59 protein-coding genes (2 of these 59 cut by a window edge) are annotated in these 55,596 nt (G+C 63.8%); 29 read left to right on the top strand and 30 right to left on the bottom strand.

Translation table 11 applies throughout. The features are described 5' to 3' along the window. A protein-coding gene (locus tag BM118_RS00590; protein WP_092180820.1) for a multicopper oxidase domain-containing protein crosses the window boundary here: on the top strand, positions 1–639 show its final stretch. It extends 678 nt beyond the left edge of the window; the window shows 639 of its 1,317 coding nt (coding positions 679–1,317); its start codon lies off the left edge, out of view; the stop codon is at positions 637–639. A gap of 1 nt (position 640) precedes the next feature. On the opposite strand, the gene BM118_RS00585 is transcribed toward BM118_RS00590, so the two are convergent. Both BM118_RS00585 and BM118_RS00580 read right to left on the bottom strand, forming a co-directional pair. Then, on the bottom strand, positions 641–1,078 hold the full coding sequence (locus BM118_RS00585; protein ID WP_092180817.1) for a GNAT family N-acetyltransferase: 438 nt from the start codon (positions 1,076–1,078) through the stop codon (positions 641–643). Then, the gene (locus tag BM118_RS00580) at positions 1,078–2,577 is read right to left on the bottom strand and encodes an NAD(P)H-hydrate dehydratase (protein ID WP_177233905.1); all 1,500 of its coding nucleotides are present in this window, start codon (positions 2,575–2,577) and stop codon (positions 1,078–1,080) included. Before BM118_RS00580 ends, BM118_RS00585 begins: the two co-directional genes overlap by 1 nt. 379 nt (positions 2,578–2,956) lie before the next feature. Here BM118_RS00580 and BM118_RS00575 point away from each other — a divergent pair, with 379 nt between their 5' ends. After that, a complete protein-coding gene (locus BM118_RS00575; protein WP_007603495.1) occupies positions 2,957–3,295 on the top strand; it encodes a P-II family nitrogen regulator in 339 nt (112 codons plus the stop codon). 153 nt (positions 3,296–3,448) lie between these two features. Then, entirely contained in the window at positions 3,449–4,858 is a 1,410-nt protein-coding gene (glnA, locus tag BM118_RS00570) for a type I glutamate--ammonia ligase (RefSeq protein WP_011087712.1), read from the top strand. A 78-nt stretch (positions 4,859–4,936) separates the two neighbouring features. Here the strand turns inward: glnA and BM118_RS00565 are convergent, their stop codons facing one another. From BM118_RS00565 to BM118_RS00550, 4 genes are all read right to left on the bottom strand, one after another. Further along, positions 4,937–5,698, bottom strand: coding sequence for a slipin family protein (locus BM118_RS00565; protein WP_092184152.1), 762 nt, complete (start codon positions 5,696–5,698; stop codon positions 4,937–4,939). After that, positions 5,695–7,071, bottom strand: a complete 1,377-nt coding sequence (locus tag BM118_RS00560; protein ID WP_092184154.1) for an NfeD family protein — start codon at positions 7,069–7,071, stop codon at positions 5,695–5,697. The genes BM118_RS00565 and BM118_RS00560 overlap by 4 nt, the downstream gene beginning before the upstream one ends. Positions 7,072–7,339: 268 nt before the next feature. Beyond that, on the bottom strand, positions 7,340–8,479 hold the full coding sequence (locus BM118_RS00555) for an asparaginase (RefSeq protein ID WP_092180814.1): 1,140 nt from the start codon (positions 8,477–8,479) through the stop codon (positions 7,340–7,342). A 154-nt stretch (positions 8,480–8,633) separates the two neighbouring features. Then, complete coding sequence (locus tag BM118_RS00550) at positions 8,634–8,897, bottom strand: tautomerase family protein (RefSeq protein WP_092184150.1); 264 nt, start codon at positions 8,895–8,897, stop codon at positions 8,634–8,636. A 149-nt stretch (positions 8,898–9,046) separates the two neighbouring features. Between BM118_RS00550 and BM118_RS00545 the strand changes: the two genes are divergently transcribed. The 3 genes from BM118_RS00545 to BM118_RS41045 all read left to right on the top strand — a co-directional run bounded on the left by BM118_RS00545 (position 9,047) and on the right by BM118_RS41045 (position 11,554). Next, a complete protein-coding gene (locus BM118_RS00545) occupies positions 9,047–10,024 on the top strand; it encodes a GlxA family transcriptional regulator (RefSeq protein ID WP_092180811.1) in 978 nt (325 codons plus the stop codon). A gap of 314 nt (positions 10,025–10,338) precedes the next feature. After that, entirely contained in the window at positions 10,339–10,896 is a 558-nt protein-coding gene (locus BM118_RS00540; protein WP_092180807.1) for a cytochrome b, read from the top strand. 247 nt (positions 10,897–11,143) lie between these two features. Then, positions 11,144–11,554 carry an EF-hand domain-containing protein gene (locus tag BM118_RS41045; RefSeq protein ID WP_177233904.1) on the top strand — a complete coding sequence of 137 codons (411 nt, stop codon included), beginning with the start codon at positions 11,144–11,146 and terminating at the stop codon, positions 11,552–11,554. A 98-nt stretch (positions 11,555–11,652) separates the two neighbouring features. Here the strand turns inward: BM118_RS41045 and BM118_RS00525 are convergent, their stop codons facing one another. After that, on the bottom strand, positions 11,653–12,426 hold the full coding sequence (locus BM118_RS00525; RefSeq protein ID WP_092180799.1) for a gamma-glutamyl-gamma-aminobutyrate hydrolase family protein: 774 nt from the start codon (positions 12,424–12,426) through the stop codon (positions 11,653–11,655). A 257-nt stretch (positions 12,427–12,683) separates the two neighbouring features. Here BM118_RS00525 and BM118_RS00520 point away from each other — a divergent pair, with 257 nt between their 5' ends. Continuing rightward, positions 12,684–13,817 carry an AI-2E family transporter gene (locus tag BM118_RS00520; RefSeq protein ID WP_177233903.1) on the top strand — a complete coding sequence of 378 codons (1,134 nt, stop codon included), beginning with the start codon at positions 12,684–12,686 and terminating at the stop codon, positions 13,815–13,817. 66 nt (positions 13,818–13,883) lie between these two features. Here the strand turns inward: BM118_RS00520 and BM118_RS00515 are convergent, their stop codons facing one another. The 6 genes from BM118_RS00515 to BM118_RS00490 all read right to left on the bottom strand — a co-directional run bounded on the left by BM118_RS00515 (position 13,884) and on the right by BM118_RS00490 (position 17,559). Continuing rightward, positions 13,884–14,180, bottom strand: coding sequence for an antibiotic biosynthesis monooxygenase family protein (locus tag BM118_RS00515; RefSeq protein WP_092180793.1), 297 nt, complete (start codon positions 14,178–14,180; stop codon positions 13,884–13,886). 102 nt (positions 14,181–14,282) lie between these two features. Next, complete coding sequence (locus BM118_RS00510) at positions 14,283–14,519, bottom strand: hypothetical protein (protein WP_092180790.1); 237 nt, start codon at positions 14,517–14,519, stop codon at positions 14,283–14,285. Between the two features lie 56 nt (positions 14,520–14,575). Then, positions 14,576–15,796 carry a GGDEF domain-containing protein gene (locus BM118_RS00505; protein WP_177233902.1) on the bottom strand — a complete coding sequence of 407 codons (1,221 nt, stop codon included), beginning with the start codon at positions 15,794–15,796 and terminating at the stop codon, positions 14,576–14,578. Positions 15,797–16,026: 230 nt separating this feature from the next. Next, complete coding sequence (gene rpsI / locus BM118_RS00500) at positions 16,027–16,506, bottom strand: 30S ribosomal protein S9 (RefSeq protein WP_011087725.1); 480 nt, start codon at positions 16,504–16,506, stop codon at positions 16,027–16,029. A gap of 1 nt (position 16,507) precedes the next feature. Further along, positions 16,508–16,972 carry a 50S ribosomal protein L13 gene (gene rplM / locus BM118_RS00495; protein ID WP_015685724.1) on the bottom strand — a complete coding sequence of 155 codons (465 nt, stop codon included), beginning with the start codon at positions 16,970–16,972 and terminating at the stop codon, positions 16,508–16,510. Positions 16,973–17,130: 158 nt separating this feature from the next. Next, a complete protein-coding gene (locus tag BM118_RS00490) occupies positions 17,131–17,559 on the bottom strand; it encodes a PaaI family thioesterase (protein ID WP_027547377.1) in 429 nt (142 codons plus the stop codon). An 86-nt stretch (positions 17,560–17,645) separates the two neighbouring features. On the opposite strand from BM118_RS00490, the gene BM118_RS00485 reads away from it, so the two are divergent. From BM118_RS00485 to BM118_RS00470, 4 genes are all read left to right on the top strand, one after another. Then, positions 17,646–18,470, top strand: a complete 825-nt coding sequence (locus tag BM118_RS00485) for an enoyl-CoA hydratase (protein ID WP_177233901.1) — start codon at positions 17,646–17,648, stop codon at positions 18,468–18,470. 105 nt (positions 18,471–18,575) lie between these two features. Next, complete coding sequence (locus BM118_RS00480; protein WP_028171674.1) at positions 18,576–19,160, top strand: CoA-binding protein; 585 nt, start codon at positions 18,576–18,578, stop codon at positions 19,158–19,160. 138 nt (positions 19,161–19,298) lie between these two features. Beyond that, a complete protein-coding gene (locus BM118_RS00475; RefSeq protein ID WP_092180781.1) occupies positions 19,299–20,579 on the top strand; it encodes an O-acetylhomoserine aminocarboxypropyltransferase in 1,281 nt (426 codons plus the stop codon). Positions 20,580–20,756: 177 nt separating this feature from the next. Continuing rightward, positions 20,757–21,101, top strand: a complete 345-nt coding sequence (locus tag BM118_RS00470; protein ID WP_092180778.1) for a hypothetical protein — start codon at positions 20,757–20,759, stop codon at positions 21,099–21,101. 19 nt (positions 21,102–21,120) lie between these two features. Here BM118_RS00470 and BM118_RS00465 read toward each other — a convergent pair whose 3' ends face one another. After that, complete coding sequence (locus tag BM118_RS00465) at positions 21,121–22,203, bottom strand: COX15/CtaA family protein (RefSeq protein WP_092180775.1); 1,083 nt, start codon at positions 22,201–22,203, stop codon at positions 21,121–21,123. A 109-nt stretch (positions 22,204–22,312) separates the two neighbouring features. Here BM118_RS00465 and BM118_RS00460 point away from each other — a divergent pair, with 109 nt between their 5' ends. After that, positions 22,313–22,531 carry a DUF2842 domain-containing protein gene (locus BM118_RS00460; protein ID WP_092180772.1) on the top strand — a complete coding sequence of 73 codons (219 nt, stop codon included), beginning with the start codon at positions 22,313–22,315 and terminating at the stop codon, positions 22,529–22,531. A gap of 5 nt (positions 22,532–22,536) precedes the next feature. Here the strand turns inward: BM118_RS00460 and BM118_RS00455 are convergent, their stop codons facing one another. Then, on the bottom strand, positions 22,537–23,577 hold the full coding sequence (locus tag BM118_RS00455) for a polysaccharide deacetylase family protein (RefSeq protein ID WP_092180769.1): 1,041 nt from the start codon (positions 23,575–23,577) through the stop codon (positions 22,537–22,539). 131 nt (positions 23,578–23,708) lie between these two features. Between BM118_RS00455 and BM118_RS00450 the strand changes: the two genes are divergently transcribed. Then, entirely contained in the window at positions 23,709–24,890 is a 1,182-nt protein-coding gene (locus BM118_RS00450; RefSeq protein ID WP_092180766.1) for a GNAT family N-acetyltransferase, read from the top strand. Between the two features lie 180 nt (positions 24,891–25,070). Here the strand turns inward: BM118_RS00450 and BM118_RS00445 are convergent, their stop codons facing one another. Next, entirely contained in the window at positions 25,071–27,344 is a 2,274-nt protein-coding gene (locus BM118_RS00445; RefSeq protein ID WP_092180763.1) for a GumC family protein, read from the bottom strand. Positions 27,345–27,544: 200 nt separating this feature from the next. On the opposite strand from BM118_RS00445, the gene BM118_RS00440 reads away from it, so the two are divergent. The 3 genes from BM118_RS00440 to BM118_RS00430 all read left to right on the top strand — a co-directional run bounded on the left by BM118_RS00440 (position 27,545) and on the right by BM118_RS00430 (position 31,780). Continuing rightward, positions 27,545–28,678 (top strand): glycosyltransferase family 4 protein, encoded by a 1,134-nt coding sequence (locus tag BM118_RS00440; protein ID WP_092184148.1) that lies wholly within the window; start codon positions 27,545–27,547, stop codon positions 28,676–28,678. Between the two features lie 115 nt (positions 28,679–28,793). After that, positions 28,794–30,344 (top strand): undecaprenyl-phosphate glucose phosphotransferase, encoded by a 1,551-nt coding sequence (locus BM118_RS00435; RefSeq protein WP_177233900.1) that lies wholly within the window; start codon positions 28,794–28,796, stop codon positions 30,342–30,344. Positions 30,345–30,523: 179 nt separating this feature from the next. Continuing rightward, positions 30,524–31,780, top strand: a complete 1,257-nt coding sequence (locus BM118_RS00430; protein WP_177233899.1) for an O-antigen ligase family protein — start codon at positions 30,524–30,526, stop codon at positions 31,778–31,780. Here the strand turns inward: BM118_RS00430 and BM118_RS00425 are convergent. Beyond that, a complete protein-coding gene (locus BM118_RS00425; protein WP_167771056.1) occupies positions 31,749–32,225 on the bottom strand; it encodes a MarR family transcriptional regulator in 477 nt (158 codons plus the stop codon). The genes BM118_RS00430 and BM118_RS00425 overlap by 32 nt on opposite strands. A 147-nt stretch (positions 32,226–32,372) precedes the next feature. On the opposite strand from BM118_RS00425, the gene BM118_RS00420 reads away from it, so the two are divergent. Then, the gene (locus tag BM118_RS00420; protein ID WP_092180751.1) at positions 32,373–33,569 is read left to right on the top strand and encodes an FAD-dependent monooxygenase; all 1,197 of its coding nucleotides are present in this window, start codon (positions 32,373–32,375) and stop codon (positions 33,567–33,569) included. Positions 33,570–33,772: 203 nt separating this feature from the next. Here the strand turns inward: BM118_RS00420 and BM118_RS00415 are convergent, their stop codons facing one another. Genes BM118_RS00415 through BM118_RS00405 form a run of 3 tightly spaced genes read right to left on the bottom strand, consistent with a single transcriptional unit; the run spans position 33,773 to position 36,571 of the window. Then, positions 33,773–34,951, bottom strand: coding sequence for a saccharopine dehydrogenase family protein (locus BM118_RS00415; protein ID WP_092180748.1), 1,179 nt, complete (start codon positions 34,949–34,951; stop codon positions 33,773–33,775). 9 nt (positions 34,952–34,960) lie between these two features. Continuing rightward, complete coding sequence (locus tag BM118_RS00410) at positions 34,961–35,743, bottom strand: DUF169 domain-containing protein (RefSeq protein WP_092180745.1); 783 nt, start codon at positions 35,741–35,743, stop codon at positions 34,961–34,963. Positions 35,744–35,803: 60 nt separating this feature from the next. Continuing rightward, positions 35,804–36,571 (bottom strand): YdcF family protein, encoded by a 768-nt coding sequence (locus tag BM118_RS00405; RefSeq protein ID WP_092180742.1) that lies wholly within the window; start codon positions 36,569–36,571, stop codon positions 35,804–35,806. 168 nt (positions 36,572–36,739) lie between these two features. On the opposite strand from BM118_RS00405, the gene BM118_RS00400 reads away from it, so the two are divergent. From BM118_RS00400 to BM118_RS00390, 3 genes are all read left to right on the top strand, one after another. Further along, positions 36,740–37,681, top strand: coding sequence for an acetamidase/formamidase family protein (locus BM118_RS00400; RefSeq protein WP_092180738.1), 942 nt, complete (start codon positions 36,740–36,742; stop codon positions 37,679–37,681). 201 nt (positions 37,682–37,882) lie between these two features. After that, positions 37,883–38,080, top strand: a complete 198-nt coding sequence (locus BM118_RS00395) for a hypothetical protein (RefSeq protein ID WP_007603456.1) — start codon at positions 37,883–37,885, stop codon at positions 38,078–38,080. A 73-nt stretch (positions 38,081–38,153) separates the two neighbouring features. Beyond that, positions 38,154–38,645: a GcrA family cell cycle regulator gene (locus BM118_RS00390; protein WP_177233898.1), complete on the top strand. Its 492-nt coding sequence runs from the start codon at positions 38,154–38,156 to the stop codon at positions 38,643–38,645. A gap of 311 nt (positions 38,646–38,956) precedes the next feature. Here the strand turns inward: BM118_RS00390 and BM118_RS00385 are convergent, their stop codons facing one another. After that, positions 38,957–40,435 carry a porin gene (locus BM118_RS00385; RefSeq protein WP_092180731.1) on the bottom strand — a complete coding sequence of 493 codons (1,479 nt, stop codon included), beginning with the start codon at positions 40,433–40,435 and terminating at the stop codon, positions 38,957–38,959. Between the two features lie 412 nt (positions 40,436–40,847). Here BM118_RS00385 and BM118_RS00380 point away from each other — a divergent pair, with 412 nt between their 5' ends. Continuing rightward, a complete protein-coding gene (locus BM118_RS00380; protein ID WP_177233897.1) occupies positions 40,848–41,354 on the top strand; it encodes a MarR family winged helix-turn-helix transcriptional regulator in 507 nt (168 codons plus the stop codon). Positions 41,355–41,369: 15 nt separating this feature from the next. On the opposite strand, the gene BM118_RS00375 is transcribed toward BM118_RS00380, so the two are convergent. The 3 genes from BM118_RS00375 to BM118_RS00365 form a co-directional block, all read right to left on the bottom strand. Continuing rightward, the gene (locus BM118_RS00375; protein ID WP_092180725.1) at positions 41,370–42,485 is read right to left on the bottom strand and encodes an alpha/beta hydrolase family protein; all 1,116 of its coding nucleotides are present in this window, start codon (positions 42,483–42,485) and stop codon (positions 41,370–41,372) included. 274 nt (positions 42,486–42,759) lie between these two features. Next, positions 42,760–43,731 carry an SDR family NAD(P)-dependent oxidoreductase gene (locus tag BM118_RS00370; RefSeq protein WP_092180722.1) on the bottom strand — a complete coding sequence of 324 codons (972 nt, stop codon included), beginning with the start codon at positions 43,729–43,731 and terminating at the stop codon, positions 42,760–42,762. A gap of 261 nt (positions 43,732–43,992) precedes the next feature. Continuing rightward, a complete protein-coding gene (locus tag BM118_RS00365) occupies positions 43,993–44,901 on the bottom strand; it encodes a dihydrodipicolinate synthase family protein (protein ID WP_092180719.1) in 909 nt (302 codons plus the stop codon). Positions 44,902–45,228: 327 nt separating this feature from the next. Between BM118_RS00365 and BM118_RS00360 the strand changes: the two genes are divergently transcribed. Further along, positions 45,229–45,468 carry a hypothetical protein gene (locus tag BM118_RS00360; protein ID WP_027547402.1) on the top strand — a complete coding sequence of 80 codons (240 nt, stop codon included), beginning with the start codon at positions 45,229–45,231 and terminating at the stop codon, positions 45,466–45,468. A gap of 131 nt (positions 45,469–45,599) precedes the next feature. Here the strand turns inward: BM118_RS00360 and BM118_RS00355 are convergent, their stop codons facing one another. Beyond that, a complete protein-coding gene (locus BM118_RS00355; RefSeq protein ID WP_143099394.1) occupies positions 45,600–46,574 on the bottom strand; it encodes an alpha/beta fold hydrolase in 975 nt (324 codons plus the stop codon). A gap of 121 nt (positions 46,575–46,695) precedes the next feature. Between BM118_RS00355 and BM118_RS00350 the strand changes: the two genes are divergently transcribed. After that, entirely contained in the window at positions 46,696–47,319 is a 624-nt protein-coding gene (locus BM118_RS00350) for a TetR/AcrR family transcriptional regulator (protein ID WP_177233896.1), read from the top strand. Positions 47,320–47,439: 120 nt separating this feature from the next. Here BM118_RS00350 and BM118_RS00345 read toward each other — a convergent pair whose 3' ends face one another. The 3 genes from BM118_RS00345 to BM118_RS00335 form a co-directional block, all read right to left on the bottom strand. Continuing rightward, positions 47,440–48,333, bottom strand: a complete 894-nt coding sequence (locus BM118_RS00345) for an RES family NAD+ phosphorylase (RefSeq protein WP_244550026.1) — start codon at positions 48,331–48,333, stop codon at positions 47,440–47,442. Between the two features lie 125 nt (positions 48,334–48,458). Next, entirely contained in the window at positions 48,459–49,403 is a 945-nt protein-coding gene (locus BM118_RS00340) for a sce7725 family protein (protein ID WP_244550025.1), read from the bottom strand. Then, entirely contained in the window at positions 49,404–50,222 is an 819-nt protein-coding gene (locus BM118_RS00335) for a sce7726 family protein (RefSeq protein ID WP_143099450.1), read from the bottom strand. It lies immediately after the preceding gene. A gap of 930 nt (positions 50,223–51,152) precedes the next feature. Between BM118_RS00335 and BM118_RS00330 the strand changes: the two genes are divergently transcribed. From BM118_RS00330 to BM118_RS00320, 3 genes are all read left to right on the top strand, one after another. Continuing rightward, positions 51,153–52,448 carry a tyrosine-type recombinase/integrase gene (locus tag BM118_RS00330; RefSeq protein ID WP_244550024.1) on the top strand — a complete coding sequence of 432 codons (1,296 nt, stop codon included), beginning with the start codon at positions 51,153–51,155 and terminating at the stop codon, positions 52,446–52,448. A gap of 2 nt (positions 52,449–52,450) precedes the next feature. Next, positions 52,451–53,302 carry a hypothetical protein gene (locus tag BM118_RS00325; protein ID WP_092180707.1) on the top strand — a complete coding sequence of 284 codons (852 nt, stop codon included), beginning with the start codon at positions 52,451–52,453 and terminating at the stop codon, positions 53,300–53,302. Positions 53,303–53,389: 87 nt separating this feature from the next. Continuing rightward, complete coding sequence (locus tag BM118_RS00320) at positions 53,390–53,692, top strand: helix-turn-helix transcriptional regulator (protein ID WP_092180704.1); 303 nt, start codon at positions 53,390–53,392, stop codon at positions 53,690–53,692. Here the strand turns inward: BM118_RS00320 and BM118_RS41040 are convergent. Then, positions 53,670–54,206 carry a hypothetical protein gene (locus BM118_RS41040; RefSeq protein ID WP_177233886.1) on the bottom strand — a complete coding sequence of 179 codons (537 nt, stop codon included), beginning with the start codon at positions 54,204–54,206 and terminating at the stop codon, positions 53,670–53,672. The two genes, BM118_RS00320 and BM118_RS41040, sit on opposite strands and share 23 nt — an antisense overlap. Here BM118_RS41040 and BM118_RS42720 point away from each other — a divergent pair. The 3 genes from BM118_RS42720 to BM118_RS00305 are packed head-to-tail and all read left to right on the top strand — an operon-like array spanning position 54,094 to position 55,435. Continuing rightward, complete coding sequence (locus tag BM118_RS42720; protein ID WP_441299742.1) at positions 54,094–54,339, top strand: DUF6074 family protein; 246 nt, start codon at positions 54,094–54,096, stop codon at positions 54,337–54,339. The two genes, BM118_RS41040 and BM118_RS42720, sit on opposite strands and share 113 nt — an antisense overlap. Then, a complete protein-coding gene (locus BM118_RS42715; protein ID WP_441299741.1) occupies positions 54,270–54,683 on the top strand; it encodes a DUF6074 family protein in 414 nt (137 codons plus the stop codon). Before BM118_RS42720 ends, BM118_RS42715 begins: the two co-directional genes overlap by 70 nt. Beyond that, the gene (locus tag BM118_RS00305) at positions 54,680–55,435 is read left to right on the top strand and encodes a hypothetical protein (RefSeq protein WP_143099392.1); all 756 of its coding nucleotides are present in this window, start codon (positions 54,680–54,682) and stop codon (positions 55,433–55,435) included. The genes BM118_RS42715 and BM118_RS00305 overlap by 4 nt, the downstream gene beginning before the upstream one ends. A gap of 119 nt (positions 55,436–55,554) precedes the next feature. Here the strand turns inward: BM118_RS00305 and BM118_RS00300 are convergent, their stop codons facing one another. Further along, positions 55,555–55,596, bottom strand: the end of a protein-coding gene (locus BM118_RS00300) for a hypothetical protein (RefSeq protein ID WP_143099391.1). 387 nt of this gene lie beyond the right edge of the window; 42 of the gene's 429 nt are visible here — the last part of the coding sequence; the start codon falls outside the window, past its right edge — the gene reads right to left on this strand; its stop codon occupies positions 55,555–55,557.

Below are 55,596 nucleotides of genomic sequence, written 5' to 3'. Positions count from 1 at the left end.
CTGGCGATCAAATTGGAAAATCACGACGTCCGTGTGATGGCCTTGGACGGACAGCCGGCCGAGCCGTTCCCGGCGCGCAACGGCGCCCTGGTGCTGGCCCCCGGCGCGCGCGCCGACGCCTTTGTGGACGCAGCCACATTGGCCCCCTTTCTGCTGCATGACGGCAAGGAGGCCCGCCCGATCGGAAACCTCACGATCTCCGGCACGATGGAGCGGCGCGCGCCGCTGTTGCCGCCACAACCGCTCCCTGCGAATGCCCTGCCCGACCAGCTCGACCTCAGGGGCGCCCTGCGGTTCGATGTCGCGCTCGGCGCGCCCGACACCGGCTGGGCGCGGCCTGCGAATTTCTCCACCTCCTCGGCGCCGGCCTTCCGCGCCAGGAGCGGCCGCACCGTCGTGCTGACCCTCAAGAACCCCGCCCCCATCACGACCGTCTTCCACCTGCACGGCCACCCCTTCCGCCTGCTCGACAAGCTCGACGACGGCTGGAAGCCCTACTGGCTCGACACGCTCGCGATCGAGCCCGGCCAGACCCAGCGCATCGCGTTCGCCGCGACCTCGCCCGGACGATGGCTGATCGAATCCGTCGTGACCGACTGGGCCGCGCCGCGGCTGGTGCGCTGGTACGCGGTGGAGTGAGCTAAGCGCGCGTCCAGACGTAGCGGGCGTCCGGCTCCTTCTCCTCGTTCCGCGCCCCGTCCGTCTGCTCGACCAACGCGAATCCACGGGCCTCGTAGAAGCGTCGCGCGCGTTCGTTGCGCTGGAAGGTCCAGAGCTCCAGCCGTTCGCAGGCCCGCTTGGCGACATCGAGGAGCTCGGTGCCGACACCGCGGCCCTGGGCAGCGGGAAGGACATAGAGCTGCTCGACCCAGCCATCGCGGAAGGCAATGAGCCCGCTTAGTGCATCCTGGTCGAAGCGGCCCCACACGCGGCACGCTTTCAAAACATGCTCGCGATAGAACCAGCGATCCATGTCCGGCGTGTGCAGCCCGACGAGCTGCGGCATTGCCCGGTCAAACGCGATCCGATGGACCTGCGCGGCCGCGCCCATATCGGTGAGCGCGAGCTGCCTCAGCACTAGTACTCGATCCCCAACGCATTATAGATCCGCCGGTGCACGGCCGGCAGCGTCTCGGTCAGGTCCTCCGCGATCAGCCCCGGCCCCGCCTCGCTTGCCGCCTCGCCATGCATCCACACGCCGATGCTGGCGGCTTCGAAGGCCGGCACGCCCTGCGCCAAAAGCCCTGCGATGATGCCGGAGAGCACGTCGCCGGCACCGGCCGTGGCCAGCCAGGGCGGCGCGTTGGCGGCGATGGTGGCGCGGCCGTCGGGCGCGGCGATGGTGGTATCAGGCCCCTTCAGCAGCACCACGGCGCCGGAACGCTCGGCGGCGGCGCGGACGCGCTCGAGCTTGGAGCGGCCGGGATGCTTGTTGCTGAGATCGGAGAACAGGCGCGGAAACTCGCCCTCGTGCGGCGTCAGCACCACCGCACTGTCCTGCGAGGACTTGATCGATTCGAACAGGCGCTCGGGATTCGCGGCAAAGCTCGTCAGCGCATCCGCGTCCAGCACCAGGTGCCGTTGCGCGGTAAGCGCCGTGTGGACGAAATCGCAGGTGCGGTCGCCGACGCCCGCGCCGGGGCCAATGATGCAGGTGTTGTAGCGCTTGTCGCCGAGCAGCTCGCCAAACTCGATCGCGGTGTCGACGGGACGAACCATCACCGCGGTCAGCACGGCCGCATTGATCGCGAGCGCATCGCGCGGGCTCGCCAGCGTCACCAACCCGGCACCGGCCCGCAACGCGCCGCGCGCGGCGAGCCGCGCCGCGCCGGTCGCGGCTGCGTCGCCCGAGACCGCCAGCACGTGCCCTCGCGCATATTTGTGGCCGTCGATCCGCGGCACCGGAAAGGCCGCGCCCCAGAAATCCGGATCGTTCTCGAAGGTCTGCGGCCTGATCTCGTCCAGCACCTGTGCATCGATACCGATGTCGGCAACGCGGACGCGGCCGCAATGCATCCGCCCCGGCAGCAGCAGGTGCGCCGGCTTCTTGCGGAAGAAGGTGACGGTCTCGGTGGCGTTGACCGCAGCGCCCAGCACGGCGGCGCTGGTGCCGTTGATGCCGCTCGGCAGATCGACCGCAAGCACCAAGGCGCCGTTGGCGTTGATCGCCTCGATCATCGCGCGCGCCTCGCCGTCGACGGAGCGGCTGAGGCCCGCGCCGAACAGCGCATCGATGATCAACGCAGGCTTTCCGATCGCCTGCGGATTGAACGGGAGCACCGGGTGTTTCCAGCCGCGCGCGGCGGAGGCCGCGTCGCCCTGGAGCTGGTCGCGCTCGCACATCAGGATCACCGAGACCTCGCGGCCCTGGGCGGCGAGCTCGGCGGCCGCGACAAAACCGTCGCCGCCATTGTTGCCGGGGCCGGCCACGATCAGGATCGGCCCCTCCTCCACCAGCGCATTGGCGGCCTCGGCGACCGCCTGGCCCGCGCTCAGCATCAGCTTGAAGCCGGGCGTGCCGGCCGCGATCGAAAGCTGGTCGGCGCGCTGCATTTCGGCGTTGGTCAGAACTTCCATGCCACTTCCCTGTACAAACGCCTCTTCAACAGGCATCTTCCATGCCGATCCGACCGGCGGAACACCGATCTGCATATATATTGAACCGTTTGCCTATTTCGTAGTCTTCGGTATTTTGGGCCGGTCGGCTCCACCTATCAGAGATGCTCGTTAAAAGGCTGATAACGCTCCAATAATCAGGGCATTTGCAACTTGGCATAGACCCTGCTTTCGAGGAAGCCGCTTCGGTTCGTCGTGCTCACTGACGTCTATCAGGGTGTGACCGGCCGTTGGTGCCGGACTGGTCAGGGGTCCCGGCATAGCGAAGACAAGATCGTGCGTGAGAAAAGCGCATCCTGACGAAGACGTTGCTATTTGATCGAATGCCGGGAGGCGCGCAGTGAAGAAAATCGAAGCCATCATCAAGCCGTTCAAGCTCGACGAGGTGAAGGAAGCGCTTCAGGAAGTCGGCCTTCAGGGCATCACCGTCACCGAAGCCAAGGGCTTTGGCCGGCAGAAGGGGCACGCCGAACTCTACCGCGGCGCAGAATACATCGTCGACTTCCTGCCGAAGGTGAAGATCGAGATCGTGATCGGCGACGATCTGGTCGAGCGTGCCATCGACGCGATCCGCCGCGCTGCGCAGACCGGTCGCATCGGTGACGGCAAGATTTTCGTCTCCAACATCGAAGAGGCGATCCGCATCCGAACCGGCGAATCCGGGCTGGACGCTATCTGAGCCGGGTGCTATCCCGCATTTTGCGACACTCTGACAAGAAATAAGGCTGCTTCGGCGGCCTGAATTCGTTTGTGCGGTCGCGCGCGAACTCGCCAAAAGCGAGAATAATCCTGCTCATCTGGAAACCGACCCGCAGAGCCAAAAGGGGTATGCATGAAGACCGCCAAAGACGTCCTGAAATCGATCAAGGACAACGACGTCAAGTACGTCGACCTGCGCTTCACCGATCCGCGCGGCAAGTGGCAGCATGTGACGTTCGACGTCAGCATGATCGATGAAGACATATTTGCCGAAGGGACGATGTTCGACGGCTCCTCGATCGCCGGCTGGAAGGCGATCAACGAGTCCGACATGTGCCTGATGCCCGATCCGGTGACCGCGACGATCGATCCGTTCTTCGCCGAGACCACCATGGTCATCACCTGCGACGTGCTCGAGCCGACCACCGGCGAGCCCTACAACCGCGACCCCCGCGGCATCGCCAAGAAGGCGGAAGCCATGGTGAAGTCGATGGGCGTGGGCGACACCGTCTTCGTCGGCCCCGAAGCCGAGTTCTTCGTGTTCGACGACGTGCGCTTCTCCTCCAGCCCCTACAACACAGGCTTCCGCCTCGACTCCTCGGAGCTGCCGACCAACACCGACACGGAATATGAGGGCGGCAATCTCGGCCACCGCGTCCGCACCAAGGGCGGCTACTTCCCCGTGCCGCCGCAGGACTCTGTACAGGACATGCGCTCGGAAATGCTCGGCGCCATGGCCAAGATGGGCGTCAAGGTCGAGAAGCATCACCACGAGGTCGCCTCCGCCCAGCACGAGCTCGGCATGAAGTTCGACACGCTGACGCTGATGGCCGACCATCTGCAGATCTACAAGTACTGCATCCACCAGGTCGCGCACATCTACGGCAAGACCGCCACCTTCATGCCGAAGCCGGTCTATGGCGACAACGGCTCGGGCATGCACGTGCACCAGTCGATCTGGAAGGACGGCAAGCCGGTGTTCGCCGGTAACAAGTACGCCGACCTGTCGGAGACCTGCCTCCACTATATCGGCGGCATCATCAAGCATGCCAAGGCGATCAACGCCTTCACCAACCCGTCGACCAACTCCTACAAGCGTCTGGTCCCGGGCTATGAGGCTCCCGTGCTGCTCGCCTATTCCGCGCGCAACCGTTCGGCCTCCTGCCGCATCCCCTACACCGCTTCGCCGAAGGCCAAGCGCGTCGAGGTGCGCTTCCCCGATCCGCTCGCCAATCCCTATCTCGGCTTCGCCGCGATGCTGATGGCCGGCCTCGACGGCATCAAGAACAAGATCGATCCGGGTCCGGCGATGGACAAGGACCTCTACGATTTGCCGAAGGAAGAGCTGAAGCAGATCCCGACGGTGTGCGGCAGCTTGCGCGAGGCGCTGGAAAACCTCGACAAGGACCGCGCCTTCCTGAAGGCCGGCGGCGTGTTCGACGACGACTTCATCGACAGCTACATCGAGCTGAAGATGACCGAAGTCGAGCGCTTCGAAATGACCCCGCACCCGGTCGAGTTCGATATGTACTATTCGGGCTGATCGGCCCGACTGTATGCGACAAGCAAAAGGCGCTCCGCGAGGGGCGCCTTTTCGTTTTGAGAGCGTGAGACCTTCCGGCTACGGATTCTCACGCCGCGGCATCAAATGATCGAGCAGGCCGGTTGGCAGCGGAAACACGACGGTCGACGACCGCTCGCCCGCGATGTCGTGCAGAGCCGCGAAGTAACGTAGCTGCATTGCCTGCGGCTCCTGCGCGAGAATCCGGCCGGCCTCGACGAGCTTTTCGGCGGCCTGCTGTTCGCCCATCGCGTTGATCACCTTCGCGCGCCGCAGCCGTTCCGCCTCGGCCTGCTTGGCGATCGCGCGCACCATGGTTTCGTTGATATCGACGTCCTTGATCTCGATTCCGGTGACCTTGATGCCCCAGACATCGGTCTGCTTGTCGAGAATCTCCTGGATGTCGGCGTTCAACCGGTCGCGTTCGGCGAGCATCTCGTCGAGTTCGTGCTTGCCAAGCACCGAGCGCAGCGTGGTCTGGGCGAGCTGACTGGTCGCGACCATGTAGTCGCCGACCTTGATGATGGCGCGCTCGGGATCGACGATGCGGAAGTAGAGAACGGCATTGACCTTGACCGAGACGTTGTCGCGCGAAATCACGTCCTGGGGCGGCACGACCTGCACCATCACCCTGAGATCGAGCTTGACGAGCTGCTGCACAACCGGAATGAGGATAACGAGGCCCGGCCCCTTCACCCCGGTGAAGCGGCCGAGCGTGAAGATAACGCCGCGCTCGTATTCCCTGAGGACGCGAACGGCCTGGGTGAGAAACAGGATGACGATCAGCGCAAGCACTGCGTAAATCGAATATTCAAGCATCAGAGTTGACCTCCCTCGCCGCTCGCGGAGCCCGGACGCCGAACCACCAGCGTCAAGTCGACGATATTGGCGACCTCGACCCTCTCGCCGGGCGTGAAGGCGTCGGCGCCGCGCGCTTGCCAGCGTTCGCCATGCGTAAAGACGTGCCCCTCGTTCTCGTTCCAGTCGAGGACCTCGGCGGTCAGGCCGCGCATCGCTGCCGCGCCGACCCGCGCCGGATCGTGGCGGGCGCGCCGAAGCGCGCCGAGCACGACCAGAACGAAACCTGTGAACATCGCCGCGACGATGGCGATGACCGACCACGACAACCGGTAGCCCGGCGCTTCGACCCTGACCAGCATGAGGGCGCCCAGCACAAAGGCGACGACGCCTCCAAGGCCGATCACGACGGTCGGATTGAACGCCTCGACGGCGAGGAGCGCGATCCCGACCAGCATCAAGCCGAGGCCGGCATAATTGATCGGCAGCAGGTTGAGGGCGTAGAGGCCGAGCAGCAGGCAGATCGTCCCGACCACTCCCGGAGCGACCGCACCGGGGGACATGAACTCGAAGATCAGGCCGTAGATGCCGACCATCAGGAGAATGAACGCGACGTTGGGATCGGTGATGACCGCCAGAAATCGGGAGATCCACCCGGGATCGACGACTTCGATAACGGCGTCCTGCGTTGCCAGGCGTTGCGTCTTGCCGCCCGCGACCTCGACCACGCGACCATCGATTTGCCTGAGCAAGTCGGCCGGATCGCGCGCGACAAGGTCGATGGCGTGCGCCTGCAACGCGCCGTTGGCGGACAGGGTGGCGGCTTCGCGGACCGCCTTCTCAGCCCATTCGGCATTGCGGCCGCGCAGTTCGGCGAGGCTACGGATAAAGGCGACGGCATCGTTCGTCACCTTCGCCGTCATCGCGTCCTTCGGTTCATCCTTCTTGCTGTCTTTGTCGGGTGTGCCGCTCGGCAGGCCCGGAAGCGGTCCGCCAATCTGCACCGGCGTCGCGGCACCAATATTGGTGCCTGGCGCCATCGCCGCGATGTGGGTCGCGTAGAGGATATACGTCCCGGCGCTCGCCGCATGGGCGCCTGCCGGTGCGACGTAGCCGACGACGGGAACGGACGAGCCGAGCACATCCGCGATGATCTCGCGCATGCTGGAGTTGAGACCACCGGGCGTATTCATTCTCAGAATCACGATCTCGGCGTGTCGTTCGCCTGCCTCGACCAAGGCCTCCTTCACGTAACTCGCCGACGCCGGGCCAGCGGCTCCAGCGATCGTGACAGTGAGTGCAAGACGGCGATTCTCCTCCGCTGAGCCGGGAAGGAGACAAGACGAAAAAGCGACGATGCCGATCGCCGCAACGAGGGCCGCCTTTATGGTCTGCACGGCAAGGGCTCCCTTGCCGAAGATATGGTGTTCGTCTCCCAAACCTCAATGCGGTGGCTTGTCGTCCGCAGTTGCGATTGTGCGATGCAGTGGACGGGGGCGGCCCGTGGCGGGACGATGAGTGCGGGTCTTGACTGTACTGTTCGGGCTGACCGGATCCGCGCCATCTAGGCCAGACAAGCAAAAGGCGCCCTCGCGGGCGCCTTTTCATCTGTGATCGACCGCTACCGGAATCAGCAAGTCCGCAGGATGGCGGCGGACCGCCCGATTACCAGGTTGCTGTGAAGGCCCGCTGGAGCTCGGCCGGAGCCGTCACGCCGCTCGCGATCAGCAATTGGGCGAGAACGCGTGCCTTCTGGGGATTGAGATCCTCGGAGACGACGAAACCATTCTTGTCATCGTCGACCTCGACGTTCCGCGTGACGAAGCCCGACCGAACCCGTGTGGAACGGATGACGAGGATGCCCTTCTTCGCGGCCGCTTCGAGCGCATCGAGGGCCGGCTTCGACGTATTCCCGTCACCGACACCGGCCAGCACGATGCCTTTGGCGCCGTGGGAAATGGCGTCCTCGATCGGAACGGCGTCCATGTTGGCGTGCGAGTAGACGATCTCGACGCGGGGCAATTGCTCGCCGGCCGGAAGCTGATAGGTCGCGCGCTTGAGACCGGCAGCCTGGGCCATGAAACGAATGCCGCCCGCGGTGTCGACATAGCCGACCGGCCCGCCGTTGGGAGAATTGAACGTCTCGATGCTCGTGGTGTTGGTCTTGGTGACCGCGCGCGCCCCCTCGATCTTGTCGTTCAGCACGGCCATGACGCCGCGCCCGCGGGAGCGGGGATCGGCGGCCACCTGCACCGCCTCGTACAGATTGCCGGGGCCATCCGCGCTGACGGCTGAAGCCGGACGCATCGAGCCGACGATGACCACCGGCTTGTCGCCGCGTACCACATTGTCGAGAAAGTATGCCGTCTCCTCCAGCGTATCCGTGCCGTGGGTGATGATGACGCCGTCGGCCTCGTTCTTGTCGAAGACCTCCTGGATGCGGCGGGCCAGCGCAAACCAGACCTTGTCGTTCATGTCCTGGGATCCGATCGACGAAATCTGTTCGGCGTTCAGCTTTGCGAGCTTGTCCAGGCCCGGCACCGACTGCATCAATTGTTCGCCCGTGATCTGGCCCGATTTGTAGGCTCCGGTCGCACGCGCGTCGGCCTGGCCTGCGATCGTGCCTCCCGTCGCAAGCACGAGAATGCGCGGCAGGCTGGCAGCCGAAGCGTCCTTGCCCGGCTCTGCGGCGTGCGCCGCCACGCCGATGCTACCCGACCAGAGCGCGAAGGAAACCAATGGGATGGCAAGCGCCGATATCCGGCGATGCTGGCGGCGTGCTGTTGCGACGGAATCCTTAGTCATCGAATTCTCCTCCTGCTTCCCGGGCTCGACATTCGATACCGCGCAATGGGGCCGAAGATGGGCGGCCACACGCCGGACGGGTAGAGCTTTTGCAGAACATCATCCCGCCCGCCGCACGAGCGATCGACCGCGCTTCGCTCTACCCGACTTGCCGTTACGGCTTCGGCCTCGCGATCCGCACCCCGTCCGCCCCGATCGCGCCGAACGTGCCGGCGATGATCTCGCGCGTCGGCTGCATGCCGCCGAGCGACCAGTGCGAGGGCTCCTGCTCCTCGATCCTGACCCAGACGTTGCGGCGGAAATCCGGGTTGCCCTGCCCTTCGACCTCGACCAGGAGGTCGGTGACCCGCTCGAGCAGCGTCTTCTTCTGCGCGGCATCCAGGATGCCACGGACGGTGGAAATGGTGACGTAAGGCATGTCTTTCTCCATGTGGTGTGACGACGGAGCGAATTTGGACCTGACGCCCGCGACAAGGCAGTGGCAGATAAGCCAGAGATCGGGCAATTTCCGCCACGCATCGCCCGCGCCGATCGGATAGGATCGGCCGGCCACTGCCAGGAGATCCCATGAAGCTCGCAGTTCTCGCGCTGGAAGGTTGCATGCATTCGGCGATCTCAGGCGTCGCCGACGTCCTGTCGCTCGCCAATCATGTGATGCAGCAGAGCGGCGCAAAATCCCGCTTCACCTGGCAGACGCTGTCGCTCGACGGCAAGGCCGTGCGTGCCGGCGGCGGCCAGACGGTCGCGGTCGACGGCGCGATCGGCAAGCGCGCCGGCTTCGACGCGATCCTCGTCCCCGGCAGCCTCGTCGATCACGTCACGGCCGATCGCCTGCAACCGCAATATGCCCGTGCCGGTGCCTGGCTGCGGCAACAGCACGCGAACGGCCGGCTGATCGGTGCCTTTTGCAGCGGCGTGTTCCTGCTCGCCGGAGCTGGCCTGCTCGACAACCGCCGCGCCACCATCACCTGGTGGCTGCAAAGCGAGCTTCGGCAGCGCCATCCCGCGATCGACCTCGCCCCGGACGCCGTCATCACCAGCGCGGACCGCATCGTCTGCGCCGCCGGCCCGATGTCGTGGGTCGACCTCCTGCTCAGGCTGATCGAGATGGTCGAAGGCAAGGAGATCGCGAAACTATGCGCGGACTACGTCGTCATCGACACCGCGCAGCGCACCCAATCGATCTTCATGCCCGTGGGCTACCTGCTCTCGCAGGACCCGCTGCTGACCAGGGCCGACCTGCTGGTTCGTCGCACCGGCAGGAGCCCGATGACGGTCAAGCGCCTTGCCGGCGCGCTCGGCCTCAGCGAGCGCACGCTGAACCGGAAATTTCAGGAGCTCACGCACGAGCCGCCACAAGCCTTCATCATGCGCCGCCGCGTCGAGCACGCGCGCACGCTGCTGGAGACGACGACGCAGCCGATCAAGACCATCGCGCGCACGACAGGGTATGAAGACGAGAGCAGCTTTCGCAAGGCGTTCCGCAAGCTGACGTTGATGTCGCCGCAGGCGTATCGCGCGCGGCGGATGGAGCGGGCGGCGTAACCGCTGACCAAGGGCGTTCGACCCGGCTTGGCGCCTTACTCGTCCTGAAAATCCACAACTGCGGTGACAGTGCACTTAACTCTGCTCCGGCCCGACGCCGCGAACAGATCGAGCTGAGCAATACCGCAATACGTAATAATCGAACTCGTCTCAGGTGCCGAAAATGCAACCCTCGGCGGATTATTAAGGTGCCGCCTCGCGCGAGAAACAGGTCGCGCCATGAGGAGGATCAACGAGTCGGCGCGACTTTTCTGATGCAATGATCTTTGAAGGGGCGGCCCGCGCCACCGGATCGAAGATGAAGGGAGGCGAAATTGACGAGTTCCCCCGACCGATACGGTACTGTTCCCCAGTTCCTCCACTGGGCGACGGTAGTTCTGGTGATCGTTGCGTGGACGCTCGGCATATTTGGCGATGACTTGCCCAAGGGTGGCGCTCGCGAGACAGGCCTGCTTGTTCATGTTTCCGCCGGCCTGTTGATCCTGGCCGCGCTGATCATGCGGCTGGCATGGAGGGCAGCCGTTCCGCCGCCGCCTCCCGAGCCAAACGAATTCCGCAGATGGCTTGGCGCCTTCGCCGACCCATCCGCCCGTCTTTTTCATTATACGCTCTACGCCTTGCTCGTTGTCGTTCCGGTCACCGGGATCGTTACGCAGTTTGCGCGTGGCGAGGCGTTGCCGCTGCTCGGCATCTACGAAATATCGTCGCCATGGATACGGGATAGAGCCTTCGCGCATTCGGCCAAGGAGATCCACGAGATTGCGGCCCACGCGCTCGTATTCGTCGCGTTCTTTCATGCGGGCGCAGCTCTGATCCATCATATCGTTTTTCGCGACAATACGCTGAACCGCATGCTACCTCGCGGCAAATGATAGCCTACCACGGGATCGCAACCATCCTCGGCGAGTGATGCAACGATCGAGGCGGTCCGCTGTGGCGGCGAACCAACGTGCTATTTCGGGACCTTTGTGGCGCGGCATGAACCGTGGGTGCCGGTTCGCGACCGGCTCACCCAGGAAGTCGAGCGGCGCTCCCTACTCACCATATTGATTTGCCTCAAGCCGAACCCGGACTGGATCGGCATCGTTGTGATTTCGGATCAACGTCGGAGGAACAGCCATGCGACGTCCAACCATTGCTGCAGCGCTGTTGTTTGCTGCCCTGAACCATCCCGCGTTCGCTCAGACGGCATCTGATCACGAGGCCCATCATCCGGGATCGGACCAAGCAGCGGCACCCGCGCAAACGACGCCCCCCGCAAGCCCGTCCGGAGAGCGACAACGCATGATGGGTGGTGGAGACATGATGGGTCCCGCGATGAAAGGGCGCAGCACGATGGGCGTGGACGCGATGGGGCCTCCCATAATGTTCCGCATGATGTTTGCGCTCATGGACTCCGACGGCGACGGAGCCATCTCGTCGGCAGAGTTTCAGGCAGCCCACGAGCGAATTTTCAAGGCAATGGACAGCAATAAGGATGGCAAACTCACGCCAGAAGAGATGCAAGCGTTCATACAAACCAGAAAATAGGTCTGACGGTTCGCCAAACGAGCTATCCCCCCATGAGGACCTCCGAGCGGCGTGGGCCCCGGATCTGCGCTTCGCTTGTCCGGGGACACGAACGAGATTTACGCCGTCGCGCGCTGCCGCTCCACCAGCGCTTCGCCAAACGCCTCGAACAGCTTCCGGTTGATGGGATTGCGCTGGGGATCGTATTCGGCGTGCCATTGCACGCCGAGCGCAAAGGTCGGGGCTTCCGCAATGCGGATGGCCTCGATGGTGCCGTCCTCGGCAACGCCTTCGACCAACACGCGCTTGCCGGGTTCGAGAATGCCCTGGCCGTGCAGGGAATTGACCCGGATCCTCTCGCAGCCGAGCAGCCGTGCGAACGCCCCGCCCGGCGTCAGCTCGACGTCATGACGGTCGGCGAACACCACGGTCGGATCGGGGTGGATCTCGCCGTTCTCGAGTCTGGGCATGCGGTGGTTCATGCGGCCCGGGATTTCGCGGATCTCGGGATGCAGCGAGCCGCCGAAGGCGACGTTCATCTCCTGGAGGCCGCGGCAGATTCCGAACAGCGGAATACCGCGGGAGACGCAGGCGACGGAGAGTGCCAGCGCCACCTCGTCGCGGTGGATGTCGTAGGGCTCGTGCTTCTCGCAAGGGTCGACGTTGAAGCGGGTCGGATGGACGTTGGCGCGGGCACCCGTGAGGACGATGCCGTCGACGGTATCGAGCAGCGCACCGATGTCGGTGATGTCGGGCGAGCCCGCAAACATCACCGGCAAGCCGCCGGAGACCTCGGCCACGGCCCGCAAGTTACGCTCGCCGACCATCTGGACCTGAAATCGATTTTCGACGCGATGGGCATTCCCGATGACGCCGACGACCGGCTTTCTCATCTTCCGTTCCGACCTCCCCCGTAAGAAGATTCTCTAAACATGCCCTTGGGGTAGAACAAATTCAACAGAAGGGATCGCGGGACGGCAATGCTATTTTCGCGGAAATGCCCGCCTTGGGGCCGCCGTGGCCCCCTTTTGCGCCCCGGCGTTGGCCAAAGCAGGCCGCCGACGCGTCAAACCGGTGCATGGCTGCGGCTTGATCCCAGGTGAGATTTGGCCAAAGAGTGCCCCTTTCGGCCTTCCGAAAAGGAGACGACGTGACAATCTCCCGAGATGAACGACCCCGGACCCGCTCCGATCAGGCTTGGGCCATCTCGGTCGGCGGCATCGCCGTCGTGCTGTTCACGGCGCTGCTCGCCTTCACCTGGTATTTTGCCGCCACCCTGCTCCTGATCTTCGCCGGCATGCTGCTCGGCGTCGGCCTCAACGCGCTGACCAACGCGCTCGGCCGCCGCATGCACCTGCCCCACACCCTGCGGCTTGGGATCGTCTGCGTCGCGCTGGCCCTGATGCTCGCGGGCGTCGCCTATCTCGGCGGTGCCACCATCGCCGAACAGGCCTCGCTGCTCAGCAAGACCATCAGGTCGCAGATCACCAACGTGAAGTCCTTTCTCGATAACCACGGCATCGACACCAGCTTCTTCGATTTCGGCAGTGCGGCAACCGCCGCCTCCACCGATGCGGGGTCGACGCCCACCCCAAACGCGGCCTCGCGCGGCAGTTTGCCGGGCGCAGGCGCCCTCGCTTCCAGCGGCGGGGCGATCGTGAGCCAGACCTTCAAGCTGCTGTTCGGGGCCATCAGCGCCGTCGGCAACATCTTCATCGTACTGTTTCTGGGGCTGGCCTTCGCCGCCCAGCCCAGCGTCTATCACGACGGCCTGCTGTTCCTCGTTCCGGCCAGGCATCGCACGCGGGCCACGCTCATCGTCGACGGCATCGGCGAGACGCTGGAGCGCTGGCTGATCGCGCAGATCATCGTCATGCTAGCGGTCGGCGTGGTGACCTGGATCGGGCTTGCCATCATCGGCATCCCCGGCTCGTTCATCCTGGGAATCCAGGCCGGCCTGCTCGCTTTCATCCCGACCGTCGGCGCCATCATCGCCGGCGTCGTCGTGGTGCTGGCGAGCCTTGCCTCGGGCTGGATCGCGGCGCTATCCGCGCTGATCCTGTTTCTCGGCGTGCATGCGATGGAGAGCTATGTGCTGACGCCGCTGCTCCAGCGGCAGGCGCTGGACATTCCGCCGGCCACGCTGTTCGCGTTCCAGATCCTGCTCGGCGTCGTCTTTGGAATCTGGGGCCTGGCGCTGGCGCTGCCCCTGGTCGCCATCGCCAAGGTCATGATCGACCATTTCAAGACATATGAGGCGCCGCCCCTGGCAGAGGCGGCTTAGAGCATGATCCGGAAAAGTGTGCCGCGGTTTTCCTACAAGATCATGCTCTCCTGAAATAGAGACGGCTCAGCTCGTCAGCACGGTCTCGGTGTGCTCGACCTCGGGGGGCGCGGCAAAATACTGGCCGACGAGGCCGCGCCATTCGGTGAAGTTCTCGGAGCTGCGGAAATCGACGGTGTGGTTCTCCAGCGTCGCCCATTTCACCATCAGACGATAGCGCTGCGGCTTCTCGATCGACTTGTGCAGCTCGAAGCCGTGAAAGCCCTTGGAGCGGCCGAACGCGGCCTTGGCCTTGGCCACGGCGGCCTCGAAATCCTTCTCGCTGCCCGGCTTGACGTCGATTTGCGCGATCTCGGTGATCATCGGTTTTCCACCCTTCTTGCTTGATGGGCGTGTCTACCGCACCCCGCCCAAAAGAAAAAGGCGCCGAAACGGCGCCCTGGCTGGCCGGAAATTGCAGGTCTCTCAGGCGAACAGCAGAACGGTGCCTGCCACGATGAGCGCGCAACCGACGAACAGCGCGAGCGGCCAATAGCTGCGGCTCTGCGTGTAGCGTCCCTGGGCGCGGCGCTCGGTGATCAGCGCCGTCTCGTATTCCTCTGCGGTCGAGAACAGACAGGCGAAGCCGCCTCGCGCCGAGGCGGCTTGAGCTTCGAGCGACATCAGGGCGGTCTGCGGGGTCTGTCGACGGATCGATTCCATGACCGGAATGGTAGGGATCGAATGGTAAACAGAGGATTACCGCAGGGCCCTTGGCGTCAAGCCGTGGCCGGACGCGCCTGCGGCGCGCCGATCCGCGCGGCGCTCTGGCGGCGCCAGTTCTCCAGCGACAGCGGCAGCTCCTCCGCCGCCTCGACGCGGTTACGGCCGCCGCGCTTGGCCTGGTAGAGCGCCGTGTCGGCCGAGGCCAGCAGCACCTCGAGCTCGGTGCCGGCCGGACCGCCGGCCACACCGATGCTGACGGTGGTGTCGACCGGGCCTTCATCGACCACGACGCCGGAGGTCTCGAACGCCTCGCGCACGCGCTCGGCGACCAGCACGCCCTCCTCCAGCGAACACGGCAGCAGCGCCGCGAATTCCTCGCCGCCGATACGGCCGGAAAGGTCGGTCATGCGCAGATTGCTGACGACCACGGTCGAGAACAGTTTCAGCATCTCGTCGCCGGCGGGATGGCCGAAGCGGTCGTTGATCGACTTGAAGTGGTCGATGTCGAAGATCATCACGGTCACGGGACGTCCGGCCTTGGCCTCGCGGTCGATCACGCGGCCGCAGGCTTCCGAGAAGCCGCGGCGGTTGAGCATGCCCGTCAAGGGATCGGTGGACGCGGCGGTCCGGTGCGCGGTGACGGTACGCTCCGACACCAGCATGAAGATCACGAACACGGTACCGACGGCGTAGAGCACGAGCTCGACCGCGAACACGGTGACCCAGATGCTCGAGGAGAAGCCGGCATCGTGCGGGCGCAGGAAGCTGCCGAGCAGGATCGGCAGCATCAGCACGCAGCCGTGCATCACCGGCACCACGAAGGCCGGCCAGCGCCGTTGCAGGCTCTTGCGCCGCTCGACCCAGAGCTCGCTTGCGGTCAGCGCGGCATAGACCGAGACGATGCCGGCGCCGATGATCATGCGCAGCATGGACGCCGCGGGATCGAGCAGCGTCGCGGCCGCGCCCCAGGCGAGCGCGCCGAGCACGAGACCGGGCCAGTTCGGCTTGCGGCCGTGGAAGACGCGCGCCGCATTCCACACCATGCCGCAGGCGACGAAACCGACGGCATTTAACGCCAGATAGAGATGCGGCCCCAGCCGGTCGCCTGCCGCCGTCCACAATGCGACCGAGGCCGCGCCGAGGAGATAGGCGGTGCCCCACCATTTCAGCGCAGGACTGTTCTCCTGCTTGCCGAAGAACACCATCATGGCGCCGAGCAGTGCGGCAACCATGGTGGCAACCAAATAGAGCGTGATGCTATCGAGCGACATCATGTCGGCCCCCTTGAAAACATAGCAGTTACGCGATCGGCCCAGCCGATTTGCGCGCCCTTCCAAATGCGACGCTAAGTTCCCGCGGGTTCCATTCAGGTTTTCACGCGGCCGCAAGTTTTCGGGAAACACGTCGTCAATTTGCATACAAACGAACAACAAAAAGGGCGCTGAAATCAGCGCCCTTTTGCATCTCATTGAAGCCGCTTTCGCGGCGAATGTGACCGAAGCGATTAACGCTTCGAGAACTGGAAGGACCGGCGGGCCTTGGCCTTGCCGTACTTCTTGCGCTCGACCACGCGGGAGTCGCGGGTGAGGAAGCCGCCCTTCTTGAGCACGGTGCGCAGCTCCGGCTCGAAATAGGTGAGCGCCTTGGAGATGCCGTGACGGACGGCGCCGGCCTGGCCGGACAGGCCGCCGCCGGCGACGGTGCAGATCACGTCGTACTGGCCGGAACGCTGAGCCACGGAGAACGGCTGCTCGATCATCATGCGCAGCACGGGACGGGCGAAATAGACCTCGACCTCGCGCGAATTGACCGTGACCTTGCCGGCACCCGGCTTGATCCAGACGCGGGCGACCGCGTCCTTGCGCTTGCCGGTAGCGTAGGCGCGGTTGAACTTGTCGACCTTCTTCTCGTGCTTGGGCGCGTCGGGCGCGGCTGCCGTCTTGAGCTGCGAGAGCTGGTCGAGCGACTGAATGGATTCGGCCATGTTATGCGGCCCTCGTGTTCTTGCGGTTCAACTTGGCGATGTCGAGCTTCTCGGGCGTCTGCGCCTCGTGCGGATGATCGGCTCCGCCGTAGACACGGAGGTTGCCCATCTGCACGCGACCGAGCGGACCACGCGGGATCATGCGCTCGACGGCCTTCTCGAGCACGCGCTCGGGATGCTTGCCCTCGAGGATCTGGCGCGCGGTGCGCTCCTTGACGTGGCCGACATAGCCGGTGTGCTTGTAGTAGGTCTTCTGCTCGCGCTTGCGACCGGTGAGGACCGCATGCTGCGCGTTGATGATGATGACGTTGTCGCCGCAATCAACGTGCGGGGTGTAGGTCGGGAGGTGCTTGCCGCGCAGGCGCATGGCGACGATGGTGGCGAGACGGCCGACGACCAGACCCTTGGCGTCGATCAGCACCCATTTCTTCGTCACCTCAGCCGGCTTTGCCGAAAAGGTTTTCATATCGGAGTTTCCGTGGACGGGAGATATCGGCGCGAACACCGCACCGGACTGCGTGGTTCTCTAGAGAAGAGACGCGCAACGGTCAATGCCCGAAGATAGAAATTACATAAGCAATATCAATTGCTTAAAAATATGGTGCTATATTACCCGCCAAAAGCTCAAACATTTGGAATGGAATAGGTCGAGGTGACATGGGCGATCGGATCGGGCGAGGTGCCCGACAACAGGTTCACCTCCCCAACCGCCAGCCGCTTGCCGAGCTTGAGGAGCCGCGCCTCGGCCAGGACGTCCTGGCCGGGCTGGCCCTTGCGCAGGAAGTTGATGTTGAGATTGGTGGTGACTGCAAGCCCGATCGGCCCGATCGCGGACAGAAGCACCACGTACATCGCGAAATCGGCGAGCGCCATCAGCGTCGGGCCGGACACGGTTCCGCCCGGCCGCAGCATCCTTTCGCTGTAGCGCTGGCGCAGCAGGCAGGTCTGGCCGTCCGCGCTCTCGATCGTGATGTCGTCGCCACTGAAGGCCTGGGGAAACTCGCCACGGAGAAACTGCTCGACCTCCGCCACGCTCATTTTCGCTAACGCCATGCCACCCCTCACCCTCGCTTCAGGTCCGCTGTTACATTAGGTTATCTGCATCATCCAATTGCAATAATCCAACTGGAAACGCTTCGATGTCCGTCCAGCCCGCCCGCCCCCCCTCCCCGGAACCGCCGATCCTGCTGCGGGAGATCGTCGGCACCGTCGCCGTGCTCACGCTAAACCGCCCCGCCGCGCGCAACAGCCTGTCGGAGGCGATGATCGGCCAGCTGCATGCGAGCTTCAACGCAATTGCCGAGGACAAGCGCATCCGCGCCGCCGTCATCGCCGCCAACGGTCCGGCCTTCTCCGCCGGCCACGACATGAAGGAGCTCACCGCGCGCCGGACCGATCCTGATCGCGGCCGCGCCTTCTTCGCCGAGATGATGAACGCCTGTAGCGCGATGATGCAGGCGATTGTGCGTCTGCCCAAGCCTGTGGTCGCGGCCGTCCAGGGCATTGCCACCGCAGCCGGCTGCCAGCTCGTGGCAAGCTGCGACCTCGCGATCGCCTCCGAGGCTGCGAGCTTCGCTACGCCCGGCGTCGACATCGGCCTGTTCTGCTCGACGCCAATGGTGGCGCTGTCGCGCAACGTGCCGCGCAAGCAGGCGATGGAGATGCTGCTCACGGGCGAGCCGATCCCGGCCGCCCGCGCCCGCGAGATCGGGCTCGTCAATCGCGTCGTGACCGCGGGGACCGAGCGCGGCGCCGCGATTGCGCTGGCCGAACAGGTCGCGCTGAAATCCGCCTACACGGTCAAGCTCGGCAAGGAGGCGTTCTATCGCCAGGCCGAGATGAGCCTTGCGGACGCCTATCGGTATGCGGCAGAGGTGATGACCGAGAACATGATGGCGCGCGACGCCGAGGAAGGCATCGGCGCCTTCATCGAAAAGCGCGCGCCGACATGGCGGGATGAGTAGAATCGTCATTGCGAGCGAAGCGAAGCAATCCAGAATCCCTCCGCGGAAACAGACTGGATTGCTTCGTCGCTTCGCTCCTCGCAATGACAGCAAGAAGATGAGCCAATGAACCACGACGCCTATCCCGACAATTACATCCGCGCCATCCTCAACAGCGTGAAGTCGATCGCGATGGTCGGCGCCTCGCCGGTCAATGTGCGGCCGAGCTATTTCGCATTCAAATATCTGGCGCAGCGTGGCTACGACATGATTCCGGTCAATCCCGGCCATGTCGGCAAGGAGCTGCTCGGAAAACCCTTCGTCGCCTCGATGTCCGATATCGGGCGTCCCGTCGACATGATCGACATCTTCCGCAACTCCAGCCACATCATGCCCGTGGTCGAGGAAGCCCTGACGCTCGACCCGCTGCCGAAGGTGATCTGGATGCAGCTCGGCGCGCGTGACGACGTTGCGGCGGCGAAGGCGGAAGCGGCCGGCATCAAGGTCGTGATGAACCGCTGCCCAAAAATCGAATATGGCCGCTTGTCGTCCGAGATCTCCTGGATGGGCGTCAATTCGCGCACGCTCAGTTCCAAGCGCGCGCCGGCGCCGACGCAAGGCATGCGGCTATCCCTCAATCGGATGAGTGTCGGCGGTGGCGATACCGCGGCATCCGATCGTGCCGCCAAAAACAAGAGCGAGCAGAGCTGACGCAACTGCGAAGCATTCATTTCGCGAACGCGACAATACGCAGCACGATCATTCCGTTGTGAAGTCGCGCCTTGACGCCAGCAGCGGCGCCGATCAGCATGCCGCGCGATTTCAGACCACAAGAACAGGACGCCCTCAATGAGCGATCGCCTTCCGGGATTTTCAACCCTCGCCGTGCATGCCGGTGCACAGCCCGACCCGACTACCGGTGCGCGCGCGACTCCGATTTATCAAACGACCTCTTTCGTCTTCAACGACGCCGACCATGCCGCCTCGCTGTTCGGATTGCAGGTGTTCGGCAACATCTATACCCGCATTGGAAACCCCACCAACGCGGTGCTGGAAGAACGCGTTGCTGCGCTCGAAGGCGGCACGGCCGCGCTGGCCGTTGCCTCCGGCCACGCCGCGCAGGTCGTGGTGTTGCAGCAATTGCTCCAGCCCGGCGACGAGTTCATCGCCGCGCGAAAGCTCTATGGCGGCTCGATCAACCAGTTCACGCACGCGTTCAAGAGCTTCGGCTGGAACGTGGTGTGGGCCGATTCCGATGACATCGCCAGCTTCGAGCGCGCCATCACCCCGCGCACCAAGGCGATCTTCATCGAGTCCATCGCCAATCCCGGCGGCAGCATCACCGACATCGAGGCGATCTCGACGGTCGCACGCAAGGCGGGCGTGCCGCTGATCGTCGACAACACGCTGGCCTCGCCCTACCTGATCCGGCCGATCGACCATGGCGCCGACATCGTCGTGCACTCGCTGACGAAGTTTCTGGGCGGCCACGGCAATTCGCTCGGCGGCATCATCGTCGATGCCGGCACGTTCGACTGGTCGGCGAGCGGCAAATATCCGATGTTGTCGGAGCCGCGGCCGGAATATCACGGTATCCGCCTCCAGGAGACCTTCGGCAATTTCGCCTTCGCGATCGCCTGCCGCGTACTCGGCTTGCGCGACCTCGGGCCGGCGCTGTCGCCGTTCAACGCCTTCATGATCCTCACCGGCATCGAGACGCTGCCGCTGCGCATGCAGAAGCACTGCGACAACGCCAAGGCGGTCGCCGAATTCCTCGCCGGCCATCCGGCGGTGGCCTCGGTGAGCTATGCGGGCCTTGCCAGCGACAAATACAACCAGCTTGCGCGCAAATACGCGCCGAAGGGCGCAGGCGCCGTGTTCACCTTCAGCCTGAAGGGCGGCTACGACGCAGGCGTCAGCCTGGTGTCGAAGCTGCAGCTGTTCTCGCATCTGGCCAATGTCGGCGACACCCGCTCGCTGGTGATCCATCCGGCCTCGACCACGCACAGCCAGCTCGACGACGCCGCCAAGGTCAAGTCCGGCGCCGGCCCCGACGTGGTGCGGCTCTCGATCGGCATCGAGGACAAGGAAGACCTGATCGCCGATCTGGAGCAGGCGCTGGGGGCGTAGACCGCCGGTCGTTCCGGGGCGGTGCGAAGCACCGAACCCGGAACCTCGAGATTCCGGGTTCGCGCTCGCGCGCGACCCGGAATGACAGCAGCGGTTTGGGCGGCTGCCAGTTAACAGTCATTAACCATATCTGCCGCATACATCGTCTTTGGATCGCCCTTTGATTCGGAGCCGACGATGCTGCGCTGGATGGTGCCTGCCCTTGCGGCGATGCTGACGCTCTCAAGCGCGATCGCCGCCGATCTTCCGGCCACGCCGAAGCGGCGGGCCGCCGCGCCGCCGCAGGAGGCGCCACAGGTCTATGTCGAGACCGATCCGGATGCGCTGATCTCGCCGGCCTATGGCATCGGCAGCTACATCCGCAATCTGCCGGGCACGCCGCTCCTGCCCGGCTCTCACACGCTGCCGGGCTATTACGGCCGCCCCTGGGACTACGACTATCAGGGCCCGTATTACGGCGGGAAGCAGGTCGACTATTTCTGGCGCCTGCCCTATTCGTGCGGCATCTACGGCTATTGCTGATCAGCCGGGCTGATGGTGATCAGCCGGGCTGACTGACCGGAACCGCGCGCGGCCGTGCGTGCGCAGACTGCCGCGAGGCCAGCCGTTCCGCCTGCATCACCGCAAGCGTGAGCACCACGATCGCAACCGCCTGGTGCGCGAGCGCGAGCCCGATCGGCACCTGGTTGAGCAGCGTGAGGATGCCGAGCACCGCCTGCAGGCTCACCGCCGCGAACAGCCAGAGCGCGCCGCTCGCAGCTGGACCCGCGCGTGAACGCACCGCATCGAACGCGTGCAGCGCCGCCAGCACGAACAGCGCATAGGCCGTCATGCGGTGCTCGAACTGCACCGTCAGCACATTGTCGAACATGTTGCGCCACCACGGCGTCTCGAACCACAGCCGCTCGGCAGAGGGAATGAGCGCACCGTCGATCTGCGGCCAGGTGTTGTAGGCGCGACCCGCACGCAGGCCCGCGACCAGCGCACCGAAATAGATCTGCACGAAGGTCGCGACGAGCAGCAGCGCACTTGCGAACCGCAGCCGCGCGGGAGCTGCGATCTTCGGCCGGTCGGCCAGCCGCCGTACCGTCCAGACGATGCCGGCGAAGATCAGCAGCGCGAGCACCAGATGCGTCGCCAGCCGATATTGCGACACCTCGACACGTTCCGTGAGGCCCGAGGCCACCATCCACCAGCCGACCGCTCCCTGCAGCCCGCCGAGCGCGAACAGCAGCCACAGCCTGCGCTTCAACTCACCGGACAGGCCACCGCGCCACAGGAAGAACAGGAACGGCAAGAGATATGCGACGCCGATGAAGCGGCCGAGCAGCCGGTGGCTCCACTCCCACCAGAAGATCTCCTTGAACTCGGACAGGCTCATGCCCGTGTTGAGCTCGCGATATTGCGGGATCTTCTTGTAGGCCTCGAACGCCTCGGTCCACTGCACCTCCGAGAGCGGCGGCAGGCTGCCCGTCACCGGCTTCCATTCGACGATCGAGAGACCGGATTCCGTCAGCCGCGTCGCGCCGCCGACCAGCACCATCAGCGCGATCAGCGCGGCCACGGAAATCAGCCACCAGCGCACGGCGCGATACGGCTCGGACGGGGCGGAATTCGTCGTCATTTCAGGGCGAAACCAAACCTTACACCGAAGAGACTTGAACCGGACTGCGTGCCCCTTATAGTCCCCCGCTCCCGCAGCGCAAGTTACGCGAAAGCCGCAGCATTCCGCCATGACGATCCGCACCCGCAAGTTCCTCGGCGCCATCCTGCTCCTCGTGCTGGCCACGGTCTGGGCCCTGCTCGGCATGGCGCTGGCGCAGATGCCGTGGATCGCCGAATCCGGCTGGCGGCAGGCGATCTACTACGTGGTGGTCGGCATGGGCTGGGTGCTGCCGGCGATGCCGATCGTGAGCTGGATGCAGCGCCCTGATCGCGCCAAGTCGGCGTAACGCTCCTACGTCGCGCGGCCCGTCGGTCTCACCGGCGCGAAGGCAATTCCCGACACCAGCACGCGCAGCATGCGCAGCGAGCGCACCCGGCCATCCCAGGAAATCCGCGGCAGCGCGCGCAGATTGGTTCGTCCTTCCGCATCCACGATGCCTGCTATGGTCGACACCGCGCTGGCAAAGCCCGCCTCCTCCGCCATCACCACGTGGCTGCGCCGGAACGAGGCGCGATCGCCGAACGGAAAGGCGAGATGCCTGATGTCGCGGTGGAAGGCCGCTTCCGCAACCACCTTGCCCATCGTCATCTCGCGCAGCGCCGCCGTGTCCTTCATGTTGGCGAGAACGGGATAGTTCACGGTCGCGCTGCCGATCGTGACGAGCGGATCGGCCGCAAGCTTCGCCAGGTCCTCCCAATCCATCGACGCCTCGCGCGAGAGCCTGGCGAGATCGATCCGGTAGCGCGTGCAGAGATCGGCGATCGCGGCCGACACATCCGCCGGCGGCAGCGAGCGCAGCCAGCTTTCGAGATGCGAGAACAGCGCCTGCTTCTCGGCATTGCCCGTGACGGTGAAGCGCTGCTCCTTCTCGCCCATCATCAGGCTGATGCGGCTCTCGCGCGCGATCACCTGCTCGAGCCCCAGCCACCAGGCTTCCCCGACGCCATCGGGAAACGCGGTGGGCACATAGATCGTGAACGGCACGGCGTGGCGGGCCAGCACCGGATAGGCGAACGTGATGAGATCCTTAGGCGCGCCGTCGAAGCTGAGCGCCACGAAGCGCCGCTTCTCCGGCAGCGTCACCGCGCGCCGGCAGACCTCGTCCATGCCGAGAATGTCGTACTTCCAGCGCTTCAGCGCCCGAATGGTGCGGTCGAGGAATTGCGGCGTGATCTCGTTCTCGCGCAGCGGCTGAAACCCGCCGCGCCGCCGCGGCCGCACGTGCACAAAGCGCAGGATGGCGCCGGCACCACGACTGCGCAGCGCAGCCTGGCCGGTGAACCAGGTCAGCTCGAGGCGCAGCCGTTCCAGCCATCTGTCGTCGGATGCCAATATCCCACCTTCGCGCTCGCCGGCGGCCCGTTCCCCTCGCCCATTGTCATTACCCTTTGTTGACATTTCTTTGCAAAGGTCGGCCACGGGCCGAAATACGCATATTTTTGATTTCTCGACAGGTTTCGCGAATGACCATGGCTGCGGCGATGCAAAGCCGGACGGCAGAAGCGCCAGCGCGGTCGAAAGCGAGCCGTATCGCGCATGTCGATATCGTCCGGGATCCCGGCGAGGCCGAGCCGGTCTGGCGCGCCTTCGAGGAGAGCGGCCACCTCTTCACGCCCTATCAGCGCTTCGACCTGCTCAGCCCCTGGCAGCGGCTGGTCGGCGGCTGCGATGGCGCGCGCCCCTTCATCGTGATCGCCCGCGACGCCGAGCGCAGGCCGCTGCTGCTGCTGCCGCTCTCCTTGCGCCAAAGCCACGGGGTGCGCACGGCCTGCTTCATGGGCGGCAAGCATACGACCTTCAACATGGGGCTGTGGAACGCCGAATTCGCGGCACAGGCCGCCGCCGCCGATCTCGACGCACTGCTTGCGCCGCTGCGCGAGCATGTCGACGTGCTCTCGCTGACGCAGCAGCCGCTGCGCTGGGACGATCAGCAGAACCCGTTCGCGGCTCTCCCGCGGCAGAGTGCGATCAACGGCTGCCCGCTGCTGGTGATGGAGCCGGGCGGCCCGCCCGCGTCGCGGATCAGCAACTCGTTCCGCCGCCGCCTCAAGAGCAAGGAGAAGAAGCTCCAGGCGCTCGCCGGCTACCGTTATCACCTCGCCACCACCGACGCCGACGTCACCCGCCTGCTCGACTGGTTCTTCCGCGTCAAGCCGGTGCGGATGGCCGAACAGAAACTGCCCAACGTCTTCGCCGAGCCGGGCGTCGAGCAGTTCGTCCGCAGCGCCTGCCTGTCGCCGCGCGGCGAAGGCCGTGTCATCGACATCCACGCGCTCGAATGCGACGACGAGGTGATCGCGATCTTCGCCGGCGTCGCCGACGGCCAGCGCTTCTCGATGATGTTCAACACCTACACCATGTCCGAGCACGCCCGCTACAGCCCGGGCCTGATCCTGATGCGCTACATCATCGACCGCTACGCCGAGCGCGGCTATCGCTCGCTCGACCTCGGCATCGGCTCGGACGACTACAAGCGGATGTTCTGCAAGGACGACGAGGACATTTTCGACAGCTTCGTGCCGCTGACCTCGCGCGGCAAGCTTGCGGCAATGGCAATGTCCTCGGTCAGCCACGGCAAGCGGCTGGTGAAGCAGAACCAGATGCTGTTCGACCTGGCGCGACGGCTACGGCAGGCGTTCGGATAGCTCTCACCACTTGCGAGCTGCCCTTCCCTTCTCCCCTTGCGGGAGAAGGTGGCGCGAAGCGCCGGATGACGGGTATCTATCCGCGGACTCAAAAAGGCAGTGGGACTCGTTGAGAGATACCCCTCACCCGGCTTCGCTGCGCGAAGCCACCCTCTCCCGCAAGGGGAGAGGGAAGTGAAGCTAAGCCGCCACCACGCGCGGCGTGTCCATTGCATCCGACGGCTGCACCGGCCTGCTCAGCATCGTCACCTCGCTGAAGCCGACGGCCTTGAGCTGCTCGCACATCAGCGTGCGCGCATCCGGCTCCATCGACGCATCGGGCACCACGACGGCGCGGGCATTGGCGGTCAGCAGCTCCGCCGGAAGGTCGGAGGCGCTGCCGGCGTCGAGCAGCACGTGATCGTAGGCCCGCAGCAGCGCGTCGATCGCGAGCGTCACGCGCGGCGATTGCAGCAGGCTGCGATCGAAGCCGGGACGGCCGGCCATCACCAGATGCAGCCGCGACAGCTTGTCCCGGGTGATCACCTGCGCGAACGAGGCTTCGCCCTGCATCAGTTCGGCCAGGCCGGGCGCCGAGGCATCGACGGACACCGCGGCAATCGTCGGCGAGGACGCGGCGAGATCGACCACGACCACCCGCGCATCGCGCGCCAGGTGGCGGGCCAGCGTCAGCGCCGACAGCGTGACGGCTTCGCCCGACGCGGTGCCGAGCACCGTGATCTTCTTTGCCGCCTCGGCGCGCAGGCTGTCGGCCAGATGCTCGATCTCGGCAAACTCGGTGACACCGGTATCGGCCGTCATCTCCGGCTGAAGCGGCGCGGGCTCTTCCATGACCGGTTCGACGACCGGCTCGACCTCCGGCTGGACGAACGGTTCCTGGCGAACCGCCGCCTGCGTTTGCGCCTGTGCCTGCGCCGGAGCAAAGACGGCCACGGCGCGCGGCGCGGTCTGGCGCAACAGCTCGCCGGTGACGACGACGCCGGACGAGAGCAGCAGCGTCGCGATCGTCGCGATCAGCACGATCGGAAGCTTCTTCGGATAGGCCGGCGTGTTCGAGACGACGGCGCGCGAGATGATGCGGCCTTCCGCCGGTGCCGTGTCGATGGTCTCGCGGGTGCTGGCCTCGCGATACTTGCCAAGATACGTTTCCAGCAGGTCGCGCTGCGCCTTGGCCTCACGCTCGAGCGCGCGGAGCTGGACGTCCTGGCCGTTGGTCGAGGTCGCCTGCTTCTTGAGCTGCTCGAGGCTCGTGGTCAGGCCGTCGACCCGGCCACCGGCGATGCGCGCATCGCTTTCGAGCGAGCGGGAGATCTTGGCCGCTTCGTCGCGGATCTGGTTGTCGAGGTCGCCGAGCTGCGCCTTCAGCTCCTTGATGCGCGGGTGATTGCCGAGCAGCGTGGACGACTGTTCAGCGAGCTGCGCCCGCAGCGTGACCCGCTGCTCGGACAGTCGCCGCATCAGCTCGGAGTTCACCACCTCGGACGCCTCGATCGGCTTGCCGCTCTGGAGCATCTCCTTGATCAGCCGCGCCTTGGATTCCGCATCTGCCCTCATCGAGCGCGCGTTGTTGAGTTGGGTGTTGACCTCGCCCATCTGCTGGTTCGACAGCGTCGTGTTGTTGGTGCCGACGAAGAGTGACGACTTGGAGCGGAAGTCCTCGACCTTGGCTTCCGCATCGGAAACCTTCTTGCGGAGGTTCTCGATCTCGCCCGCGAGCCATTGGCTGGCATTGCGCGCCTGGTCCTGGCGCGCATTCTGCTGGAGCACGAGATAGCCGTCGGCGATCGAATTGGCGACGCGCACGGCGAGATCCGGGTCAGCCGACTGGAATTCGATCACGATCACGCGCGACTTGTCGACGGCATACGCCTGGAGGCGCTCGTAATAGGCGTCCAGCACGCGCTCTTCCGGCGTCATCGAGAACGGATCGCGGCCGATGCCGATCAGCGCCGCCAGCGACTTCAGCGGCGAAATGCCTTGCAGCACCGGATCGAATTCGGGCCGCTCCGCAAGCTTGTTCTTCTTGATGATCTCGCGCGCGAGATCGCGCGACAGCACGAGCTGGACCTGGCTGGTGACGGCCTCGGGGTCGAGTGCCTGCCGCTCCTCGTTGCTGCGGTCGCTGCTCGGACGCAGGAACACGTTCTCGCGGCCATCGATCAGGATGCGCGACTCGGACTTGTAGCGCGGCGTCACGAGATTGACGACGGCGACGGACGCGACCAGCGCCAGCACCGTCGGCACGATGATCCAGCCGCGCTTGCGGGCAAGCGCGTTACCGAGCGCGTGAAGATCGATGTCGCCGGATTCGCCGGACGCCTGCCTGGTGACAACAGGCGCAGGCCTTGCTTCGACCTTGGGCTTGGCTTCGGGCCTGGCTTCGGCTTTGGACTTCGAAACAGCCCGCTCGACCACCGCCTTGTCCTTGCCGGCACGCCAGAACGCTAAACGCATCGAACACTCCCGCAGGGCAACGCCGCCAAGCTACCTCAACCGGGGCGATTACACTCCATTAAGGTTGCCGCTGGGTTAATCGGGCAATCCCGCGACCAGCGCACGCGTGCTCGTCATCGTTTGTTAACCACGAGGCCTCTTAATCCGTCTCGATATTTCGACAATTGTTCGGCATTCGCCGTCGAGCGCTGGTTCAGATCATGCCCCCCTCTCCCGACCGGCCGCTCCGCATCCTGCACGCCGTGCGCGCACCCGTGGGCGGCATCTTCCGCCACATCGTCGACGTCGCCAACGGCCAGGTCGATCGCGGCCATCATGTCGGGATTCTCGCCGACAGCCTCACCGGCGGCGAGCGCGCCGACAAGGCGCTGACCGAGCTTGCGCCGCGGCTGAAGCTCGGCATGCACCGCATGGCGATCCGCCGCGAGCCGTCGCCCGACGATGTCCTGGTCTGGCTGCGGATGCGGCGGCTGATCGCAAAGCTCAAGCCGGACGTCATGCACGGCCACGGCGCCAAGGCCGGCGCCTTCATCCGCATGCGGCGGCGCACCGACGACACCATCCGCATCTACACCCCCCATGGCGGCTCGCTGCACTATCCACTCAACACCATGAAGGGCGAATTCTACGCGCGGCTCGAACGGTCGTTGATGGGCGCGACCGACCTGTTCCTGTTCGAGAGCGCCTTTGCCCGCGACACCTATCAGCGCATCGTCGGCACACCGAAGGGCGTGGTGCATTGTGTCTTCAATGGCGTGACCCCGGAGGAATTCGAGCCTGTTATCACCACCGAGGATGCCACCGACCTCTGCTATGTCGGCGAGTTCAGGCACATCAAGGGCGCGGATCTGCTGGTCGATGCCGTGGCGCGCCTGCACGAAGGCGGCAAGAAGGTCACCCTCACGCTCGGCGGCGACGGCGAGGAGACGGCAGCGCTGAAGGCGCAGGTCGAGAGGCTCGGCCTCTCCGGCGCGATCCGCTTCATCGGCCACGTCAAGGCACGCTACGGCTTCTCCAAGGGGCGGCTGCTGGTCGTTCCCTCGCGCGGCGATTCCATGCCCTATGTGGTGATCGAGGCGGGCGCGGCCGGCATTCCCATGATCGCCGCACGCGTCGGCGGCATTCCAGAGATCTTCGGCGCGGAGAGCCCGGCCCTGTTCGCGGCAAGCAACGCCGAGGCGATGGCGGAAGCGATTGCGGCCGCACTCGCCGATCCGCAGGCGACAGCGCAGCGCGCATCCGCCTTGCGCGAGCGCATCTCCGCGCATTTCTCCCAGCAGGCGATGGTTGACGGCGTGATCGCGGGCTATCGCGACGCATTTGCCAATCATTAACCATCGTTAAGGTCGCTTTAGAGAATCTTCCGATTTGTCCGATAACGAAGTGCGGGGGATGCTCGCCCGGGGTGCAACGCTGCGCCGCGGGTTTTTGGAATGGACGTGGACGCCCGTGGAACAGCTCAACGCACGCTCGATGCTCGATGCCGCGACCAGTGCCGCGGGGAAGCCGGCTGATCAGCCCTTTGTGGAGCGCCGCCGCCGGCTCTCTTCCGCCGCGCTCGACGTCGTCAACCAGAAGGTCGCCCGCGCCTATTCGCCGATCGTGATCACCGGCATCGTGCGCCTTGCCGACTTCGCGCTGCTGAGCCTCGTCGGCATTGCGGTCTATGTCGGCTACGTCATGCCGCTGGCCGGCTCCTTCAGCTGGGTTTATCCGGCGGAGATCCTCGCCGTCGCGGTCGCCGCCGTGGTCTGCTTCCAGGCCGCCGACCTCTACCAGGTGCAGCTGTTCCGCGGTCAACTCCGGCAGATGACGCGGATGATCTCGTCCTGGTCGTTCGTTTTCCTGCTGTTCATCGGCATCTCCTTCTTCGCCAAGTTCGGCAGCGAAATATCGCGGCTGTGGCTTGCCGCCTTCTATTTCTTCGGGCTCGTCGCGCTCATCGTCGAGCGCCTGGTGCTGCGCTCGCTGGTGCGGGCCTGGGGGCGCGAGGGCCGGCTCGATCGCCGCACCATCATCGTCGGCTCCGACAGTAACGGCGAGCAGCTGGTTGAGGCCCTGAAGGCGCAGGAGGATTCCGACATCCACGTGCTCGGTGTGTTCGACGACCGCAGCGACAGCCGCGCGCTGGACACCTGCGCCGGTGCGCGCAAGCTCGGCAAGGTCGACGATATCGTCGAGTTCGCCCGCCGCACCCGCGTCGATCTCGTGCTGTTCGCGCTGCCGATCTCGGCGGAAACGCGCATCCTGGAGATGCTGAAGAAGCTCTGGGTGCTGCCGGTCGACATCCGCCTCTCCGCCCACACCAACAAGCTGCGCTTCCGTCCCCGCTCCTACTCCTATCTCGGCGAAGTCCCGACGCTCGACGTGTTCGAGGCGCCGATCACCGACTGGGACCTCGTGATGAAATGGCTGTTCGACCGCCTCGTCGGCGGCCTCGCGCTGCTCGCGGCCCTGCCGGTGATGGGGCTGGTGGCACTGGCGGTGAAGCTCGACAGCCCCGGCCCGGTGCTGTTCCGCCAGAAACGCTTCGGCTTCAACAACGAGCGCATCGACGTCTACAAATTCCGCTCGATGTACCATCACCAGGCGGATCCGACGGCCTCGAAGGTCGTGACCAAGAACGATCCGCGCGTGACCCGCGTCGGCCGCTTCATCCGCAAGACCAGCCTCGACGAGCTGCCGCAGCTCTTCAACGTGGTCTTCTCCGGCAACCTCTCCCTGGTCGGCCCACGCCCGCATGCGGTGCAGGGCAAGCTCCAGAGCCGGCTGTTCGACGAAGCCGTCGACGGCTATTTCGCGCGCCACCGCGTCAAGCCCGGCATCTCCGGCTGGGCCCAGATCAACGGCTGGCGCGGCGAGATCGACAACGAAGAGAAGATCCAGAAGCGCGTCGAGTTCGACCTCTATTACATCGAGAACTGGTCGGTGCTGTTCGACCTCGTCATTCTCCTGAAGACGCCGGTCTCGCTGCTGACCAAGAACGAGAACGCGTATTGAATTGAGTTTCTCCGTCATGCCCCGCCTTGTGCGCAGTTGCGCACTGGGGCGGGGCATCCAGTACTCCGCGGCGCCAGCCGTTTCCGCAATAGACGCCGCGGAGTACTGGATCGCCCGGCCAAGCCGGGCGATGACAGCTGTTTTGTGGCGTATGAGTTGCGTAAGCGTATGAGCATGTGATGGCGTATGCGGCGACAGCCGGTGGAGTGAACGTAGCCGCACCGGCTGCGCCCGGCGTGCTGGCGCTCCAGCGCGCGCTGGTGTGGCTGGTCGGCGCTTCCGGCGCCATCGTCTTCATCGAACCCAGCCCCTACGAGATCGTGACGCTGCTCGCCACCGTCGCCTTCTTCGCCACCGGCCTGCGCCTGCGGCTCGCGCTGATGCCGCTGCTGCTGATGCTGGTCCTGCTCAATGTCGGCTACACCATCAGCGCGATCCCGCTGTTCGATCAGCCCGAGGTGGTGAGCTGGATCGCGACCTCCTGGTACATGGCGGTGACCGTGGTGTTCTTCGCCATGATCACGTCCGAGGACACCGAGGCGCGGCTCGACATGCTCCGCCGCGGCCTCGTGGTCGGCGCGATGATTGCCTCGCTGGCGGCGGTCGCCGGCTACTTCCACCTGGTTCCCGGCGGAGACGACCTCCTCACGCTGTACGGACGTGCGCGCGGAACGTTCAAGGACCCGAACGTGCTCGGCGCCTTCCTGATCCTGCCGGCGCTGTTCGCGCTCCAGAGCGTGGTCTCTGACAAGCTCGGCAAGGCGTTCCGCAACGTCATCGCCTTCGGCATCATGTCGCTGGCGATCCTGCTCGCCTTCTCCCGCGCCGCCTGGGGCGGGCTGGTGCTGACCTCCGCCTTCATGCTGGCGCTGATGGTGCTGACCAGCCGCACCAATGCGCAGCGCTCGCGCATCGTCGTCATGGCGATCGTCGCCGCAGTGCTGGGCCTCGCGCTGATCGCGGTACTGCTCTCATTCGATTCCACCGCCGAGATGTTCAAGCAGCGCGCCAGCTTCGACCAGAGCTATGACGAAGGCCGCTTCGGCCGCTTCGGCCGGCACATCCTCGGTGCCGAGATGGCGCTCGACCTGCCGTTCGGCATCGGCCCCCTGCAATTCCACCGCTTCTTCCCCGAGGACACCCACAATTCCTACCTCAACGCGTTCATGTCCGGCGGCTGGCTCTCCGGCGTGTGCTATCCCGCCCTGGTCTTCACCACCATCATCATGGGATTCCGCCACATCTTTGTCCGTGTGCCCTGGCAGCGTGCCTATCTCGCGGTCTTCTCCGCCTTCGTCGGCACGGTCGGCGAAAGCTTCGTGATCGACACCGACCACTGGCGGCACTTCTGGATGATGCTGGGCGCGATGTGGGGCATGATCGCAGCCGCACAGGCCTACAAGATCAGGTCTCGCGACGAAGCTTCTTCAGCTTGAGATCGGGGCGCTTCTCCGGCGGCGTGTCCAGAAGGCTCTTCAGCGCCTCGGTGGCCGCGAGCACGCCCTTGTAGCCCTCGGTCGCGAAACGCAGCAGCAGGCGCAGCTCCTCGTCGGAATAGGCACCAAACACCTTCTCCATCGCCTGCTGCATCGGCACGTAGAGCTGGCCGATCTTCATCGCCTTCTCGGGCACCACGGAAATGAAGACCTTGCGGCGGTCCTTCTCGTCCCGTTCGCGGCGCACCAGGCCCGCCTTCTCGAGCCGGTCGACCACGCCGGTGATGGCGCCCGTCGTGAGGCCCGTCACCTCGGCGAGCCGGCCTGCGGTAACGCGTCCCTCGAGATAGAGGATGTCCATGCATTCGAGATCGGAATTGGCAATTCCCGCCACGTTCGCAACGGTTTGGCCATAGAGCACGCCCTGCGCGGACGACCGGCGCATCGCCTCCTCGAGCTCCTGCAATAGCGTTGTGCGCGCCTTCGTCCTTGACAAGGCCGGCCTCATATCTTAGTCGATTTATATCTTAGCCACTAAGAGATTTAGCGACCGTAATTTCTCCTAGCACCACGGAAACGTCGGGAGCAAGCCATGTCCAACCGTCCCCGCAAGGCCCTGATCATCGGCGCCGGCATCGCCGGGCCTGTCGCCGCGATCCTGCTCCGCCGCGCCGGCATCGAGGCCGAGATCTACGAGGCCTGGCCCTATTCGAAGGGCATCGGCGGCGGCCTCCAGATCGCGCCGAACGGCATGCATGTGATGGACGAGATCGGGCTCGCAAACGAGCTGATCAGCCGCGGCTCGGTCGCGGAGGCCTTCGACTTCTATTCGCAAGGCGGCCGAAAGCTCGGCTCGATCAATCGCGATATGGAGCGCCGCTTCGGCCAGCCCGCGGTGAACGTCTGCCGCGCCGCGCTGAACGAGATGCTGATCGACAAGGCCTGGTGCGCCTGCGTCTCGCTCTATTTCGAGAAGCGCCTGATCAAGATCGAGGATCGCGGCGACCAGCCGATCATCGCCTACTTTGCCGACGGCACCACCGCCGAAGGCGACTTCCTGATCGGCGCCGACGGCGTGCATTCGATCACGCGACGCCAGGTGGTGCCGGACGGACCCCAGCCCTTCGACACCGGCCTGATCGGCTTCGGCGGCTTCGTGCCGCACGCCGTGCTCGACGGCAGGCCGGTCGGTCGGCACGTCGAGACCACGTTCGGCCAGAGCGGTTTCTTCGGCTACGGCTATTGCAGCCCGGATCCGAACGACGGCGTGATGTGGTGGAGCACGCAGCCCGCGCACGGCATGGACGCGGCGATGTTCCGCGCGCTCGATGCGTCGACGCTGAAGCAGCATCTGCGCGGCTTCCATCGCGGCTGGCACGATCCGATCCCCGACATCATCGAAGCGGCCGAGAACATCGTGGTCACCGACACGCTTGATGTCGCGACCCTGCCGACCTGGTCGCGCAAGCGCTCGCTGCTGATCGGCGATGCCGCGCATGCGACCAGCCCCCATGCCGGCCAGGGCGCTTCGCTTGCTCTGGAAGATGCGATGCGGCTCGCGCGGCTGATGCAGGACGGACAGGAGCTCGGCGCCACCTTCCAGGCTTTCGAGGCCGAGCGGCGCCCGCGCACCGAGAAGATCGTCGCGATGGCGCGGCGCAACGGCAACAGCAAGCGCGAGTTCAGCGCCACCGGCGCGTGGGTCAGAAATCAGATGATGAAATGGCTCTTGCCGTTGGGCGCAAAGGGCATGGACTTCATGTACGCGTATGACGCGCGCGCGGTGTAGCGATTGATGCTGTCATGCCCCGCGAAGGCGGGGCATCCAGTACGCAGCAGCCTCTCGGCCCAATCACTGTTGCCTCTGGAATACTGGGTCGCCCGGTCCCGGCTCCGCCAAGGGCTTCGCCGGGCTTTCGGTGTTGGGCCGGCGTAGCTTTAGCGAAGACGGCAAGCCGGGCGACGACACCGTGATTTGGGCGTTCAACCGCCCTACCCCTCCACCCCGAACGTCAGCCCCGCATGCTCCTGCAGCCGCTTGATCAGCTTGTGCTGCATCGCCGCGCCCGGCGTCCAGATGCCTCCGGGCACGTCCGTCGCATCGCGCAGCAGGCAGATCGCGCATTCGGAGATCATCTTCGAGGTCGAGCCGTAGCCCGGATCGCGGTCACCGGTGACGCCGGCGCGGACCATGCGGCCGTCGGGCGCGACCGCGACATAGAGCAGATTGAAGAGCCCCTTCTCGCGCTCCTCCTTCGACGGCCCCTCGCCCGGCTTCGGCGCATTCGGACCGGTCTTTTCGGCGTTGGCGGCCATCACGCGCTTCGCATTGGCCTCGCCCTTCTCGCCGGGGCCGGTCAGGACCATCTCGTCGTAGACGAACTCGCGGCCGTAGGGAAAGCCCATCAGCATGTTGGAGCGATGGACGTTGCGCGTGTTGATCAGCGCCATCATGAACGGCGCGGTCCAGGACTGCAGATCCTCCTCATAGGCTGCTCGGTTGCCCTTCGGCTGCTTCGGGCCGGTGAAGCCGGGCGTCAGCGCGAAGTGATCGTTGAGAATGGCGACAAGGCTGAGATCCTTGGCGACGGCATCGAAGGTCGCTTTCGCGCTCGCCGCGGTGCCGCCCGACAGCGTACCGCGCATGTCCCGCACGCGGCCCTTCACGCGCGCAGCCGGCGTGCCGAACACGCGCCTGGCCTCTTCCTGCACGAAGAACGTACCGAGCTCGAACGGCACGGAATCGTAGCCGCAGGAGAACACGATGCGCGCGCCGCTCGCCTTGGCCGCCGCCTCGTACTTGTCGATCATCTGCCGCATCCAGACGGGCTCGCCGCAGAGGTCGAAATAATCCGTGCCGCCAGCAACGCAGGCCGCGAGCAGCGCTTCGCCATAGAGTTGATACGGACCGACCGTCGTGATCACCGACTTGGTCTGCGCGACCATTGCCTTCAGCGAGGCGGCATCGGACGCATCGGCCACGATCAGCGGCGTATCCGCGGGCGCGCCGATCGCGTCGCGCACCGATTTCAGCTTGTCGAGGCTGCGGCCCGCCATCGCCCATTTCAGCGCCTTGTCGTCCTTGTAGTGCGCTGCCAGATATTCGGCGACGAGCTGGCCGGTGAAACCGGTCGCACCGTAGACGACGATGTCGAATTTCGCAGAGCTCATGACTGGCCTTTACTTTTTCGCGTAACTCACGCCCATGCCGGCACGGACGTCGCTTTGAATGCCATAGGGCGGAATCGGATAGCGCAGGCCGTTCTTCGCCAGCGCCTTCATGCCCAGGGTCGCCTTGGCGAGATGCTCAGGCTTCAGGGCCATCAGCATCTCCTCGTCCGGCACGCCGCCATAGCGCCGTTCGGCATAGCATGGCAAGGACAGGCTGGGCTCCCCGGTCTTGAGCGCCCGCCCCCACGAATCCGCGCAAGCGGTCTCCCCGACCACGCCCCATTCGAACTTCCTGTAGCCGGTATATTGCAGGCCGTTGATCAGGATGATCATCTGCCCGGGCGTCGCATAGACGAGACAGATGTCGGGCGGATCGAGCCGGCCGCTGGCGAGCGGACTGACCGCGAGCGCCTGATAGTGCCCGAACGGCACCACGTCGAGCGCCTCCTGGCGCTTGCGTGCGTCCTCCGCCGTGCCGTGCCAGACCCCGACATAATTTTCGCCGGCGAGCCATTTGTCGTCCTGTGGCGCAAGGCCGATCACTGCGCGGCACTGGCTACCTACGAGATCGTCGGCGGTGATGCCGACGGTCCACCCCAGACGCGCGGCCATGCTGACGATCTGGTCGGTGGTGTGGATCGCGTTCGGCCGCCGGATTTTCGGGATCGCTTCCATGTCCGCGGCGCGTGCAAACAGCTTCATGCCGATCACCGTGGTCTTCAGCCGCAACAGGCCGTTGAGATCGGCGACGAGGCCGGCAAGATCGATCGTCTCAGCGCTCTGCTGTTGCATGGCGTCCTCCGGGCCGGCGATCGAGCGCCGGTGCTGTGTTCTTGTTTTGCGCCTCTGGTTCTAGTCCTTGCCCGGCCCCGGAAGCAACTCGCCGGTCCGGCCCATGACACGGTAAGTCAACAGGCCGATCCATTCGCGCACCGCCACGTCGACCCTGGCGAGACCGTCCCCGCTAACGCGGGTGAACGTGAAGAGATCGTCACGCCCGCCCATTCGCCAATCCACGGGATAGGCTTCGACGTCGAACTCGGCCGTGCGAAAGATCCCCATCGAACGCGGCATGTGAAAGGCCGACGTCACCAGGAGCCAGCGCTCGCCCGGCTTCTGCGCCACCAATTGCTTGGTGAAGATCGCATTCTCCCAGGTGTTGCGGGAGTCCCGCTCGAGGATCAGGCGTTCCCTGGGTATGCCGAGACCTTCCAGGATCGGCGCGGAGTAGTCGGCTTCCCTGCTCTCGGTCGAGACAAGGTTCGCTGTGCCGCCGGTGAAGACGATGCGCGCATTGGGGTAGCGGCGCGCCAGCTCGGCCGCCGCCAGCAGACGGTCGGCCGCGTGCGAAACCACCGGCGTGCGATGCGCCGCCGACAGATCGGTGTCGACGGAGCCGCCGAGCACGATGATGCCGTCGGGCGCACCGCGCGACGCATCCCATGGCGGAAAGCGCGACTCCAGCGGATAAAGCAGAAGATTGCCGAGCGGCGAGGACGCGGCGAGCGCCAGCAGGACCAGCGTGGTCACCGCAAGCTTGCGGCCGAGCGCCGCAAAGCGCGTCAGCATCAGCACCAGCGACAGGATTCCGAGCTCGACCAGAAGATTGATCGGCAGCAGCGCAGTGCCGAGAGTCTTGGAAAGAACGAAATACAGGGGAGCCTCGCTGGAATGATCGTGTCATGCGCGGGCTTGACCGGCCCGTCCATCTTCAGAAATCTTCTTGAAAGAGGATCGATCGCCCGGTCAAGCCCAGGCATAACAAGCAAAACCGAACGGACGCGGCAAATGAACCATCACCACCTGCATTCCAGCCCCGAGACCTGTCATTGGGGCTTCTTTGAAGCCGCGCTCAAGCCAGTGCTGACGATCAAAAGCGGCGATGAGGTGACCGTCGACAGCATCAGCGGCGGTCCGGACGTGCTGCCCGACCGCAACACATTTCACATTCCGCCGGAGATGTTCGAGGTTCATGCCAGGAACGAGCGCATGCTGCCCGGCCACATCCTCACCGGGCCGATCGCGGTCGAGGGGGCCGACCCCGGCGACGTGCTCGCGGTCGAGATCCTCGACGTCCAGCTCCGGCAGGACTGGGGCTGGAATCTGATCAAGCCGCTATCCGGCACCCTGCCCGACGATTTCCACGAGACGCGCATCCTCAACATCCCGCTGGACCGGACGCGGATGGTGGGCCGCATGCCCTGGGGCCTCGACCTGCCCCTCAAGCCGTTCTTCGGCGTGATGGGCGTTTCGCCGCCGCCGGCCTGGGGCCGCATCTCCTCGCTGGTCCCGCGCGCCATGGGTGGCAATCTCGACAACAAGGAGCTCGGTGCCGGTGCGACATTGTATCTGCCGGTGTTCGTCCCGGGCGCGCTGTTCTCCTGCGGCGATGGCCACGGCGTGCAGGGCGACGGCGAGGTCTGCGTCACCGCGATCGAGACCGCGCTCCAGGGCCGCTTCCGCCTGACGCTGCGCAAGGACCTCAGGCTCGACTATCCCCGTGCCGAGACGCCGACGCACTACATCACCATGGCGATGGACCCCGATCTCGACCAGTGCGTGGTGCGCGCGCTGCGCGACATGATCGCGCTGCTCGGCGAGACGCGAAACCTGTCGCGCGAGGACGCCTACATGCTGTGCAGCCTGGCCGCCGATCTGCGGGTGACCCAGACCGTCAACGGCTCCAAGGGCATCCATTGCATGATCGAAAAGGCGATCGTGCACGGCTGAGCCGGCCGCGCCTTCCCCGACCTGTTGACGACACGCCGCCGCGCGATCGCTCGCGCGGCGCGCCGCGCCATGCCCGATTTCTCAAGCGATTCCAAGGGGCTGAGCCGTCGCCTTGCGCGGGATTTGACTTCCCCCCTCAAACCTAAATAGAGTCTTAATCGTTACTTTTATGTACCCGAGTAAGAGGCTAGCGTTCGGGCCATGGCCACCGAAAAAGCCGAGACTGACCGCATTCCCGTAACCTTGGCGCTCTCGACCATCACCTATCTGGAGAAACTGGTGAGACAGGGCACCCACGGCACCAGCGTTCCCGGCGTCGCACGTACCTTGATCGAGGAAGGTATCCGTCTCGCCATCAAGGACGGGCTTTTGTCGATTCGCGACAATGGCAGGACGTGAGCGCGCGCCGGACGTGAGGCGGACGGATCTCGAGAGGCGGATGGCCGACATCTGCAACCTGGGACCGTTACAAATGCCTGTGCTCTCACCGACTTCTTCACAGACTTGGACCGACGAACGAATCGAACTTCTGAAGCGGCACTTCGAGGCCGGCCTCTCCTGCCGCGAGATAGCCGCCGACATCGGCGTCAGCCGCAATGCCGTGATCGGCAAGCTGTCCCGGCTGAACCTCACGCGCGGACGCGCGGTCGACGACCGCAAGGGTCAAGACAGGAGCTTTGCGCCGGCGCGCGCGTCGAGGGCGGTGCCGCGGCTGCAATATGAGATGCTCGCCACCATCTACGGCGAGACCGACGCGCCCGTGGTCGCAGGTCCGATCGACGACGCCAATCGCTGCTCGCTGCTGGAGTTGTCCGAGAACCGCTGCCGCTGGCCGATCTCGACGCCCGGCGCAGACGATTTCTGCTTCTGCGGCAATACCGCGCCCGACGGCCAGTCCTATTGCGCCGGCCACAGCCGCCTCGCCTACCGGCCGAACTCGCGCGCGCGGCTCGCACGCGGCTGAGGCCGCAAGCTCATCACAAAACAAAAACCTCCGGCAGGGCATTGCCGGAGGTTCTGGAGGCCTGACATGAAGCCAGGAGCCGCAATGTTGTTATCGGCCACATTCCATATAGCTGAGTAGCTCACGTAAGTAAATAAGGATGGAAGCCGGCGGCACCGAATCCTCCCATGTTTCCCGACACGCGGTCGGATCGATTGTGCGCTGGCGCTTCGATCAGCCTCCGAAGGAAGCCGAATCGAGAGGACGGAGAGCACACAAAAAATCCCGGCGGTTGCCCGCCGGGATTCTCTGATCGATCCGAGAGTTCGATCTTAGAAGTTGCGCTGAGCGCGCAGCAGCATGGTGACCGAGTTCTGGTCCTTCAGCTCGTACACGGCCGCCGGCTTCGCAGCGGTGGCAATGCCCGGGCTCGCGATGGAGCCAGAGTACTTCTGGTCCAGACGCGACCAGCTCAGGTCGGCAGTGAACGCCAGGCCCTTGACCGGAGTCCACACGGTGTTGACACCGACAACCGCGAAGTTGAAGTCCGGATTGCAGGTCGCACCGGCCAAGGCGATCGCAGCGAAGTTGGTGCAGATCAGGGCCTTGCCCGTATTGCCGTACTTCAGCTGGGCATAGCCACCGTAGACGGCGCTCGCCCAGTTCGGGCTCCAGTTGTGGGTATAGCCACCGCGGAGGCCCCAGGTCTTGACGGTATCGATGCCGGTACCGGCGCCAAAGACGCCGTCGGAAAGACCGGCGAAACCGGTGCTCTGATACGCGCCGTTGCTGCTACCGCTGAACATGAAGAAGCTCTGCGGGAACAGGCTCTGGAAATTGTAGCGCGTTGCACCGTCCGTATAGACGGCCTGCAGGTTGATGACGTCGCCCGCACCGGTCGGGATGTTCTTGATCGCCAAAGAGCCCTGCACAGCCCAGCCCCACTTGTCAGAGGGGTGACCCGTGGATTCCGTCGCGCCGTAGTAGGCCGTATGGAGGTCATGTGCGGCAACCGAGAGCTGGGCCAGACCCCAGGCCTGGTCGACGCGCACCGCACCGATGATGTCAGGCGAACGCGTGCCGCCCCAGGCGTTGGCACCGTAGACGCCCGTCACGAACTGAGCGGCCGTACCCGACGACACGTTCCAGAGGTTCGACTGGCCGTTGGTCGCCGTCGTCTCATCCTGCAAGGCGAACGAAGCCGTGATGCCCTGGCCGAAGTCAGCCGTGTAGGCAACCTGGTTCACGCCGTTGGTGTGGTTCGAACCGCCCGGAATGGTGTCGGGACCGCCAGCCGGATAGCTCTGCCACGGGGCATCGAAGATCGAGACCGTGCGGCCGAAGGTGAAGCCGGCGAACTGGATGAACGCATGGTAGAGGCCGAGTGCGGCCGAACCGGTCGAGAACGTCGACGGGTTGCTGCCGGTGACCGACTGCGAATCCCAGGTGAAGACCATGTCGGCGTAGGTGCGGACCACGCCGTACTCGGTCGCCGTGCGCGTGTCGACGTTGAAGTCGAAACGAGCGCGGCTCATATAGTAGTTGGTCAGACGGTTGTTCGAGCCAGCGTTCGCGCCTTGCTGGAAATTATAGTCGCCTGCGCCGCCAAGGACCGCATCGGCGCGCAGATAGCCGCCGAACTTGATGCAGGTGTCGGTGCCCGGCATGTAGTAGAATCCGGCACCGTACAGGGAGCAGATCTTCACGTATTCGACCGCCTTGGCCTTCACGGGAAGATCGGCCGCCTGCGCCCCGCTCACGGCGATCAGACCCGCCGCTGAGCCGAGCAAGAGGCTCTTCACCAATTTCATATTCAATCTCCAAGTTGCTCATTTGCGAAGGAGCTCGAACCATTCCCGGCCCCTACGCTCTTTCGCTTTCAAAACCGCTCTGGGGGCTTCTCGACTTCGGACCCGCCGCATCGACGCGAGGGACTTGAGCGAACCACCTGCAACGGGACGATTGAGATTCCCCCACCGCCGGACTCAATATGCATAGGTCTCTTCGCTAATTAAAATAGTTTATTAGGTCAGCTATTGGATTCCAGCCACATTGTGTCGCAGGCGCAACACCGTCGTCCACGCCGCCTAATTGCTGATCAGCTCATATTTGTAAAATGACTGACACAATTACCTTGCCCTGCACTTGCATCAGGGCAGACTTGCGTGAACTATGGCCCTCCACGAACACCGGCCTGATGAGCCAGTTCACGGGAGTGACGCTGTGTCCGCAACGAGGAAAGAAGGAGCGCGCCTGCGCCCCATCGGCAATCTCGACATCATCAGGCGCTTCACCTGGGAGATATCGTCGATCAACATGTATCTGGAGGAGCTGCGTCAGTTCTGGGCGAAGACGCTCGGCATCAGCGGCCCGCAATGGCTGATCCTGATGGCGATCTCCGACCTCGACAAGGACGACGGCGTGCCCGTCAACGTGGTCTCCAGGCTGCTCCACGTCGATCCCTCGTTCGTCACCACCCAGTCCAAGCTCCTGGAGAAGAAGGGCTTGCTCCGCCGGCGGCCCTCGCCGACCGACGCCCGGGTCGTGCGGCTGTCACTGGTCGACAAGACCCAGAAGCACATTGCGAGCCTCCACGAGCAGTACAAGACGATTCGCGAATTCGTCTTCGAGGAGTTCGACGAGAACGAGCTGACGGAATTCACCGCCAAGCTCGCGACCCTGAAGAACCGGCTCGAAAAAGCCTGCGTCAGGATATCGCTCGACTACTGAGACGGAGGACCGCGCTCAGGTCCGCCGGCCGGCGGCGCCGAGTCGCGATTCCAGCCAGTCGAAGATGTATTCGTTGACCAGGCTCGGATTGTCCGCATGGGCCTGCGCCGCGCCGGTCTCCGCCGCGGTGAACACCTTCAGCACGATATCGGAGCTGCCGAGTCGGGATTTCTGGACGATCTGACGCGCCCGGTCGGCCTTGAGCCAGCCATCCTCGCCGAGCGTGATCAGCACCGGACAGTCGGCGCTGGAGGCCATCAGCGGCGCATGCGGCACCGGGACGATGCTGAGGTCGCTCATCGCGAAGCGGCTGGCGAAGAAGGATCGTTCGTGCAGATCCCACAGGCCGCCATCACAGACGGCGGCGGCGAGCCGCGGCTCCTGCAACACCGCGCGCGTCACGAAAGAGGATCCCCACCCGTCCGCCACGATGGCGACGCGATCGAAATCGACGTCGCCGCGCGTTTCCAGATAGTCCATGACGCTCGCGATCGAGCTCTCGAGGTCGCGGCGCTGCAAGAGCGTATCGGCATAATCGTCGCGCTGGTCGCCGAGCAGGTCCAGCGCGAGCATCGACAGTCCGCGCTCGCGCGCATGCGGCGCGAGCTTGAACAGGAATTCCTCCTTGCGGTGCCCCGGCTCGCCGATGCAGATCACGGTCGGGGCCCGCCCGCTCGCCGACGGCGCAGGCAGGAAATAGCCCTGCAAGGAATGATCGTCGACCCAGGGAATCGTCACAACCTCGCCGGCCGGACCGCGCGCCGCAAGATAGCGGCGGGCGCATTCCTGCATCGCCAGCACCGCGACCCAGCGGCGCTCGTCGGCCTGATCGAGCGGCATCGCCGCTGCGCCGTAGTAGTTCATCGCCCGCAGCCAATTGCGCTGCGCGGTCGCCATGTGGCCTTCCGCAAATGCGGCCTCGGCGCGATGGCGGTTGGCTTGCGCCAGCCTCTTCCACTCGCGATGCCAGGATTGCTCGTCGTCCCGCTTGAGCTGCCGCGCGATCATCAGGCATTCAGCGATCGTGGAGCCACCCTCCTGGGCTGCGGTCAGGAGCCGCGTGAATTCAGCGGAGATGTCCTCTCTCTCCGGGCACAGGGTCCAGTCGTCGGAGAGGCATGCGGGTATCATCGGGGCTGCGCTCTATCATCGCGTTACCCCTGATTCATTAAACTATTTTAATTCGCCAACCAAGCTGCGGCGCGCCGAACGCGGCCCGTTTGACATCACCATCGCTTGAACGATGCTTCAATGACAGACCATGTCCCAGCGTGACATTCCAATTCGTCATACGGCAATGAATGTTGGCAAGAGGTGGCACGTAAAATTGCCCGCGCACCTCTTGCCATGATGATCATCATACCCATATAGGCGCGCGTTCGCTGACAGTCTTAGCCAACCGGATTCAACCGAGCCGCCAGCCGACCTCCTGGGTCAAGCTTTCGTAGAAGGCGCGATCATAGGCTTGCTCCGGCGTGGCGCGGACGCGCTCGTCAAGGCGCTTGGCGTCCTCGCCCACAAGAATGCGCCAGCGCTCGGCCTTCACCCCGTCAAGGATGATCTTCGCGGCTTGCGCAGCCGTCGTCGGCGCATCCTCCAGGAAGCTGCGGGCCCGCTCGGCGAACGCCGCCTGGATATCCTCGTCCGACATCTTGTCGGCATCCGGCACGCCGGCCGCGACCATGCGCTTGCGGGTCAGCGCGACCTCCTCGGCGTTGAGCCGCTCCGACCCGTCCATGCTCTGCACCTTGCGCGAATTGGAGACGATCGAGGTGCCGATATGGCCGGGCATCACCACCGAGCATTTGACGTGCGGGGCGTGCAGGCGGAGGTCGTTGATCAGCGCTTCGGTAAATCCCTTCACCGCGAACTTGGCCGAGCTGTAGGCGGTGTGCGCCTGGTTCATGCCGATCGAGGCCCAGAAGCCGTTGACGCTCGCGGTGTTGACGATGTGGGCCTCATCGGCCGCGACCAGCATCGGCAGGAAGGTGCGCACGCCGAGATAGACACCACCCCAGCAGATGTTGAAGGTGCGCTCCCACTGCTCGCGCGTGTTGGTGAACAGGCTGCCGCCGCCACCGATACCGGCATTGTTGAACAGAAGATGGATCCGGTCGGTCTTCTGCTGTTCGGCAAGCTCGTCGCGAAAACGCTTCAGGTGATCCTCGATCGCGACGTCGGCGACATGCGTCGTGACGCGCAGGCCCTGCGGCAGCTTCTCGACCTCGCAGAGCCGCTTGGTCTCGGCCATCGCGGCCTCCGAGACGTCGCACATTGCGACATTGCAGCCCTCGGCCACGAGCTGCCGCGCGAGCTCGCGCCCCATTCCCGTGCCGCCGCCGGTGATGACCGCGATCTTTCCTGCAAAATCCTTCATGGGACTTTCGGCCCCTCCCTTGTCGGTATGTTTCTTCAGAGCATGATCCGGACCCGGAGGGCCGCGTTAGCGCAAAGTGTGAAGCGGTTTTCCGAAGAGATCATGCTCAACGATAGCCTAAAGCGCGATGATGATTCATCCCAATCTCATCGCGCTTTAGCGCCGCTGATCGCGGCGCGCGTGAAATGTAGCAGCGCCGCATCCGCAGGTAAAAGCGGATCGGCGCTGCCATCTTCGCCGTCGATTATTTCGGCGGACGGACTATTCGGCCGCCTCGACGCGCGGCCCGCCCAACGCGCCGAGTGCCTCCAGCGCCTTGCGGATCGCGGCCTGCTGCGCGCTTGATGCCTCCGGCATCGGCGCGCGCGGATATGTCCTGGGCAGGCCCTGGAGCGTCTGCGCATGGCGCGTGCAGGCCGGCAGATTGTCGGCGATGACGGCATTCCACAGCGTCAGCAGCTTCTTGTGCAGGTCGAGCGCGCGCGGATGATCGCCCGCCTTCACCGCATCCCACAGCGCGACGGAGGCATGCGGCGCCGCGGTCAGGATCGCGGCGATCGAGCCGTGGGCCCCGAGCGTGTAGGAGGGATACATCAAGGCATCGACCGCGCTGTAGATCAGCTTGTCAGGCGCCATGATCATCAGGTCGGCGAACAGCTTGAGATCGCCCGCGCTCTGCTTGACGCCAGCGACCAGCGGCACCTCGGTCATGATCCGCGTCAGCAGCGCCGGCGACAGATAGGACCACGGCACCACGTTGTAGATGATGATGGGCATTCCGGTCTCGTCAGCGATGGCGCGAAAGTGCGCCACCATCGCCTCCTCGTCCGGCTTGAACAGGTAGTGCACCGGCGTGACCTGGAGCGCGGCGACATTCATGTCGCGGACCAGCTTGCCGCGGCGGATCGCATCGCGCGTGGAGTCCACGATGATGCCGGCAATCACGGGAATGCGCCCCCTCACCGCCTCCACCGTCGCGGCCATCAGGTCGCGATATTCTTCGTGATCGAGCGTGTGTCCTTCGCCGGTCGAACCGCCGGCGGCGACGCCGTGTGCGCCGGCGCCGATCATCCAGTCGACCTGGGGCGCCACGAGCCCGAAATCGATCTCGCCGTCTTTCCGGAACGGCGTCGTCATCGGCGGGATCACGCCGGTCGGTCGTACCTTCATGGTCTGCCCTCGCGTTTCCTGTGGTGTTGCGGCAGCCCCGCTCTTTTGACGAGTGCCCGCAACGCCATGAATCGTATCGGCCGTGCGGGCCTTGTGAAGTGGCTCATACGCGGCGCGGCCCTGACAATCGATCATTCCTGGGGGTTCCTGCGGGTTCCCCGTATTTGTCCGGCTTCGGGTTAATGGCAATTTTTTTACAATCCGAATCGCCAAATGAAGGTGGACGCTATGTTGAGTCGTCCAGGCCAGCGTGTTGTTTGTGTCACAGGCTCTGGCACTCCGCTTGCATCCTCTTCGTGGTCAGAAACTACCGATGAGGTGACAGGAATGTTCGTGACCGTCGTTGCCGTGCTCTGCCGGCTTGGTGCATCTGCCTCGGGCGCTTGTGTCGAGGAAATCGTGACCGACAGCAATATGACGCCCGAAATGTCGATGATGCAGTGTGCAATCGGTGCACAGGCACCGCTTGCGAAATGGATGGGCGAGCATCCGATCTATCACGCCAACTGGCGCCTCGAGCGCTACAAATGCGTGCCGGGTCACTACGAGATCAAGGGCCACGCCTAAGGCCCCGCAAAACTACTGATACCAAGACGACCGAGGAAACGCCCCGGGGGCCGCCTTTCTCCTCCGCGCGGGCACCGGCAGCGCCAGACCCATCGCGGCGGGCGCTTTGTGACAATGGTCACGCTCTCCCTTCAGGCAATCGCACGCAAGATGATCGCACGCGCCTGCCGCCCCTCCGGCGTCGGCATCAGCACATAATTGTGAGGCTGGTCACGGAGCAGATGCAGCTCGACCGGCACACCCACCGCCCTCGCCCGCTCTGCAAGATCGACGCTGTCGGGATAAAGCAGATCGCGCGTGCCCGAGAAGATCGTCATCGGCGGCAGCGAACGGAACGCGCCGTTGAGCGGGCTGACGAAGGGATGGCCGACATCGAGCTCGCCGGCATAGAGGCGTCCCGCCTCGAGGATCCCCGGAATGTCCTGGATCGGATCGCGCGCCGCGATCTCGACCTGCTCCGGACGGCTGACCGACGCATCCGCCGCGGGCGAGATCAGCACCATCAGGTCTGGCTGCCGATGTCCGCGATCGCGCAGCCATTGGCAGGCGGCGAGCGCAAGGCCCGCGCCGGCCGAATTGCCGACCACCGTGACCTTTGCGGGCCCGGCATCTTCCAGCAGCATCCGCAACAGCTCGGCCGTCCCCGGCACGACATCCTTGGCGGTGGCGCGCGGCGCAAGCGGATAGATCGGCACGACGCAGCAGACGTTCGCCTGCCGCGTCATCTGGCCAACGAAGCGCCAATGCGCGGGCACGATCTCGTTGATGAAGCCGCCGCCATGCAGGAACATGACGTAGTTGCAGCCTTCATGCCCCGAGGACGGCGCCGTGTAATAGACCGGCCAGCCGCCCATCTTGGTCAGCGTCACCTCGACATCGCGGCCGAGTCCCGTCGGCTCGAACGAGGCCGGCACCAATGCGCGCTTCTGCACGTGTGCCTGCACGGCTTCGGCTGATGCGAGCTGCTCCTTGTAGGGAAGCAGCCCGAGCAGCATGTTGAAGACGCGACTTTGCAGGCTCGGTGCGGGATCGCGCCGGGCCGGTGGACCGAACACGCAACCAACCGGGCAAAACTGCAAGGCCGACACAAGTCTGGCAACGCTCATGGCCACATCCCCATCTGGCTCTTTCGACAGGGCGACAAAGAGGCTTGCCGACCCGCCGCCACTTGCCGATATAATGCGAGCATTCACTCGCTTTTCCTACTCGCATTCAGATCACAAGGCCGTGGCCCGCAAATCGCCCACAAAACCCCGGAAAAATGCCTCGCAGGAGCGATCCCGCGCCACCGTCGACGCGCTGGTCGAGGCAACTGCTCGCATTCTGGTCAAGGAAGGCTTTGAGAAGGCCAGCACCAACCGGATCGCCGAAATCGCCGGCGTCAGCGTCGGCTCGCTCTACCAGTATTTCCCGAGCAAGGAGGCGCTCGTCGCCGCCGTGATCGACCGCCACAACGAGGAGATCATGGCCATCGTCCGCTCGGCGCTGACCGAGGTCGCCGACCTGCCGATCGAGAAGGCCGTGCGCAAGCTCGTGACCGTCGCAATCGAAGCCCACCGCATCGACCCGAAGCTGCACCGCGTCCTCGCCGAGCAGATCCCGCGCACCGGCCAGCTCAAGGACGTCGAAGCCTTCAACCGAGAGGTCCACGCCCTCGTCCGCACCTATCTCGAAAGCCGCCGCAACGAGATGCGCAAGATCGACCCGGCCCTGGCCACCTTCATCTGCGTCAGCGCGATCGAGGCCGTCGCGCACAACACGGTGCTGAACCACGCCGAGATGCTCACGGAGAAGACGGTGCGGACGCTGGTGGACGAGACGACGAGGATGGTGGTGGGGTATTTGAGGTAGGTGGTCGCATTGCGCGGACGCTTCATTTGAAGGTCCGCAAGTTGTGTTGCGAGAGCAGTATCGACGTACAGACCGAGCGACAAATGGAGAAAGTAAGGCCACCGCGCCGCATGCGCAACGTTAGGTACGAGCCACCTCTACGGTCACTTTCGATACGTCATACAGTGTAACGGCGCCTGGAGCTGCCTTACTGGGATCGAAGAGCGCAAGGTTTATGCCGTCGCTCACAGAGCTACGGTAGATGACACCCTCGTATCGGCTTTTCTTGATGAACTCGCAGAGGTACTGACTGGGAATGTAGTCAATTGCCGCCCCCTGCGGCAGGACCGGTCTCGTTAGCTCTTCCCCCAAGCGCTCTAGAAAGGGGACATCCGCTCGCAATTGACCAATCGCGGTCGCGTCGGCAAGCAAGAATGGAGAAACCAGCTTACGCGGGTTTCTTAAGTCAACCGCCTTGATGGCAGGCAACGTGAAGTCCGCCACACATGCCACCTCGCCGGTATGCGGCCTCACTTCCGCAATAGCTGTCTCTGGTTTGGAGCCGAGATACAGATATGGAATGCCCGGCGGGTTTGCTCGTCCGTGTGTCGCCAACCGCTTGGGCGGCGCTCCCATCTGATCAATCGTGTATGTAGCTTCGCTTCGAATGCGGGCGCGGTACCATGTAGTCGGCAGTTCATCCGCAGGCAGAAAATCAAGAAGATTTTGGAGGCGATCGTTGTCGATAGCCTGCTCCAAGAACCACCGGTTCTTGTACATCATCTCATCGCGAAGCGCTTCCCACGTCACCAGCGCATTGCTTCTGTACGTTGACGATGGCACGAATGGCCTGCGGACAATATCTCCGTCATCTAGAATCTCGGAGAGAAGCTCTTTGGCATGAGCGATGTCCATTGACGGAAAAAGCGCCCAGTCCTCCTTCATCCATTCAACCAGCAACTTGCCATGCGGATCGGGTTCATAAATGTTCACCAAAAGCTCAAAGTAGTCGGCAAGCTCAGGAGGATCGACCAACTCAACGTTCGCGGCTCCACAGAAGTCGCAATTTCCATGATCTGGGCGAAGAGTTGGGAAGATGTTCTTCCTCAGCCCCCGATCATCAAAGCATGCAGGACAACATCGTGAAGGCATGAACTTCGCTACTCGAAATAGTCTGCGAGAGTCTCAATGTGATGCTTCAGGGACAACTTCTTGACGTATCCAAGACCGGGAAAGTGGCCTTCCGTATGAAGCTCACGAAATTCTTTCACCGCGGAGGTTTCGACAAGCTTTGAGCGTCCGGTGTTGAGCCTCTGAATCAACTTGGCGAGAGCTTCAGCAAACTTTCCAGCAGGATCGCTGGGGGTGTCCCGAGTATCGGAGACGAAATGATAAATGAACATTGCATCGTCCTTGTCTCCATCGATGAACGTTAGATGGATCGCAACGGCGTATGCTGGGCCGCCAGTTTCGGTGTAGTCATCTCCAACGATCAAAAAATCCCCGAACCCGTTCATTCCCTCCTCTGCGTAGGTGGCGTGGAGGTCGGAGAACTCTTCGAGTCTTGGGTGGTCCGCATTGCGACGTCGCTTAAAGCCGTCCCTCAAAAGAACGCGAGTCGCATCTTGAAAATGTTTGCGATACAGCTTGCCGCAGTGGGCCTCGAAGAAAACGTGTCGCGTGCTCCCCAGACGCTGTCCCAACTCGGCAGCTAACGCCCTGGCTTCCGTGAAGCCGGCATGGATGAACGTCGTGTTTTCCTCTGGATACGCGGCGTAGAGCTTTACCACGTCCTCAACTGTCATGTCTTTCTTGAGCAGAATGCCCGCTGCAATGGAGTCAGCATTGTTCGAAAACTGATTGTTGAGAAGGGACTCGATGTTGACCCCGTCCTCGCTGTGATCTCCATGGTGGGGGTTCACGATCACAGTTGCATGCCCGTCTGCTTCGATCACCGATTTCAGTGCGCGATCGAGGCCGCTCAGGGACTCTTTTACAGGCTCAATGATCGGCTCAAAATTGGAGCGAGCCAACAGAGCAGCAGACTCTCTAATCGCAATCAGTTCAAACTGCTTTCCCCTACAGTAGGGATAATAGATCGGCATCTATGTCCACCCCCTCGCCGTCTCCAAGGGAGTCTGCACGGCATGCACCAGCCGATCGCGATCACCTCGGTTCACCTGTACTGACAATGCGGCCGCGTGGAGCGATTGCGGCAACTGACCAATCAAATTGGAGAGCGGGGCCAAGTTGCGGGTACGCTTCAAGACGCTCACCATGGACCGCTGAACATCCTCGGAACAAAGTCTGCTAAACTGGTCACGCATTGCACTGTGAAGCTTGGTGTTTGGAATCGCCGGAACCTCGATCCCCAATTCATTCAAGATAGTCCGAGCCTCCGCAGATCGCAGAGACTCGAAAACTGACACCGGACTGGTTTGACCAGGGCAATCCGTTGCCTCTCGGATGGTGGTGATCTGATAGCGCCGTGAGAGGCTCATCACCCCAACTTCCTTGGGAACGATTTGTAGCACTCGGGACACATGGCCGTCGCAAGCGATCACGTTGATCGTCGCGAAAACTTTCTTGTAGTTCTCGATCTGGTTGCGGAGACGATCCAGAGAATCCCGTTCCGACTTGATTTCGTAGACGGTCGCAGTCCCGTTCAGGATGACGAGATCAGCCTTGCACGAGCCCGCGCGAAACTCGTTGAGCATGCACGCGGTGTTCAGCGAATGCTTACCCAAGAGCACTTTCTGCGTCACCGCCGCACGATAGATGTACTCATCCCGTAGCCCCTCGGTCTTCAGCACCGAGAACGCGGACTCAAAGCCGTCGGCCACCGTTGCATCCGGGCGCAACCAGCCGACCTTGGACTGGCTGAAAAGACGGCTGAACAAAGCAGAGCGCCCTTTCTTGGCCATCTCCCGAAAGACCGCCGAAGAAAATAGCCGCGTGGTTGCGGAGAGCTGGCTGGGCGTCAAAATCACTGCGAAAGGACCGGAATCAGGAGAAAAAGCTAAGAATCATAATAACATATAGTAACGAGCAGGAGAAACGGCACCGAGGAGATTGGTCCCCCCGTGACGTTCAGCGTATTGAACCAGAGGTTGTTAAACCGCTCCAACCTCTACCCGGCGATCTTAGCTTCCTTTCTTCCGCTCTCGCAAGTGGCCGTCCTTTGCCTCTCTTGCTCGGACCACGCATCCGCTTCCATCTGGCGGAGCCGCTCGAAACCTCCCTTGAGGTTGCGCAGGCTGCCGGGATTACGGTGACAGTGCACTTATTTGGATCGAGACAAGGTCCCGTGACATCATAGGAGGGCGCGTTAGATCGATTGAATGCACGCAGCACCTGGACTGGTGCATGGGGTATGGACGCTGTTTGCTGGCCAGGAGGCCCATCCCACAGGTTGACACGATGACATCATACCCCCGTTTTGCCCGACGCGTCAAATCCATTTCGGAAAAACGTCATCCACCAATGTCATCGCTACTGTGCATGGGGTTGTTTTCGGCTTTTTTAGTTTGCCGGCCATCGAGCGACCACGCGCGCGCCATCGTCGCGCGGCGGGAGCAGGCTCCGCGCCGACGGTCGATCCACCCGACAGATGATTTGGAAAAAATGGTCGGAGCGAGAGGATTTGAACCTCCGACCCCTAGTCTCCCAGATTGAATTTTAGCATTTTCCGGCGTTTCTCGTCTTTGCACAGAAATTCCAGATATTAGCTCAAATATCTGATATTTCGTTGTTTTTCGGCTAAAAATCTTGTATCTGGGTGGCTGACTTTTCCCGGACTTTCCCCGCGCCGTGCCTACATGGTGCCGACACGGGCTCTGGCGGAGGCAGCTTTCGTGGGGACTTCGAAACTCACCAAGACGGTCGCGGCCGAGCTCGCGCCGCGGGCAAATACGTACATCGAATGGGACGCTGATCTCCCCGGGTTCGGGCTTAGGGTGACGCCCAATGGCGCGAAAGCGTGGATTATTGAATACCGCGCCGGCGGTGGCGGCCGGCGCGCTCCGTCGCGTCGGATGACGCTGGGACCACTCGCCACCCTAACCGCCGAGAAAGCGCGCGGCGCTGCGAAAGACCTCCTGGCTGCCGCGCGCTTGGGCGCCGACCCGGCAAAGGATAGGCAGACCGCCCGCGCGGCCCCAACGGTGGACGAGCTGTCGAAGATCTTCCTCAAGCCCGAAACGAAGGTCGATCGCAAGGCATCGACCCTCGCGCTTTATGATCTGTATTTCCGGGTGCACATTCTTCCCGCCTTGGGCTCCAAGCGCGTTCAGGACGTCACGGGCGCAGACGTGGTGAAGTTGCATCGCGATGTCGGGGCAGAAAAGCCGGTCACGGCAAACAGGCTCGTCAAGGTCCTCTCCGGCTTCTTCTCGTGGGCCATCGCCGATCAAAAAATCCGGATGGAAAATCCCACCAAGGGGATCGACCTATTTCGCGAGCAAGGTCGGGAGCGATATCTCACCTCGGAGGAGCTGTCACGACTGGGGGATGCTCTGCGCGAGGCCGAGACGATCGGACTGCCACACCTGGTAGACGACACCAAGAAGGCCAAACACGCCCGGAAACCGGAGAACAGGTTCTCCAAGATCGACCAGTTTGCGGCCGCCGCAATCCGCTTGCTCATCTTCACTGGCGCGCGACTTCGCGAGATCCTGCACCTCGAGTGGCGAAACGTTGACCTCGAGCGCGGATTGCTGTTCCTCGACGACAGCAAGACCGGCCGGAAGCCGATCATTTTGAACGCGCCGGCTCTGCAAATTCTGACTGACCTTCCCCGCATCGGCAAATACGTGATCGCTGGACAGTCTGCTGGCGAAAAGGATGAGCAGCCTCGTGCCGATCTACAACGGCCGTGGGGCGCGCTCGTGAAGCGCGCCGGACTAGACGGCCTGCGCATTCACGATCTCCGCCACACCCATGCCAGCGTCGGCGCCGGCGCCAATCTCGGGCTTCCGATCATCGGTCGCCTGCTTGGTCACCGTCATCCCGACACTACAGCCAAGTATGCCCACCTCGACAATGATCCGCTGCGTCGGGCCTCCGAACGTATTGCGAGCGAACTCTCCACCGCGATGGGCGAAGTGAGCAAGCCCTCTGCTTCTATCCATAAGATCGGTGAGGCACGCTGAACATGATCAAGGACATCGCGATCGCAGCCCAATCAGAGTGGCTACATCCTGAGGCAGACTGGCTCGCTATTGAGCAGGCTCCCTATTTCTTTTCGCCTGCTTACGTGAGACCTGGGGCTGACTTTTTTGCGTTTGTTGAGCATCGAGCTCGCGCGCACGCCCTCTCAGATGTAGTCCAGCTTTCCGACCGCAGCGTCGCTCTACATCGCGGCCAGGCCCGGCTCACTATCGACGGATATGCCGGAGAGATGCGGCTGGAGCACGCCACCCCTTTTCAGTATTTGACGTTGGATGGCAGCGACGTGGATTACCAATCGGTGTTCTACGCTGAGGCGGCGGAGCACGAGGAAATCTCACCAGAGCATCGGCAATCAGTACTCGATCTCGCAAGCTTCGCTATGCGCTTCCGGCGCGATCAACAGCAGCATTTTCTTACTGCACTCCAGCAGAGAGAGGCCCTGGTCGTTGGCCGGTGGCACAGCGTCACCGACCCGTTTCGTCCGGTTCAGTACGATCAGTGGCTGCATTTTAGGTTCAACCCCTCTACCCGCATTGCCCAGTCCGAAGGTGGCGACGCTCTCATCTATTCGCCCATGGTCCTGCCGATCGAGCAAAACCTCTCGCCTAAACAGCAGGCGGAAAAAGCTGTACTCGATTGGTTGGTGGACTTCATGCATCGAACGAGCGAGCGCCCCGTGCAAAAAGAAAAGATCAGAGTTGAGGCCCAAAATCGATGGCACGATTTGTCAGATCGAGCTTTTTTCAAGATTTGGGATAGAGCAATTTCGCAAAGCGGTGTCGAGACTTACGGTCGGCCGGGAAGGCCTAAGAAAATCATCGCGACCTCCTCTTGAAATCGTAGCGGCTTTTTCCTTCTTAGATTTCCTGCACTTTCTTCCGCATCAACAACGCTTCGTTGAGTTGGCGGAAGGAAGCTCATCATGCAACAGATTGACCGAGGCTCGGGCCAGAACGACGCGCGTCGAGCGCGCGGACGTCCCAAAGGCTCAACGGGCAAGAGGCGCGAGAACGCGCCAGAGACAAGCACCCCCGCTCCATCTGGCTACCATAAACCTGAGGCGGCCGCGGCGCGCATCGGTCTGACCCCAGGCACACTGGCGAAGTGGCGATGCGCCGGTACCGGCCCAGCTTACATCCGGATCGGTGGCCGCATTCTATACAAGGAAGCCGATCTCGATGCCTTCCGTGACGCTTGCCGCGTCATTCCCGGCGCTTCCTCCTGAACAACATCAACGCAGCCGCGCCGAGGCAGTCGCCGGCGCCGGCGCAGCCGCCGCCGGCCGGAAGTACGCCGGCGGCACAGCGCCGCCCCAGGGTGTTCATGGCCTGGGGCGGCGCCTTCTCTCCCACTGATCGAGGACAGAAGAAATGACCGAACGCCTCCTCAGCCCCTACCGCCGCGCCGGCAAGCTGCTCAGCTTGGTGCGCGATCTCGCATCGTTTTGCGAGCAACACCAGCACCGCGACTTGGCCGGCGGTCTGAGCTTCGACGAGTTGCACCAGGTCGAGCGCGAACTCGCCGAGGTCGCGAAATGGATGCAGCAGCTCGGAGTTTGCCGTGCGCCGAAGGCGCGCGCGGCCGAGCGCGAGCCCGTCGATGACGAATGTTTTTAGGGAGAGGACGATGCGTTTTGTCGTATTTCCGCACTCTCGAAACGCCGGAATGCTCGATCGTGTAGCACGGGCAATGGCGGCTAAGGGCTCGATAGATGCAGCCCAGGAGGAGCTTGCGTTCATCCTCGAGGTAATTGCCGACAAACTCGAGAGGCTCGGTGTAGCCGACGCCGACATCGATCACGAATGTCATTCGTTGGCGCGGGCGGCATGGCAGCGATGGCAGCAGCTCCAACTCGAAGCGGGTGCGGCATGAGAGACCGCTTCGCCTCGATCGCTGCAAGTCATCGACCTGCAGCAGCATCGCCAGCAACGTCGCCGCGGCTTCACGTTGAGATCGCTCCTCGCAAAGCGAAAATCCTCCTGCTCCCGGGCCTTTTCCGTGGGGTCGGTCATGTGAGGCGTCATGTCGACTTCGTTCTTACACTCGACGCTGAACGAGGCGAGCAACACGTTCAAAGAAACCTGAGGGCGCTCCGGCGAACCCTTGATGAGCTGGGCGTCGATCCGACGACAGCCGAACACGAGGTTCGCCGCTTCGAGGGCGCGGTGCGAGCCGAACTCTGGCGTCGGGTTCTCCTGCAAGGCGGTGACCAATGAGCACTGCTCCCGCCCGCCACATCGCTGTCGCGGAGGATCGCGCTCTTCCACATCGAACAGACCATCATGTCGCTCGATTTCGTCCTCGTGAACTCCTTCGCCTGATGTCGATACGATATGGGCGCGAGATCCACGCCGATGAAGCCGGCTTACGCCTCCGGGATCGGATGCTGGATGCCCTCGCATTGAGCGGGAGCGCGGGGCGACGTCGAGCCGAGAACTTCCTAACCCTGTACTGTCGCTGGATGACCGCTTGCGAGCGGGACAGCGCCATCGAGGCGGCTTTCCGCGATCAACGTCTCTGGTCCGCCGAAGCACTGGGCAACGACTTGGACGTCACCGAGGCAGAGCACGCCAGAGCGCGGATTAGGACCTTTCGCATTGCCGGAATGACCGATGCCGACATGAAGATCAAGCGCGCGGCGAAAGAGGCAGCTCGCAAGAAGCAGGAGCGGCTACAGCAGAGACTGGGAAGGAAGCCGAAGGAACCGCGGCCAGCAGCCCGTGTAGACGCCATCCTGAACATCATGCCCGAGGATCACCGATGGTGGAGCGTCGGCGCCGTTATCAGTGAGCTGAAACGATCCAAAGCGATCGCGTTCGCTACCTTGGACAAGCAAACCAGCAGCCTTCGACCGGCTGTCCATCGGGCCATCAAACACGGCGTCGCTGAGGGGCGGCTCGACACGCGAATGGTGCCGGGATCGAAGATGTCGGAGGCGATGGAGATCAGGCGCGGAGGCCGCCAGTGAGCCGGAACACGGGCTTTGCCGCAGACTGCGGACGGCTCTTTGATACGGTATCAACACGGTATCAAAACCTCGTCCGCAATCTGGATTTGCAGATTGCGGACGCCACTTTGATACCGGTATCAAAACCGCGTCCGCAGTATTCCTATATAACTGATAGCGGA

Origin of the sequence: Bradyrhizobium sp. cf659, from assembly GCF_900113725.1 — a bacterium.
Lineage (GTDB): Bacteria > Pseudomonadota > Alphaproteobacteria > Rhizobiales > Xanthobacteraceae > Bradyrhizobium.
This window is presented reverse-complemented; position numbering and strand designations above follow the sequence as displayed.

Excerpts from the sequence above, each read along its gene's own strand:
- BM118_RS00545 (WP_092180811.1), top strand. The coding sequence starts at position 9,047 with ATGAAGCTCGCAGTTCTCGCGCTGGAAGGTTGCATGCATTCGGCGATC.
- BM118_RS42720 (WP_441299742.1), top strand. The coding sequence starts at position 54,094 with ATGCGTTTTGTCGTATTTCCGCACTCTCGAAACGCCGGAATGCTCGAT.
- BM118_RS00515 (WP_092180793.1), bottom strand. The coding sequence starts at position 14,180 with ATGATCACCGAGATCGCGCAAATCGACGTCAAGCCGGGCAGCGAGAAG.
- BM118_RS00400 (WP_092180738.1), top strand. The coding sequence starts at position 36,740 with ATGAACCATCACCACCTGCATTCCAGCCCCGAGACCTGTCATTGGGGC.
- rpsI (WP_011087725.1), bottom strand. The coding sequence starts at position 16,506 with ATGGCCGAATCCATTCAGTCGCTCGACCAGCTCTCGCAGCTCAAGACG.
- BM118_RS00480 (WP_028171674.1), top strand. The coding sequence starts at position 18,576 with ATGAACCACGACGCCTATCCCGACAATTACATCCGCGCCATCCTCAAC.
- BM118_RS00410 (WP_092180745.1), bottom strand. The coding sequence starts at position 35,743 with ATGCAACAGCAGAGCGCTGAGACGATCGATCTTGCCGGCCTCGTCGCC.
- BM118_RS00510 (WP_092180790.1), bottom strand. The coding sequence starts at position 14,519 with ATGGAATCGATCCGTCGACAGACCCCGCAGACCGCCCTGATGTCGCTC.
- BM118_RS00445 (WP_092180763.1), bottom strand. The coding sequence starts at position 27,344 with ATGCGTTTAGCGTTCTGGCGTGCCGGCAAGGACAAGGCGGTGGTCGAG.
- BM118_RS00465 (WP_092180775.1), bottom strand. The coding sequence starts at position 22,203 with ATGACGACGAATTCCGCCCCGTCCGAGCCGTATCGCGCCGTGCGCTGG.
- BM118_RS00550 (WP_092184150.1), bottom strand. The coding sequence starts at position 8,897 with ATGCCTTACGTCACCATTTCCACCGTCCGTGGCATCCTGGATGCCGCG.
- BM118_RS00470 (WP_092180778.1), top strand. The coding sequence starts at position 20,757 with ATGCTGCGCTGGATGGTGCCTGCCCTTGCGGCGATGCTGACGCTCTCA.
- BM118_RS00355 (WP_143099394.1), bottom strand. The coding sequence starts at position 46,574 with ATGAGCGTTGCCAGACTTGTGTCGGCCTTGCAGTTTTGCCCGGTTGGT.
- BM118_RS00425 (WP_167771056.1), bottom strand. The coding sequence starts at position 32,225 with ATGCGCCGGTCGTCCGCGCAGGGCGTGCTCTATGGCCAAACCGTTGCG.
- BM118_RS00490 (WP_027547377.1), bottom strand. The coding sequence starts at position 17,559 with ATGGCGTTAGCGAAAATGAGCGTGGCGGAGGTCGAGCAGTTTCTCCGT.
- BM118_RS00325 (WP_092180707.1), top strand. The coding sequence starts at position 52,451 with ATGATCAAGGACATCGCGATCGCAGCCCAATCAGAGTGGCTACATCCT.
- BM118_RS00390 (WP_177233898.1), top strand. The coding sequence starts at position 38,154 with ATGCCTGTGCTCTCACCGACTTCTTCACAGACTTGGACCGACGAACGA.
- BM118_RS00430 (WP_177233899.1), top strand. The coding sequence starts at position 30,524 with ATGGCGTATGCGGCGACAGCCGGTGGAGTGAACGTAGCCGCACCGGCT.
- BM118_RS00305 (WP_143099392.1), top strand. The coding sequence starts at position 54,680 with ATGAGCACTGCTCCCGCCCGCCACATCGCTGTCGCGGAGGATCGCGCT.
- BM118_RS00525 (WP_092180799.1), bottom strand. The coding sequence starts at position 12,426 with ATGAGAAAGCCGGTCGTCGGCGTCATCGGGAATGCCCATCGCGTCGAA.
- BM118_RS00420 (WP_092180751.1), top strand. The coding sequence starts at position 32,373 with ATGTCCAACCGTCCCCGCAAGGCCCTGATCATCGGCGCCGGCATCGCC.
- BM118_RS00320 (WP_092180704.1), top strand. The coding sequence starts at position 53,390 with ATGCAACAGATTGACCGAGGCTCGGGCCAGAACGACGCGCGTCGAGCG.
- BM118_RS41045 (WP_177233904.1), top strand. The coding sequence starts at position 11,144 with ATGCGACGTCCAACCATTGCTGCAGCGCTGTTGTTTGCTGCCCTGAAC.
- BM118_RS00395 (WP_007603456.1), top strand. The coding sequence starts at position 37,883 with ATGGCCACCGAAAAAGCCGAGACTGACCGCATTCCCGTAACCTTGGCG.
- BM118_RS00415 (WP_092180748.1), bottom strand. The coding sequence starts at position 34,951 with ATGAGCTCTGCGAAATTCGACATCGTCGTCTACGGTGCGACCGGTTTC.
- BM118_RS42715 (WP_441299741.1), top strand. The coding sequence starts at position 54,270 with ATGTCATTCGTTGGCGCGGGCGGCATGGCAGCGATGGCAGCAGCTCCA.
- BM118_RS00475 (WP_092180781.1), top strand. The coding sequence starts at position 19,299 with ATGAGCGATCGCCTTCCGGGATTTTCAACCCTCGCCGTGCATGCCGGT.
- BM118_RS00485 (WP_177233901.1), top strand. The coding sequence starts at position 17,646 with ATGTCCGTCCAGCCCGCCCGCCCCCCCTCCCCGGAACCGCCGATCCTG.
- BM118_RS00580 (WP_177233905.1), bottom strand. The coding sequence starts at position 2,577 with ATGGAAGTTCTGACCAACGCCGAAATGCAGCGCGCCGACCAGCTTTCG.
- BM118_RS00375 (WP_092180725.1), bottom strand. The coding sequence starts at position 42,485 with ATGATACCCGCATGCCTCTCCGACGACTGGACCCTGTGCCCGGAGAGA.
- BM118_RS00370 (WP_092180722.1), bottom strand. The coding sequence starts at position 43,731 with ATGAAGGATTTTGCAGGAAAGATCGCGGTCATCACCGGCGGCGGCACG.
- BM118_RS00555 (WP_092180814.1), bottom strand. The coding sequence starts at position 8,479 with ATGACTAAGGATTCCGTCGCAACAGCACGCCGCCAGCATCGCCGGATA.
- BM118_RS00360 (WP_027547402.1), top strand. The coding sequence starts at position 45,229 with ATGTTCGTGACCGTCGTTGCCGTGCTCTGCCGGCTTGGTGCATCTGCC.
- BM118_RS00385 (WP_092180731.1), bottom strand. The coding sequence starts at position 40,435 with ATGAAATTGGTGAAGAGCCTCTTGCTCGGCTCAGCGGCGGGTCTGATC.
- glnA (WP_011087712.1), top strand. The coding sequence starts at position 3,449 with ATGAAGACCGCCAAAGACGTCCTGAAATCGATCAAGGACAACGACGTC.
- BM118_RS41040 (WP_177233886.1), bottom strand. The coding sequence starts at position 54,206 with ATGAACGCAAGCTCCTCCTGGGCTGCATCTATCGAGCCCTTAGCCGCC.
- BM118_RS00365 (WP_092180719.1), bottom strand. The coding sequence starts at position 44,901 with ATGAAGGTACGACCGACCGGCGTGATCCCGCCGATGACGACGCCGTTC.
- BM118_RS00340 (WP_244550025.1), bottom strand. The coding sequence starts at position 49,403 with ATGCCGATCTATTATCCCTACTGTAGGGGAAAGCAGTTTGAACTGATT.
- rplM (WP_015685724.1), bottom strand. The coding sequence starts at position 16,972 with ATGAAAACCTTTTCGGCAAAGCCGGCTGAGGTGACGAAGAAATGGGTG.
- BM118_RS00460 (WP_092180772.1), top strand. The coding sequence starts at position 22,313 with ATGACGATCCGCACCCGCAAGTTCCTCGGCGCCATCCTGCTCCTCGTG.
- BM118_RS00335 (WP_143099450.1), bottom strand. The coding sequence starts at position 50,222 with ATGGCCAAGAAAGGGCGCTCTGCTTTGTTCAGCCGTCTTTTCAGCCAG.
- BM118_RS00440 (WP_092184148.1), top strand. The coding sequence starts at position 27,545 with ATGCCCCCCTCTCCCGACCGGCCGCTCCGCATCCTGCACGCCGTGCGC.
- BM118_RS00450 (WP_092180766.1), top strand. The coding sequence starts at position 23,709 with ATGACCATGGCTGCGGCGATGCAAAGCCGGACGGCAGAAGCGCCAGCG.
- BM118_RS00505 (WP_177233902.1), bottom strand. The coding sequence starts at position 15,796 with ATGATGTCGCTCGATAGCATCACGCTCTATTTGGTTGCCACCATGGTT.